This is a genomic window from Kitasatospora sp. NPDC096147 (assembly GCF_044763225.1).
Taxonomy (GTDB): Bacteria; Actinomycetota; Actinomycetes; order Streptomycetales; family Streptomycetaceae; genus Kitasatospora.
This window is the reverse complement of sequence record NZ_JBIWFX010000002.1, coordinates 280584-337127: the sequence shown is the minus strand read 5'-3', so window position 1 is coordinate 337127 and position 56544 is coordinate 280584. Positions and strand designations below refer to the sequence as shown.

Annotated in this window: 48 protein-coding genes, 2 pseudogenes and 1 riboswitch (2 of these 51 running past the window's edge); of the genes and pseudogenes, 17 read left to right on the top strand and 33 right to left on the bottom strand. The window is 72.7% G+C overall.

Annotated features, from left to right (window positions below; all coding sequences use genetic code 11):
- From ACIRBX_RS07015 to ACIRBX_RS07005, 3 genes and pseudogenes are all read left to right on the top strand, one after another.
- A protein-coding gene (locus ACIRBX_RS07015) for a hypothetical protein (protein ID WP_402294197.1) crosses the window boundary here: on the top strand, positions 1–591 show its 3' portion. Its footprint begins 342 nt before the window's first position; the window shows 591 of its 933 coding nt (coding positions 343–933); the start codon falls outside the window, past its left edge; its stop codon occupies positions 589–591.
- On the top strand, positions 591–1247 hold the full coding sequence (locus tag ACIRBX_RS07010; RefSeq protein ID WP_402294195.1) for a Pycsar system effector family protein: 657 nt from the start codon (positions 591–593) through the stop codon (positions 1245–1247). Before ACIRBX_RS07015 ends, ACIRBX_RS07010 begins: the two co-directional genes overlap by 1 nt.
- A gap of 487 nt (positions 1248–1734) precedes the next feature.
- Positions 1735–1976 (top strand): annotated as a pseudogene (locus tag ACIRBX_RS07005) (LLM class flavin-dependent oxidoreductase); the annotation flags it as partial.
- 59 nt (positions 1977–2035) lie between these two features.
- On the opposite strand, the gene ACIRBX_RS07000 reads toward ACIRBX_RS07005, so the two are convergent.
- The 3 genes from ACIRBX_RS07000 to ACIRBX_RS06990 all read right to left on the bottom strand — a co-directional run bounded on the left by ACIRBX_RS07000 (position 2036) and on the right by ACIRBX_RS06990 (position 4867).
- Positions 2036–3457 carry a hypothetical protein gene (locus ACIRBX_RS07000; RefSeq protein ID WP_402294193.1) on the bottom strand — a complete coding sequence of 474 codons (1422 nt, stop codon included), beginning with the start codon at positions 3455–3457 and terminating at the stop codon, positions 2036–2038.
- A gap of 122 nt (positions 3458–3579) precedes the next feature.
- On the bottom strand, positions 3580–4467 hold the full coding sequence (locus tag ACIRBX_RS06995) for an LLM class flavin-dependent oxidoreductase (protein ID WP_402294191.1): 888 nt from the start codon (positions 4465–4467) through the stop codon (positions 3580–3582).
- A 52-nt stretch (positions 4468–4519) separates the two neighbouring features.
- Complete coding sequence (locus ACIRBX_RS06990) at positions 4520–4867, bottom strand: hypothetical protein (RefSeq protein ID WP_402294190.1); 348 nt, start codon at positions 4865–4867, stop codon at positions 4520–4522.
- On the opposite strand from ACIRBX_RS06990, the pseudogene ACIRBX_RS06985 reads away from it, so the two are divergent.
- The 3 genes and pseudogenes from ACIRBX_RS06985 to ACIRBX_RS06975 all read left to right on the top strand — a co-directional run.
- A pseudogene (locus tag ACIRBX_RS06985) lies at positions 4803–5570 on the top strand (LLM class flavin-dependent oxidoreductase); the annotation flags it as partial. The gene ACIRBX_RS06990 and the pseudogene ACIRBX_RS06985 overlap by 65 nt on opposite strands.
- A 125-nt stretch (positions 5571–5695) precedes the next feature.
- Positions 5696–6313 carry a hypothetical protein gene (locus tag ACIRBX_RS06980; protein WP_402294188.1) on the top strand — a complete coding sequence of 206 codons (618 nt, stop codon included), beginning with the start codon at positions 5696–5698 and terminating at the stop codon, positions 6311–6313.
- A 63-nt stretch (positions 6314–6376) separates the two neighbouring features.
- A complete protein-coding gene (locus ACIRBX_RS06975) occupies positions 6377–7210 on the top strand; it encodes an HAD family hydrolase (RefSeq protein WP_402294186.1) in 834 nt (277 codons plus the stop codon).
- Positions 7211–7566: 356 nt separating this feature from the next.
- Here the strand turns inward: ACIRBX_RS06975 and ACIRBX_RS06970 are convergent, their stop codons facing one another.
- From ACIRBX_RS06970 to hisC, 11 genes are all read right to left on the bottom strand, one after another.
- Positions 7567–9354: a GAF domain-containing protein gene (locus ACIRBX_RS06970; RefSeq protein WP_402294184.1), complete on the bottom strand. Its 1788-nt coding sequence runs from the start codon at positions 9352–9354 to the stop codon at positions 7567–7569.
- Between the two features lie 9 nt (positions 9355–9363).
- On the bottom strand, positions 9364–13002 hold the full coding sequence (cydD, locus tag ACIRBX_RS06965; RefSeq protein WP_402294182.1) for a thiol reductant ABC exporter subunit CydD: 3639 nt from the start codon (positions 13000–13002) through the stop codon (positions 9364–9366).
- 62 nt (positions 13003–13064) lie between these two features.
- On the bottom strand, positions 13065–14066 hold the full coding sequence (cydB, locus tag ACIRBX_RS06960) for a cytochrome d ubiquinol oxidase subunit II (protein ID WP_402294181.1): 1002 nt from the start codon (positions 14064–14066) through the stop codon (positions 13065–13067).
- Positions 14067–14088: 22 nt separating this feature from the next.
- Positions 14089–15627 (bottom strand): cytochrome ubiquinol oxidase subunit I, encoded by a 1539-nt coding sequence (locus ACIRBX_RS06955; RefSeq protein ID WP_402294179.1) that lies wholly within the window; start codon positions 15625–15627, stop codon positions 14089–14091.
- Between the two features lie 205 nt (positions 15628–15832).
- Positions 15833–17296 carry a sensor histidine kinase gene (locus ACIRBX_RS06950; protein ID WP_402294177.1) on the bottom strand — a complete coding sequence of 488 codons (1464 nt, stop codon included), beginning with the start codon at positions 17294–17296 and terminating at the stop codon, positions 15833–15835.
- 2 nt (positions 17297–17298) lie between these two features.
- A complete protein-coding gene (locus ACIRBX_RS06945; RefSeq protein WP_402294175.1) occupies positions 17299–18060 on the bottom strand; it encodes a response regulator transcription factor in 762 nt (253 codons plus the stop codon).
- Between the two features lie 134 nt (positions 18061–18194).
- On the bottom strand, positions 18195–18908 hold the full coding sequence (locus tag ACIRBX_RS06940; RefSeq protein ID WP_402294173.1) for a hypothetical protein: 714 nt from the start codon (positions 18906–18908) through the stop codon (positions 18195–18197).
- 7 nt (positions 18909–18915) lie between these two features.
- Entirely contained in the window at positions 18916–20115 is a 1200-nt protein-coding gene (locus ACIRBX_RS06935; protein ID WP_402294171.1) for an ABC transporter permease, read from the bottom strand.
- The gene (locus ACIRBX_RS06930; RefSeq protein WP_402294169.1) at positions 20112–20846 is read right to left on the bottom strand and encodes an ABC transporter ATP-binding protein; all 735 of its coding nucleotides are present in this window, start codon (positions 20844–20846) and stop codon (positions 20112–20114) included. The genes ACIRBX_RS06935 and ACIRBX_RS06930 overlap by 4 nt, the downstream gene beginning before the upstream one ends.
- A gap of 5 nt (positions 20847–20851) precedes the next feature.
- Positions 20852–22168, bottom strand: coding sequence for an efflux RND transporter periplasmic adaptor subunit (locus tag ACIRBX_RS06925; protein WP_402294168.1), 1317 nt, complete (start codon positions 22166–22168; stop codon positions 20852–20854).
- Between the two features lie 378 nt (positions 22169–22546).
- Positions 22547–23626, bottom strand: coding sequence for a histidinol-phosphate transaminase (hisC, locus tag ACIRBX_RS06920; RefSeq protein ID WP_402294166.1), 1080 nt, complete (start codon positions 23624–23626; stop codon positions 22547–22549).
- Between the two features lie 329 nt (positions 23627–23955).
- Here hisC and ACIRBX_RS06915 point away from each other — a divergent pair, with 329 nt between their 5' ends.
- The 3 genes from ACIRBX_RS06915 to ACIRBX_RS06905 all read left to right on the top strand — a co-directional run bounded on the left by ACIRBX_RS06915 (position 23956) and on the right by ACIRBX_RS06905 (position 27485).
- Positions 23956–25128 (top strand): LacI family DNA-binding transcriptional regulator, encoded by a 1173-nt coding sequence (locus tag ACIRBX_RS06915; protein ID WP_402294165.1) that lies wholly within the window; start codon positions 23956–23958, stop codon positions 25126–25128.
- A 112-nt stretch (positions 25129–25240) separates the two neighbouring features.
- Positions 25241–26434: a metallophosphoesterase gene (locus ACIRBX_RS06910; RefSeq protein ID WP_402294164.1), complete on the top strand. Its 1194-nt coding sequence runs from the start codon at positions 25241–25243 to the stop codon at positions 26432–26434.
- A 217-nt stretch (positions 26435–26651) separates the two neighbouring features.
- Positions 26652–27485 (top strand): hypothetical protein, encoded by an 834-nt coding sequence (locus ACIRBX_RS06905; RefSeq protein ID WP_402294162.1) that lies wholly within the window; start codon positions 26652–26654, stop codon positions 27483–27485.
- 7 nt (positions 27486–27492) lie between these two features.
- Here the strand turns inward: ACIRBX_RS06905 and ACIRBX_RS06900 are convergent, their stop codons facing one another.
- Together ACIRBX_RS06900 and thiC are read right to left on the bottom strand one after the other, a co-directional pair.
- The gene (locus ACIRBX_RS06900; protein WP_402294160.1) at positions 27493–28482 is read right to left on the bottom strand and encodes a hypothetical protein; all 990 of its coding nucleotides are present in this window, start codon (positions 28480–28482) and stop codon (positions 27493–27495) included.
- Between the two features lie 163 nt (positions 28483–28645).
- A complete protein-coding gene (thiC, locus tag ACIRBX_RS06895; RefSeq protein WP_402294159.1) occupies positions 28646–30469 on the bottom strand; it encodes a phosphomethylpyrimidine synthase ThiC in 1824 nt (607 codons plus the stop codon).
- A riboswitch (TPP riboswitch) is annotated at positions 30465–30600 on the bottom strand. (Overlaps the previous gene by 5 nt.)
- Positions 30601–30775: 175 nt before the next feature.
- Here thiC and ACIRBX_RS06890 point away from each other — a divergent pair.
- Positions 30776–31732 carry an LPXTG cell wall anchor domain-containing protein gene (locus ACIRBX_RS06890; RefSeq protein WP_402294157.1) on the top strand — a complete coding sequence of 319 codons (957 nt, stop codon included), beginning with the start codon at positions 30776–30778 and terminating at the stop codon, positions 31730–31732.
- A 91-nt stretch (positions 31733–31823) separates the two neighbouring features.
- Here ACIRBX_RS06890 and ACIRBX_RS06885 read toward each other — a convergent pair whose 3' ends face one another.
- The 3 genes from ACIRBX_RS06885 to ACIRBX_RS06875 form a co-directional block, all read right to left on the bottom strand.
- Entirely contained in the window at positions 31824–32024 is a 201-nt protein-coding gene (locus ACIRBX_RS06885; RefSeq protein ID WP_402294156.1) for a DUF5326 family protein, read from the bottom strand.
- A 170-nt stretch (positions 32025–32194) separates the two neighbouring features.
- Positions 32195–32857: a thiaminase II gene (gene tenA / locus ACIRBX_RS06880; protein WP_402294154.1), complete on the bottom strand. Its 663-nt coding sequence runs from the start codon at positions 32855–32857 to the stop codon at positions 32195–32197.
- Positions 32858–32925: 68 nt separating this feature from the next.
- On the bottom strand, positions 32926–33243 hold the full coding sequence (locus tag ACIRBX_RS06875; RefSeq protein WP_402294152.1) for a cupin domain-containing protein: 318 nt from the start codon (positions 33241–33243) through the stop codon (positions 32926–32928).
- A gap of 89 nt (positions 33244–33332) precedes the next feature.
- Here ACIRBX_RS06875 and ACIRBX_RS06870 point away from each other — a divergent pair, with 89 nt between their 5' ends.
- A complete protein-coding gene (locus ACIRBX_RS06870) occupies positions 33333–33710 on the top strand; it encodes a phage holin family protein (protein WP_402294150.1) in 378 nt (125 codons plus the stop codon).
- 83 nt (positions 33711–33793) lie between these two features.
- Here ACIRBX_RS06870 and ACIRBX_RS06865 read toward each other — a convergent pair whose 3' ends face one another.
- Together ACIRBX_RS06865 and ACIRBX_RS06860 are read right to left on the bottom strand one after the other, a co-directional pair.
- On the bottom strand, positions 33794–34222 hold the full coding sequence (locus tag ACIRBX_RS06865) for an SsgA family sporulation/cell division regulator (protein WP_402294149.1): 429 nt from the start codon (positions 34220–34222) through the stop codon (positions 33794–33796).
- 179 nt (positions 34223–34401) lie between these two features.
- Positions 34402–35208, bottom strand: a complete 807-nt coding sequence (locus tag ACIRBX_RS06860; protein WP_402294148.1) for an IclR family transcriptional regulator — start codon at positions 35206–35208, stop codon at positions 34402–34404.
- A 343-nt stretch (positions 35209–35551) separates the two neighbouring features.
- Between ACIRBX_RS06860 and ACIRBX_RS06855 the strand changes: the two genes are divergently transcribed.
- Positions 35552–36088, top strand: a complete 537-nt coding sequence (locus ACIRBX_RS06855; RefSeq protein WP_402294146.1) for an NUDIX domain-containing protein — start codon at positions 35552–35554, stop codon at positions 36086–36088.
- Positions 36089–36104: 16 nt separating this feature from the next.
- On the opposite strand, the gene ACIRBX_RS06850 is transcribed toward ACIRBX_RS06855, so the two are convergent.
- From ACIRBX_RS06850 to pdhA, 4 genes are all read right to left on the bottom strand, one after another.
- Entirely contained in the window at positions 36105–37742 is a 1638-nt protein-coding gene (locus ACIRBX_RS06850) for a globin domain-containing protein (RefSeq protein WP_402294144.1), read from the bottom strand.
- 125 nt (positions 37743–37867) lie between these two features.
- On the bottom strand, positions 37868–39163 hold the full coding sequence (locus ACIRBX_RS06845; protein WP_402295258.1) for a dihydrolipoamide acetyltransferase family protein: 1296 nt from the start codon (positions 39161–39163) through the stop codon (positions 37868–37870).
- 7 nt (positions 39164–39170) lie between these two features.
- Positions 39171–40175, bottom strand: coding sequence for an alpha-ketoacid dehydrogenase subunit beta (locus ACIRBX_RS06840; protein WP_402294142.1), 1005 nt, complete (start codon positions 40173–40175; stop codon positions 39171–39173).
- Positions 40176–40177: 2 nt separating this feature from the next.
- On the bottom strand, positions 40178–41311 hold the full coding sequence (gene pdhA / locus ACIRBX_RS06835; RefSeq protein ID WP_402294141.1) for a pyruvate dehydrogenase (acetyl-transferring) E1 component subunit alpha: 1134 nt from the start codon (positions 41309–41311) through the stop codon (positions 40178–40180).
- A 187-nt stretch (positions 41312–41498) separates the two neighbouring features.
- Between pdhA and ACIRBX_RS06830 the strand changes: the two genes are divergently transcribed.
- Positions 41499–41987 carry an Lrp/AsnC family transcriptional regulator gene (locus tag ACIRBX_RS06830; RefSeq protein WP_402294140.1) on the top strand — a complete coding sequence of 163 codons (489 nt, stop codon included), beginning with the start codon at positions 41499–41501 and terminating at the stop codon, positions 41985–41987.
- A gap of 196 nt (positions 41988–42183) precedes the next feature.
- Here the strand turns inward: ACIRBX_RS06830 and ACIRBX_RS06825 are convergent, their stop codons facing one another.
- Positions 42184–42726: a DinB family protein gene (locus ACIRBX_RS06825; protein WP_402294139.1), complete on the bottom strand. Its 543-nt coding sequence runs from the start codon at positions 42724–42726 to the stop codon at positions 42184–42186.
- A gap of 122 nt (positions 42727–42848) precedes the next feature.
- On the bottom strand, positions 42849–43430 hold the full coding sequence (locus tag ACIRBX_RS06820; protein WP_402294138.1) for a TetR/AcrR family transcriptional regulator: 582 nt from the start codon (positions 43428–43430) through the stop codon (positions 42849–42851).
- 108 nt (positions 43431–43538) lie between these two features.
- On the opposite strand from ACIRBX_RS06820, the gene paaN reads away from it, so the two are divergent.
- Complete coding sequence (paaN, locus tag ACIRBX_RS06815) at positions 43539–45239, top strand: phenylacetic acid degradation protein PaaN (RefSeq protein ID WP_402294137.1); 1701 nt, start codon at positions 43539–43541, stop codon at positions 45237–45239.
- Positions 45240–45329: 90 nt separating this feature from the next.
- Here the strand turns inward: paaN and ACIRBX_RS06810 are convergent, their stop codons facing one another.
- Positions 45330–46559, bottom strand: coding sequence for a glycosyltransferase (locus ACIRBX_RS06810; RefSeq protein WP_402294136.1), 1230 nt, complete (start codon positions 46557–46559; stop codon positions 45330–45332).
- A gap of 120 nt (positions 46560–46679) precedes the next feature.
- Between ACIRBX_RS06810 and ACIRBX_RS06805 the strand changes: the two genes are divergently transcribed.
- On the top strand, positions 46680–48152 hold the full coding sequence (locus ACIRBX_RS06805) for an FAD-dependent monooxygenase (RefSeq protein WP_402294135.1): 1473 nt from the start codon (positions 46680–46682) through the stop codon (positions 48150–48152).
- Between the two features lie 735 nt (positions 48153–48887).
- On the opposite strand, the gene ACIRBX_RS06800 is transcribed toward ACIRBX_RS06805, so the two are convergent.
- A complete protein-coding gene (locus ACIRBX_RS06800; RefSeq protein ID WP_402294134.1) occupies positions 48888–49607 on the bottom strand; it encodes a TetR/AcrR family transcriptional regulator C-terminal domain-containing protein in 720 nt (239 codons plus the stop codon).
- Between the two features lie 128 nt (positions 49608–49735).
- Here ACIRBX_RS06800 and ACIRBX_RS06795 point away from each other — a divergent pair, with 128 nt between their 5' ends.
- Both ACIRBX_RS06795 and ACIRBX_RS06790 read left to right on the top strand, forming a co-directional pair.
- Entirely contained in the window at positions 49736–51232 is a 1497-nt protein-coding gene (locus ACIRBX_RS06795) for an MFS transporter (protein WP_402294133.1), read from the top strand.
- Between the two features lie 147 nt (positions 51233–51379).
- Positions 51380–52681: a peptidoglycan-binding protein gene (locus ACIRBX_RS06790; protein WP_402294132.1), complete on the top strand. Its 1302-nt coding sequence runs from the start codon at positions 51380–51382 to the stop codon at positions 52679–52681.
- A 14-nt stretch (positions 52682–52695) separates the two neighbouring features.
- Here ACIRBX_RS06790 and ACIRBX_RS06785 read toward each other — a convergent pair whose 3' ends face one another.
- The 4 genes in view from ACIRBX_RS06785 to ACIRBX_RS06770 are tightly spaced (at most 53 nt apart) and all read right to left on the bottom strand, a layout consistent with a single transcriptional unit that may run on beyond the window.
- Positions 52696–53793, bottom strand: a complete 1098-nt coding sequence (locus ACIRBX_RS06785; RefSeq protein ID WP_402294131.1) for a CU044_5270 family protein — start codon at positions 53791–53793, stop codon at positions 52696–52698.
- Positions 53790–54428 (bottom strand): RNA polymerase sigma factor, encoded by a 639-nt coding sequence (locus ACIRBX_RS06780; RefSeq protein ID WP_402294130.1) that lies wholly within the window; start codon positions 54426–54428, stop codon positions 53790–53792. Before ACIRBX_RS06780 ends, ACIRBX_RS06785 begins: the two co-directional genes overlap by 4 nt.
- A gap of 53 nt (positions 54429–54481) precedes the next feature.
- On the bottom strand, positions 54482–55141 hold the full coding sequence (locus ACIRBX_RS06775; protein ID WP_402294129.1) for a TrmH family RNA methyltransferase: 660 nt from the start codon (positions 55139–55141) through the stop codon (positions 54482–54484).
- A protein-coding gene (locus ACIRBX_RS06770; RefSeq protein WP_402294128.1) for an FUSC family protein crosses the window boundary here: on the bottom strand, positions 55138–56544 show its 3' portion. Its footprint extends 720 nt past the window's final position; 1407 of the gene's 2127 nt are visible here — the last part of the coding sequence; its start codon lies off the right edge, out of view; it ends in the stop codon at positions 55138–55140. Before ACIRBX_RS06770 ends, ACIRBX_RS06775 begins: the two co-directional genes overlap by 4 nt.

The following is a 56544-nucleotide window of genomic DNA, read 5'->3' as shown; positions in this document are numbered from 1 at the left end:
GAGCGTGCGCTGGCCGCCGGGATCACCGTCAAGACGTTCAGTGTTGACTTGGTGGAACGTCTTGAAGCTCGATGGCCGAATGACTCCCAGCTGCCCAGCACCGGATACAAGGTTGGCGTCGCCTCCAGCCGTCTCCTCGTCAAGCGGGTCGGTACGCCCCGTAACCTAAATCAGCAGGAGCCGGTTTGGGCTGGCAAGGCTGTCAACTACGCCGCCAAGGCAGCACAGTCGGTTGATCGACACCTCATGACTGTGACTGGCAGCGTGTGGGACCGCGTCGAGAAGAATGACTACCTGGCTTACACCTGCCCTTGCGGAGACGGACCGTCTGACACCCTCTGGGGAGACCACACCATCGATCGACTTCCTGACGGAGACCCAGAGGCTCAAGGGCGCGTGCTGTCCTCCACGTGGTGCGCCACCCACGGGGAGGAATATTGCGCGGCCGTTCTGCGCGGCGAGAAGAAGCGCAACGACGTCGATCATCTGAAACGGGCAGCCTCGTCGGCTCAGATGCGTGAGGCGATCTGGGTGAAGGCACAGCAGGAACGTCAAGCGCTGCGGGCGCGACGTGCTGGGTTGTCCTCGTGATGCCGCAGCAGGACCCCTCGACCGACGGGGAGGTCGGGGAGGATGTCCCCAGTCCGAATACCCTGCAGCCGGAGCACGCATGGAAGGCACTGAATCTAGTAAACGACTGGGTGAAGCACGCTGAGACCAAAAGCGCCGCGACTCTGGCCGCTGCTGGTGTTGCTGGTGGGGTCGCCTACAATTTGCTCAAAGACCAGAGCAACCCCGGCATCATCCTTGACGTCGTCGCAGTTGTCGGCGGTCTCATGATCTTTCTCTCCGGACTGTTTGCCATGGCCGCTCTTGCGCCTCAGCTGAAACCTCCATTGCCTGGTGAGCTGCGCGCGAAGTTGCGCGGCATGCGGCCGAGGCGCAATGCGCCTCGTAGCGAAGGCGAGACCGAGCCGGCACAAGCTGAGGCTGAGCACAGTCCAACGAACCTTCTATTCTACGGCGACGTCAAGCGTCAATACGAGTACGACGCGCCGACATATGCGCAGGTGCTGGCTGCGCTTACGGGAAACAGCGAAGAGATCACCAATCATATTGCGCTTCAGGTCCACGCAAACTCTCTCGTCGCGAATAGGAAATATGTGTGGGCGAACCGCGCAATACGAGCCCTACGTATTGGTCTCATCTGCCTTGCCTTGATCGCCTTGATCACCGCCAGTCACTAACCTCGATCTTTCGAGGCTAGCCCCGCTGCGCTGCCCGACTATCGCGGTGAAGCCAAGCTCGCGCTGGCGGCTGGAGCCCGGTGCGCGCCGTGCTCTCGATCTGCCCGCGCAACGCCTCCACCGCCCGCTACGGGGTGCCCGTCTCGTACTGCTTCGGGTCGCCCATCGTCAGCCATCCCTGCTCGTACTACAGGACCAGCTTCAGTCCGCGCAGGCCCGTCGCGGCCACGGCGAACGGCAATCTGGGAGCTTCCGGGCCTCCGCGGCCGTGCGGAAGGTGCCCCACGGTAAGATCGATCCCTCGCTGAGCACGACACGAGCACGTTGGTCCACCTGCTCCTTCGGCACCCACGCCTTGTGGCTGAGCGCCGTGGTGTCGAAGCCGCTACTGCCGGCGCCGATGCCGCTGGTGATCCGCCCCGCCGTCGCTAGGTACCTGAAATTAGGCGACGTAGTCAGGGTGCCCCGGCGCACTAAGGTCGATGCCATGCGACTGAGCACCGTGATCCTCCCCATCCACCGGTGGAGCGAGGGTCAGAAGATCTGGTGGCGGGCCGAGGACCTCGGCTTCCACGCCGCCTACACCTACGACCACCTCTCCTGGCGTTCCTTCCGGGACGAGCCTGGTTCGGGGCCGTCCCGACCCTGGCGGCCGCCGCGACCGCCACCGAGCGGATCCGCCTCGGCACCCTGGTCACCCCGGTCAATACTTTTTCACCTATCACAGTCTGACCTGGAACGTAGACACCTTGTGACCTTAGGTAGCGGCGCAGCTGCGCGGGTGGCGATCAGTCCAGTTCGAACAGGGGCTCCGGCTTCTGCGCCTTGTGGAAGTACCGCTGGGCCTTGGATGCTCGGCTTCGAGTGCGCCGCTGGCGCTCGATGGCGGTTTCCTCGCTGAACTCTGTGGCGACGACGACGCTGTGACCAGTGCTGACTCGGCGTTGGACGAGGGCCCGGAGTTGCTCGGCCGTGGTTCCGACCGTCCCGGCCAAGCCGTGCTTGACCAGCTCGACGAACTGGGTGCTGACCAGGTGGCGTTCCACCTGGTCGTAGCCGAGCAGGCGAGCTTCGCTTCCCTCCCGACCACGGGTGCAGTCGTCCTCCAAGAGCAGACGCACGTAGGAGATCGGGAGGTACATGCCAGGAGTGAGCCCTCCTGTGAAACTCTCTGGGTCCCGAGGCCAGTAAGCGAGTTTCAAGAAGCACGAGTCGCTTCCCAGTCGCCAGTCGCTGGGGCGGGACGGTGGGCTGCTCAGCTTCGCTACTTCGTCGAGCCGGTCGAGCTGGCTCCTCAACCGCTTGTCCACCCGGATCGACCCCTTGCGTGCATCGAGACGCTTGTACTGGACGAACGTGAAGCTCATGGTCGGCTCGTGGTAGTAGATCATGTCGGTGCCGAAGCGGGACTCGACCGGGGTGGCATTGACGTTCGCCACCTCCAGGTATCGGCCGCCAGCGTCTCGCAGCACATGCACGTCGCAGCGTGTTCCCACTCCGTCCTCCCACTCGCTGAACAGGCCGAAGGCCTCCCCTGAAGCGCGGACGTCATGGTCGATCAGGCTGTGCTCCACTGGCTGGGGAATGAGGCCGGCCAAGTACGGGTCGTGTCGTGAGGGCGGGCGCTGCCATGCTGCGAGGGCGGACAGGGGGAAATCGGAGATACGCACAACGCTGCGTGTCGCATCTTGTTGTTCCTGCCATGACCGGTCGGCCGCGTCACTGCTGTCCAGAACAGGCGGGTTCGCCTGGGCCGCGAGCCAGTCGAGCAGACCGATGACCCCCGGATGGGCTTCACGAAGCGCACCATCGATGGCCTCCCACAAGGTGTGACTGCACATGCCGACCACACCAGTCTGAGACGCCTGCTCGAACTCGTCCCGGAAATCGGGAGGGAGGCGGCTGAGAAGGCCGTAGTGCCCGTCGAGCGGAATCGTCTCCATGCACTCGCGGAGAGGGTCGATGGTGATGCTCCTGTCGACGGCACCGACCGTGTTTTGCTGCGCCACGAGGCCGAGCCACATCAGGTGCCTGATTCGCTGACCGGTCGTTGTGGCGGCCTCGCTCAGTAGCAGGACCATGGGCCGATTCAGAGACGGCTCAACCGGTCTGACCGCCCTGGGCAGTGCCTTCGTCAGCCGTTGCTCGATCCTCAACTTCTCCCGGATGGAGTTCAGCTCGCTTGCCGTCAGCGTCACGATGTAGGCCACGGCACGAGCCTATCGACGCCAGAGCTGGCACCTCATCAATTTACTCGGACTGCAATGCGAGCAGACCGTGTCCACGGCCGGGCGCTCCACCAGGTGGGTTTGAAACGCCCCGGTCAAGCACCTCAAGTCAGCTGGGCCAGACCCTCGGTGGCTATCTTTTCGAAGACCGCGAGGTCGTTGGCGAAGATCGAGTCGGGCACCGGCCAGTGGATCACCAGCTCGGTGATGCCGAGCTCCTGGTAGCGGCCGGCCCAGTCGACGAAGGCGTCCAGTGAGGCGAGCGGCCGCTCCGCCGTCGAGCCCTGCAGCAGCACCTTTTCCAGCGTCGCCACGTCCCGGCCCTGTGCCTCGCAGGCGGCCGCCAGCTTCGCCAGCTGCGCCTCGATCACGGCGGGCGCCTGGTTGACCGGCACGTCGGCTGGCCCGCGCGCGTCCCCGTACGTGACCCAGCCCTGCCCGTACTCGGCGGCCAGCCGCAGCCCGCGCGGACCGGTGGCAGCGACGTAGAACGGCGCCCGCGGGCGCTGGACGCACCCGGGGATGTTCCGCGCCTCGACGGCCGAGTAGTACCGGCCTGCCTCGGTCGTTGCGTCCTCGGTCAGCAGTTTGTCCAGCAGCGGCAGGAACTCCCCGAGCCGGTCCGCCCGCTCCTTCGGCGTCCATGCCTCCTGCCCCAGCACCGTCGCGTCGAACCCGTCCCCGCCGGCCCCGATGCCCACCGTGAGCCGCCCGCCGGAGATGTCGTCGACCGACAGCAGGTCCTTGGCCAGCGTCACGGGGTGCCGAAAGTTTGGTGATGTTACGAGGGTGCCCAGCCGGATCCGCTCAGTAGCCGTGGCAGCTGCCGTCAAGGTCGGAACAGCTCCGAACCAGGCCTCCTCACGGAAGCTCCGCCACGACAGGTGGTCGTAGGTGTACGCGGCATGGAATCCGAGGTCTTCGGCTCGCCGCCAGATCTTCTGGCCCTCGTTCCATCGGTGGATGGGGAGGATCACTGTGCTCAGACGCATGCCCTCGACCCTACGGGAGAGTGGGTTCCTTCTGCGGCTTGGTCATCATCGCTCAGCCGGATCTGCGGTTCGCGGAGGGCCAGGGGTAGTCGAAGGTGTTGCGTGAGCCGAGGTACGGCTCCAGGTTCTGCCGACTCGGTGGCGGGTCCGGAGACAGAGCCACACCAGTGCCCACCGGATCGATGGAATCGGCATGCGCTTCTGCCAACTGAAGCCACTCTGCGGTCTCGTCGTTAACGCCCCCGTTCGCGTGTTCGCGCACCGCGGAGCAGAGGCTGCGGATCTCGTCGGCCTTGCGGCGGGCTTCGAGCTGCCGCTCCAATGCTTTGAGCCTGTTGTCGTGGATCAGCTTCTGGTGGGCCTGGTCGATGGCCTCATACCAGCGCTGCTTTCGTCGCATGGACCGATTGTATGAACGAGGAATGACCTCGCCGAACTTCCGGCACCCGGTGGCCCTGGCCAAGGAGCTGATCACGCTGGACGACGTGTCCGGCGGGCGGCTGACGCTGGGGATCGGCGCCGGCGGAGCGGGCTTCGACGCGACGGCGCTGGGGCAGGAGGCGTGGTCGCCGAAGGAACGGGCGGACCGCTTCGGGGAGTTCGTGCCGCTGCTGGACGAGCTGCTGACGAACGATGCCACGACGCGCGAGGGGACGTACTACTCCGCCGTCGAGGCGCGGAACATCCCGGGCTGCGTGCAGACGCCCCGGGTGCCGTTCTACGTGGCGGCCACCGGGCCGCGCGGGCTGCGGCTGGCGGCCGAGCACGGGCAGGGCTGGGTGACCTACGGCGACCCGCGCGGGCCGGCCGAGGTGCCGGTGAGCCAGGCGCCGGAGGTGATCCGGGGTCAGCTGGCGAAGCTGACCGCGGCCTGCGAGCAACGCGGCCGGGACATCGGCGAGTTGGAGAAGGTGCTGCTGCAGGGCTCGACGGCGGAGCAGCCGCTGCAGTCGGTGGACGCCTTCGTGGACTGGGCCGGGACCTACCGGGAGATCGGCATCACCGAGCTGGTCATCCACTGGCCGGTGCCGGACTCGATCTTCGCCAACGACCTCGCGGTCTTCGAGCGGATCGCCACCGAGGGACTGGCCCAGCTGGGCTGACCCGGACCGGACCGCCGCCCGGCCGCCTGCGAAACCAGGGGTCGGGCGGCGGGCGTCCGTGGAGGTGGATAGCCTGTCCGGTCGTTGGTCGTCATGTGGGATGGATACGCGGGGGAGTCGTCGGTATGTCAGCTCGTGGACTGGTGACGGGTGTTGCGGTGGTCTCGGCCTTGGTGCTGGGGCTGACCGGGTGTCAGGACAAGGACGGGGGAAGCGGCAAGGCCGCCGTCGCTCCGGCCGACACGGCGAGCTCCGCACCGGTCGCGACGCCGGGCGCAGGCACGGGCGCGGGCGGCACCGCGAGCGGAACGCCGAAGGCCGGGGCGAGCAAGAGCCCGAGCGCGGCGGCGAGCAGCGCGACCGGCGAGGACCCGGACGCGGAGGCGTGCAGCACCCCGGCGCCGAAGGCCAACTGGAAGTACGTCCAGGCGGTCAAGCCGCCCAAGCAGGACACCCTGTACGTGAAGGACGCCAAGTTCGTCTGTGACCCGAACGACGGGCACTACGAGGGCGCCGGGGCCGAGAAGACCTACATGTTCGCCACCAAGGTGAAGGCCCAGATCTCGGCCGGCCCGGGCAACACCAAGGTGGTGCCGGTGGGCGAGCTGTGGCAGCACATCGGCGACTGCCTGGTGGACCGTGCCCAGGTCAAGGAGCCGTACAGCTGCTCGGGCGGGATCTACGAGATCGCGCTGGACGGCACCGGCAAGATCACCGAGATCCGCGAGGTCTGGCACCCGTAGGCGGCGGACCCGGCCACGGACCTGGCAGGTCCCGTTCCGGGCGGGGTGAGCGAAGATGGAGCGGTGACCGACTCCTCCCTCCCGCTGCCCCGCCCGCCCAAGCTGATCGCCACCGATCTGGACGGCACGCTGCTCTGCTCCGGCGGAGTGGTCTCGGCCCGGACCGCCGCCGCGCTGGCGGCGGCCGAGGAGGCCGGGGTGCAGGTGGTCTTCGTGACGGGCCGGCCGCCCCGGTGGATGGAGCAGGTCAGCCCGCACATCGGCGGCCACGGCATCGCCATCTGCTCCAACGGCGGCGCCGTGGTGGACGTCCGCCGGGGTCGGCTGCTGCGCACCTTCCCGCTGGACCCGGCCGACACCCTGCGGGTGGTCCGCGAGCTGCGGGCCGAACTGCCGGGGTGCGCCTTCGCCTTCGAGTTCCCCGGCGGCTTCGCCCGGGAGCCGGAGTACTCGCTCTTCATGTGGGACTCGCAGAACGAGCACCCGGTGGCGCCGGTCGAGCAGCTGCTCGCCGAGGGGCGGGTGGACGGGCTGTTCAAGGTGCTGGTCAAGCACTCCGAGCTGGACCCGGACGTCTTCCTGGACAAGGCCAGGGCGGTGGCCGGCCAGTACGTCGAGATCACCCGCTCCGCGCCGGTGGCGCTGCTGGAGATCAGCGCGCTCGGGGTCACCAAGGCCACCACGCTGGCCGGCCTCTGCGCCGAGCAGGGCATCGACCGCAGCGAGGTAGTGGCCTTCGGCGACATGCCGAACGACCTGGAGATGCTGGCCTGGGCCGGCTCCTCCTACGCGGTCGCCAACGCGCACCCGGACGTGCTGGCTGCCGTCGCCCGGCACACCGTCAGCAACGAGGAGGACGGCGTGGCCCGGGTGGTGGAGGAGCTGCTCGGCCTCTGACGGCCGCCCGGACACGGGGAGCTCTGCGGAGCGGGAGCCACGGGGCACCTGCGGGGTACGGGACTGCACCGGCAAGTGACCCTCCGCACCCGGCATCTGGGAGGGAGTCTTCCGCCTCGCGCAGTTCCTCGCGCCCCTGACCGCCCTCCGGCCCGAGCAGCAGCGGCGCGGCGGACACCGAACGCGGAGAGCTGTGCGGAGCGGGAACCACGGGCCACCTGCGGGGTACGGGGCTGCACCGGCAAGTGACCCTCCGCACCCGGCATCTGGGAGGGAGTCTTCCGCCTCGCGCAGTTCCTCGCGCCCCTGACCGCCCTCCGGGCAGCACCGCAGCGGCACGGCAGCGGCGCGGCGGCTCAGAGCCGGGCCGACCAGCGGACCCGGGTGCCACGACCCTCCGGGCCGGGCTCGTGCCAGGCGTCGCCGCCCAGGACCTCGGCCCGCCGGGTGAGGTTCTTCAGGCCGCTGCGCCGGCCGCCGTCCGGGATGCCCACCCCGTCGTCGGTCACGGTGAGCAGCACGCCGGGCCAGCCGGGCCGGTCGGCCGACTCCGGGTCGCCGGAGAGCGGGTGGCCCTCGGCGTCCAGGTGGACGGTGGCGTCGATCTCCACCCCGACCCGGGAGGCCCGGGCGTGCCGGGCCGCGTTGGAGAGCATCTCGCGCAGTGCGGCCAGCAGCTGACGGCCCGTCTTCTCGCCGACCAGGCTCTCCACCGGGCCGGTGAAGGTCATCGAGGGCTTGAAGCCGAGGGCGGCGGCGGCCTGGCTGCCCTCCCGCAGCACCCGGGTGCGGAGGTTGTCCGGTTCGTCGCCGTGGTCGTCGTGCTGGAGCGCGTAGATCGTGGTGCGGACCTCCTGGATGGTGGCGTCCAGCTCGTCCACCGCCTTGCCGATGCCGACCTTGACCTCGGGCACCAGGGCCCGCCGGGCGGCGCCCTCCAGCATCATCCCGGTGGCGAACAGCCGCTGGATCACCAGGTCGTGCAGGTCCCGGGCGATCCGGTCGCGGTCCTGGAAGACCGCCAGCCGCTGCTGGTCGCGCTGGCCCTCGGCCAGTCGCAGGGCCAGCGCGGACTGTGAGGCGAAGGCCTCGGCCAGCTGCTTCTCGGTCTCGGTGAACGGCGGGGCGCCGACGTTGCGCCAGACCGAGAGGCCGCCGAGGATCCGGCCGGCCGCCACCATCGGCACCGCCATCGAGGCGCCGAAGGTCCGGGCCAGCCGGATCACCACGGTCGGGTCGGTGGACATGTCGTCCAGGTAGACGCTCTCGCCGCGCAGCAGCTCGGACGCGAAGCTGCTCGGCGGCAGCAGCTCGCCCTGGACGAACTCGGCCTTCTCGCCGGAGGCGTGGGCCACCCGCATCTGGCCGTCGCCGGTCGGCAGCAGGATCATCCCGAGCGCGGCGTCGGCCAGTTCGCGGACCTGCTCGGCCGCCACCGTGAGGGCCACCTGGGCCCGGTCGGTGGAGAGCAGCGCGGTGGTGACGGCCGAGGCGCCGGCGATCCAGCGCTCGCGGCGGCGGCCCTCCTCGTACAGCCGGGAGTTCTCGATCGCCACCCCGGCGGCGGCGGCCAGGGCGTGCACCACCTGGGCGTCCTCGGGGGTGAAGGCACCGGTGGTGGACTTCTTCTCGGTCAGGTAGAGGTTGCCGAAGACCTCGCCCCGGACCCGGATCGGCTCGCCGATGAAGGACTTCATCGGCGGGTGGTGCGGCGGGAAGCCGACCGAACGCGGGTCGGCCGAGAGGTCGGCCAGCCGGAGCGACTCGGGCTGCTCGATCAGCGCGCCCAGGATGCCGCGCCCGGTGGGCAGTTCGCCGATCCGCGCGGCGGCCTCGTCGTCGATGCCGACGTGGATGAAGTCGGAGAGCCCGTCGTTGTGCGGGGAGACCACGCCCAGCGCGGCGTACTTGGCGTCCACCAGCTCGGCGGCGGCGGTGGCGATCCGCTGCAGGGTGGCGTGCAGGTCGAGCCCGGCGCCGACCGAGACCACCGCCTCCAGCAGCCGCTGCATCCGGTCGGTGACGGCGGCGGCCGACTGGAGGCGTTCGGAGACCTCGGTGACCAGGGTGTCCAGACCGAGCGAGGCGATCTCGGGCACCCGGTGCACGGTCGGGTCGGTGGCCTGGTCCGGGGTGTTCTCCATGGGTTGAGCCTAGTTTGTGACGGTTTGCAGTGCGGTCAGCGAAGGGTCGTGGCGGATCCCGGGAATCCGGGTGCCGTCCGGGACGGCCCCGTCCGCGAGCTGCTCGCACCGCCACATCGCGGTCAGCCGCCCGGCCGGATCGGCCGTCAACTCGTCCCACCCGCCGCGCTCCACGATCCGTCCGTGGTCCAGCACCAGGATCTCGTCCACCTGCTCCAGCCCGGCCAGCCGGTGGGTGATCAGCAGGGTGGCCCGGTCCCCGGTGGCGGCCAGCAGGTCGGCGGTGAGCGCATCGGCGGTCGGCAGGTCCAGGTGCTCGGCGGGCTCGTCCAGCACCAGCACCGGGAAGTCCGCGAGCAGCGCCCGGGCCAGCGCCAGGCGCTGCCGCTGGCCACCGGAGAGCCGCGCGCCGTGCTCGCCGACCATGGTGTCCAGGCCGGCGGGGAGGGTCTCGGTCCAGTCCAGCAGCCGGGCGGCGGCCAGGGCCGCGCGCAGCTCACTGTCGGTGGCGGCCGGACGGGCCAGCCGGAGGTTCTCCCGGAGCGAGCTGTCGAAGAGGTGGGCGTCCTGGGCGCACAGACCGATCGACCGGCGGACCAGGTCGGAGTCCATCCGCCGGGTGTCCACAGGCTGTGGACAGTGCAGTTCGATCCGCCCGGCGGCCGGCTCCAGGAAGCGCAGCAGCGCGAGCGCCAGGGTGGTCTTGCCGGAGCCGGACGGGCCGACCACGGCGACCCGGCGGCCCGGCGCGAGGTCGAGGTCGATCCCCTCGACGGCGGCCTCGGGGCGGCCCGGCCAACGGACCGTCAGGTCCCGGACCGTCACCCGGCCGCCCGGACCGGCCGGGACCACCGGCTCGGCGGGCTCGGCCACCGGTGCCTCGGCGGTCAGCAGCTCGTCCAGCCGGGCGGCGGCACCCCGGCTGCGGGCCCGGGCCTGCACGGCGAGCGGCATCCCGGCGACCGCCTCGAAGGCGGCCAGCGGGGTGAGCACCACCAGGGCGAGGCAGACGCCCGCCAGCGCCCCGGTGGAGACCGCGTGCACCCCGACGGCGGCAGCCGCCGCCACGGTGAGGCCGGTCACCGCCGCGACCAGCCCGCTGCCCAGCGCCAGCGACCCGGCCGAACGGGCCGCCAGCGCGGTCAGCCGCTCGTCGGCCCGCCGGGCCCCGGCCAGCCGGGCCGGCAGCGCACCCGCCACGGTCAGCTCGGCGGTGCCGGTCAGGGTGTCCACCACCGCGGTGGCCAACTCGCCCCGGGCCGGCGCCTGCTGACGCTCGGTCCGGGCCGACAGCCGGGCCGACAGGGTGGGCGCCGCCACCCCGGCCAGCAGCAGGCCGACCGCGAGCAGCAGGCCGGCGGCGGGCAGGAAGAGACCGAGGCCGACGGCGGCGAGCACCGAGACGGTGGCGGCCACCGCGGCCGGCAGCCGCCAGCGCAGGTGGTGGTCCTGCACCGCGTCCACGTCGGCCACCAGGCGGGAGAGCAGGTCCCCCCGCCGGAAGGCCGGCAGGCCGGTGGGGGCGAGGCGCTCCAGCCGTCGGTAGACCGTGGTGCGGACGGTGCCGAGGGTGCGGAGCACGGCGTCGTGCGAGACCAGCCGCTCGGCGTAGCGGAAGACGCTGCGGCCGATGCCGAAGGCCCGGACGGAGGTGACGGCCATCATCAGGTAGAGCACCGGCGGCATCTCGGAGGCGTACGAGATCAGCCAGCCGGAGGTCGCCATCAGGGCCACCGCGCAGCCGAGCGCGAGGCTGCCGAGCACCGTGGCGAGGGTGAGGCGGGGCCGGACCGAGGCGGTCCGCAGCGGCTCCGCCGTCGGCCCGGCAGGCTCGGTTTCACGTGAAACAACGGCCCCCGCCACGTCCGGAGCGGCCGGGTCGGCCACCGCCTCGACCGACCCGTCCGAGCCGGTGGAGGGCGCGTCCGAGTCTGCGGGGACCCCGTCCGAGCCCACCGGTACGGCCCGGACCACCCGGTGCGCACCCTGCCCGGCCCCGGCCCCGACCTCGGCGAGCGGCGCCTGAGCGGCCGTCAGGTGCTGGTGGCGGTCGGCGATGGCGAGCAGGGCGGGGCGGTGGGCAACGAAGAGCACGGTGCGGCCGGTGGCCGGGAGGGTGGCGAGGGCGTCGACCACGGCCTGCTCCCCCACGCCGTCCAGGTTGGCGGTGGGCTCGTCCAGCAGGAGCAGCGGACGGTCCGTCAGCAGCGCCCGGGCCAGCGCGAGCCGCTGGCGCTGACCGGCCGAGAGCCCGGCGCCCTGGTCGCCGAGCAGCAGCTCGGGGGAGGCGAAGTCGGTGGCGTGCGCAGCCGCCAGGGCGGCCCGCAGCTCGGCGTCGGTGGCCCCGGGGCGGGCCAGCCGGAGGTTCTCGGCGACCGTCCCGGCGAACAGGTGCGGGTGCTGCGGGACCCAGGCGATCTGGGCGTGCCAGCTCGCCCGGTCCAGCTCGGCCAGCTCCACCCCGCCGACCCGGACGGTGCCGCCGTCCGCCGGGACGAAGCCGAGCAGCGCGGCCAGCAGGGTGGACTTGCCCGACCCGCTCGGTCCGGTCAGGGCGGTCACGGTGCCGGGCTCCAGCCGCAGGCCGACCGGCGCCAGCCGACCGGCCACCGTCAGCCCGTCCAGCTCGATCACCGCCGACCGCAGGTCGGGGGCAGGCCGGCCGCCGTCGGCCGGCAGCGGGGTCTCCAGCACCTCGAAGACCCGGTCGGCCGCGCTCAGGCCCTCCACGCTGGAGTGGTAGAGCGCGCCGACCTGGCGGATCGGGAAGTACACCTCGGGGGCGAGCACCAGCACCAGCAGGCCGGTCTCCAGGCTCATGCTGCCGTTCACCAGCCGGAAGCCGATGCCGACCGCGACCAGCGCGACCGAGAGGGTGGCCAGCAGCTCCAGCGCGAAGGAGGAGACGAAGGCGATCCGCAGGGTCCGCAGGGTGGCCCGGCGGTAGTCGTCGGTGATCCGGCGGACGGTCTCGGCCTGGGCCTTGGCCCTGCCGAAGACCTTGAGGGTGGGCAGCCCGGCCACCACGTCCAGGAAGTGGTGGCTCAGCCGGGCCAGGCTGCTCCACTGACGGTCCATCCGGCTCTGGGTGGCCATCCCGATCAGCACCATGAAGAGCGGGATCAGCGGCAGGGTGCCGGCGATGATCGCGGCCGAGGTGAGGTCGGCACCCAGGATCCGCAGCAGCACCACGGCCGGCACCACCACGGCCAGCGCCAGCTGCGGGAGGTAGCGGGCGAAGTAGTCGTCCAGCGCGTCGATCCCGCGGGTGGCCAGGGTGGCCAGCTCGCCGGTGCGGCGGGTGGAGAGGTGGGCCGGGCCGAGCGCGGTGGCGTGCTCCAGCAGCCGCCGCCGCAGCTCGGACTTGACCCGGGCGACCGAGCGGTGCGCGGTCAGCTCGGTGAGCCAGGCCACCAGCGCCCGGCCCAGCGCGGTGGCCGCCAGCAGCAGCAGCGGAGTGGTGAGCCCGTACTCCTGCCGTTGGAAGGCCCGCACCACGATCTCGGCGATCAGGCTCGCCTGGGCCACCGTCAGGACCGCACCCACCCCGCCGAGCAGCACCGAACCGGCCAGGAAGACCCGGGTGGCCCGGGCCTCCCGCAGCAGTCGGGGGTCGACGGGCCCTCGGCGGGCCTGGTCCTTCGGCATGGCTCGGCTCTCCGGAAGGGCGAGGGGTCAGTGCGCGGTGGGGGCGGTGCGCGGTGCGGGGATCAGTGCGCGGCGGGGATGTGCTGGGTGCCGATCCGCTTGCGGAACACCCAGTAGGTCCAGCCCTGGTAGAGCAGCACCAGCGGGGTGAAGACCGCCGCCACGATGGTCATCAGCTTCAGGGTGTACGGCGAGGAGGCCGCGTTCTCCACGGTGAGCGAGTACGCCGGGTCCAGGGTGGAGGGCATCACGTCCGGGAAGAGCACCAGGAAGAGCATCGCCACGGCCGCGGTGATGGTGACCCCGGAGAGCGCGAACGACCAGCCCTCCCGGCCGAGCTGATTGGCCACCAGCGCGCCGACCAGGGCCAGCACCGCGATCACCATCGCGCCGAGGCTCCAGCCGTTGCCGCCCTCGGCCTGGGTCCAGACCAGGAAGACCAGCGCCAGCACGGCGGTGAGCAGGCCGAGCTGGAGCGCCAGGCCGCGGGCCCGCTCGCGGATGTCGCCGAGGGTCTTCAGCGCGGCGAAGACCGCGCCGTGGAAGGTGAACAGCGCCAGGGTGACCAGGCCGCCGAGGATGGCGTACGGGTTGAGCAGGTCCCAGAAGCCGCCGACGTAGTTCTTCTCGGCGTCGATGTCCACGCCCTGCACGATGTTGGCGAAGGCCACGCCCCAGAGGAAGGCCGGGATCAGCGAGGTCCAGAAGATCGCGTGCTCCCAGTTCCGCTGCCAGCTCTCGCCGTCCCGCTTGACCCGGTACTCGAAGGCCACGCCGCGCACGATCAGGCAGACCAGGATGATCAGCAGCGGCAGGTAGAAGCCGCTGAACAGCGTCGCGTACCAGTCCGGGAAGGCCGCGAAGGTGGCGCCGCCGGCGGTCAGCAGCCAGACCTCGTTCCCGTCCCAGACCGGGCCGATGGTGTTGATCAGGACCCGGCGCTCGGTCCGGTCCCTGGCCAGCAGCTTGGTCAGCACGCCGATCCCGAAGTCGAAGCCCTCCAGGAAGAAGTAGCCGATCCACAGGACGGCGATCAGCACGAACCAGACGTCGTGGAGTTGCATCGGAGTTTCCCCAGTCCGCGAATCAGTAGGCGAAGGCGAGCGGCTTGTCGGCGTCCTCGGGGTCCCCGCCGCGCAGCGTGGGGTCCTTGGCCGGCGGCTCCTCGCTGGTCACCGGGCCGGCCTTGGCGTACTTGGCGAGCAGCTTCACCTCGATCACCGCGAGGATCGCGTAGAGGGTGGTGAAGGTGGTGAGCGCGACCACCTGCATGGTGACGCTGACGTTCGGGGAGACGGCGTCGGCGGTGGTCATCAGACCGAAGACGGCCCAGGGCTGACGGCCCATCTCGGTGAAGATCCAGCCGAAGCTGTTGGCCAGCAGCGGGAAGCCCATGGTGAAGATGCCGATCCGCCAGCTCCACTTGGTGAGGAAGGGGCCCATCTCCCGGTTCTTCCAGAGCATCAGGCGTGGTGGTTCGTCGTCCCCGGTCCGGTACGCCCGGTCCAGGAAGAACCTCTTCCGGGTGGTCCAGAGCCCGATCAGCGCGGCCACGAAGGAGGTCATCCCGAAGCCGATCATGAGGCGGAAGCCCCAGTAGGTGACGAAGATGTTCGGGATGTAGTCCTCCGGCTGCCCGCCGTACTTGGCGGCCTCGCTCGCTGCGGTCTCGTTGATCCCGGGCACGGCCGAGGTGAAGTCGCTGTTGGCGAGGAAGGACAGTATGGCCGGGATCTCCAGCGCGACCTTGTTGTGGCCCTCGTTGACGTCCCCGATCGCGAAGATCGAGAACGGGGCGGGCGCCTCGGTGTCCCAGAGCGCCTCGGCCGAGGCCATCTTCATCGGCTGCTGACGGAACATCACCTTGGCCAGGCTGTCGCCGCTGAGCGCGGTGCCGAGGCCCGCGATCACCGCGACCACCAGGGCCAGCCGGAGCGAGGTGCGCATCACGGCGGTCTTCGCGGGGTCCTTCTCGCCGCTCCGCTTGATCTTCCACAGGTGGTACGAGGCGATGCCGACCATGAAGGCGGCACCGGTCAGGAAGGCGGCGGTGAAGGTGTGCAGGACCACCACCACGGTGGTGTCCTGGAACAGCACCCGGGCGATGTCGGTGAGCTGGGCCTTCCCGGTCACCGGGTCGATCGCGTAGCCGACCGGGTGCTGCATCCAGGAGTTGGCGGCCAGGATGAAGTAGCCGGAGAGCAGGGTGCCGAGCGCCACCATCCACATGCAGGCGCAGTGGATCTTCTTCGGCAGCTTGTCCCAGCCGAAGATCCACAGGCCGATGAAGGTGGACTCGAAGAAGAAGGCGATCAGCGCCTCCATCGCCAGCGGGGCGCCGAAGACGTCACCGACGAAGCGCGAGTAGTCCGACCAGTTCATCCCGAACTGGAACTCCTGGACGATGCCGGTGACCACGCCCATGGCGATGTTGATCAGGAAGAGCTTGCCCCAGAACTTGGTGGCGTGGAAGTACTTGACCTTCCCGGTCCGCACCCAGGCGGTCTCCAGGCCGGCCACCAGGGCCGCCAGACTGATCGTCAGCGGCACGAAGAGGAAGTGGTAGACGGTGGTCACACCGAACTGCCACCGCGCGATGGTCTCGTGAGCGACTGCTAGGTCCACTTCGCCTTCTTCCTGACCGATGCTCACATAACGGACAAAAAGCACTTTTACCAGGTCGTCCCAGGAAGACCCGTGAAGCATGCCCGCTTGTGAACGTGAACACGTTCACAAGGGGAGTATCCCCGATGCTTAGAACGGTTCGAACACCGGGGGTGCGTGGTGGCGGTCACACCGTCGGGAGCCGGCCTGACGGACGGTCAGACGGTCAGACGGCGGGCAGCCGCAGCCTGAAGACCGCGCCCTCGCCGGGGACCGCAGTCACCGTCAGGTCGCCGTGGTGGGCCTGGGTGAGCGCGAAGGCGATGGCCAGGCCGAGCCCGGCTCCCCCGCCCTCCTGCCGGGTCCGGGACGGATCGACCCGGTAGAAGCGGTCGAAGATCCGCTCGGCCTGCCCGGCCGTCATGCCGGGGCCGGCGTCCGCCACTTCGAGCACGCAGCCGTCCTCCGTGCGGCCCACCCCGATCCGCACCGCCGTGCCCGGCGGGGTGTGCTTGGCCGCGTTGCCGACCAGGTTGGTCACCACCTGGCGCAGCCGGGCCTCGTCGCCGAGCACCGGGGCGGGCCGGGGGCCGACCCGGCCGCCGGGCCCGGTCAGGGTGACGGGACGGCCCGGGTCCAGCGCGGTCAGGTCGTGCAGGGCGTCCGCCGCCAGGGTGCGCAGGTCCATCGGCACCAGGTCGAGCGGGCGCTCCTCGTCCAGCCGGGCCAGCGTCAGCAGGTCCTCGACCAGGGTGCCGAGCCGGATCGCCTCCGACTCGATCCGGTCCATCGCCCGGTCCACGTCGTCCAGGGCGCCCATCCGGTGCAGCTCGGCGAAGCCCCGGATGCCGGCCAGCGGGGTGCGCAGCTCGTGCGAGGCGTCCGCCACGAAGCGGCGCATCCGCGCCTCCGACCGGGCCCGGGCCGCGAAGGCCGCCTCCAGCTGGGCCAGCATGCTGTTCAGCGCGGCGGTCAGCCGGGCCGCCTCGGTCCGGCCCGGCGGCTGGGCCATCCGGTGCGAGAGGCCGCCCTCGGCGATCAGCTCGGCGTCCTGCTCGATCCGGCTGAGCGGCTTCAGCCCGGCCCGGACGGCGACCGCACCGAGGCCGGCGATCAGCAGCAGCACCACCCCGCCGATGGCCAGGAAGGCGGCCTCCAGCCGGTCGACGGTGTCCTCCACGTCGGCCAGCGAGGTGGCCACCTGGACGTACCGGGCCGGGGTCTCGGTCCCGGCCGCCTTGGCCAGCGGGATGGTGAGCACCCGCCAGTTCCCCTTGCCGCGCTGGTCCCTGGCGTCGTGGGCGTCGTCCAGCGGGCCGAGCCCGGCCTGCCGGGGCCCCGCGCCCTCCTCGACCATCGGCCCGGGGACCTCGTTCCAGACCTTCCCGTCCGCCTCCAGGTAGCGCACCACGTACTGGCCGGGCATCGCCATGCCGAGGCCCGGCCGCCGCCCGGCCGCCTCGCCCTGCGGCCGGGCGTCCGACGGGGGGCGGGCCTCCAGCACCTTGTCCGGCGGCCGGCGGGAGAGCGGCCCGGCGAAGCGCTTGAGCTGCTCGTCCGCCCGGCCGACCAGGTTGCCCCGGACGCTGCCCAGCACGACCACGTCGCTGACGGCCAGTCCGGTGGCGGCCAGCAGCAGCACGAGCACCAGCAGCCGGGTGCGGAGCGAGACCCTGGAGAAGAACGACACGGCTACTGCGGCGGCCTGCGCAGGGCGTAGCCGATGCCGCGCACGGTGTGGATCAGCTTGGGACCGTGCGCCGACGGGCCCGCGTCGAGCTTGCGGCGCAGGTAGGAGATGTACGACTCGACGATGGAGAGGTCGCCGCCGAAGTCGTAGGCCCAGACGTGGTCCAGGATCTGCGCCTTGGACACCACCCGGCCGACGTTGGCCATCAGGTAGTGCAGCAGCTTGAACTCGGTGGGGGACAGGCCGACCACCTCGCCGCCCCGGGTGACCTCGTGCGCGGTCGGATCCAGCGTCAGGTCACCGACCGTCAGCCGGCCGTCCTCGGTCGGGCCGCCGGCCCGGCGCAGGATCGCCCGGATCCGGGCGATCAGCTCCTCCAGGCTGAAGGGCTTGGTGACGTAGTCGTCCGCACCCGCCGCCAGGCCGTGCACCTTGTCGGTGGTGCCGTCCTTGGCGGTCAGCAGCAGCACCGGCACGTGGTCGGCCGGCTGCGGCCACTGGGACTGCTCGCGCAGCCGCTCCACCACCGTGAAGCCGTCCAGGTCCGGCAGCATCACGTCGAGCACCACCAGATCGGGGCGCTCGGCCGCGATCGAGGCCAGCGCCTCCTCACCGGTGGCCGCCGACTCCACCCGGAAGCCGGAGAACCGGAGCGAGGCGGAGAGCAGCTCGCGGATGTTCGGCTCGTCGTCCACCACCAGCAGGTACGCCTCGCCGCCGGTGGTACCCGGCTGGGCCGTGGCCCTGGTCGCTGTCCCTTGCACCGTAGATCCGCCTCCCGGTCTGCCCTGTCCCCCGGTTGTCCTCCGAAGGACGATAGCCCGGCGAGGCTACGCGCGTTTCATGAAGCGGGGATGAGCTTGCTCCCATCCCCGCTCCGCGGACCGGCCGCAGGCGGTCAGGGAGTGCCCTGCCCGGCCTGGCCACCGGTCTGACCGCCGGTCTGGCCACCCGCCTGACCAGCGGTCTGCCCACCGGCCCGGCCGCCGAAGCCGCCGCCCGGGAAGCCGCCGGCGCCCTCGGTCAGCTGGGTGGCCGCGTAGCCGCCGGAGCCGTCCGGGGTGCCGACCACGGTCACCGACTGACCCGGGGTCAGGTCGGCGGCCTTGCCCTGCTTGGAGAGCTGCACCTTGGTGGCGTCGGTGGTGGTGACCTTGACGGTGTTCCCGTTGGCGTCGGTGAGGTAGACCGTGGTGCCGTCCACCTGCTTCACCGTGCCCCGGGTGAAGCCGCCCTGGCCGCCTTGGCCGCCCTGCCCGTTGGGAAGACCCTGCCCGTTCGGAAGGCCCTGCCCGTTCTGTCCGTTCTGTCCGCCGGCCCGGCGGTTGGCCCCGCCGTACTGGCCCTGGCCCTGACCGCCGCCGGCCCGCGGACCCTGGGCGTTGGTGCCACTGCCGCCCTCGCCCTTCTGGTACTGGACGCCGCCGACGAAGCCCAGGGTGGCCACCACGGCGGCGGCCAGCACCAGGGTCGGCCAGGGCAGCTTCCGCCGGGGCGGGGCGGCCAGCTCGGCCGCGATGTCCCGGGCGTCCGGCGGGGAGGCCAGCGGGTCGGCCTCCGGCGCCGGAGTGGACTGCGGACCGTGCTGCGGGCCCTGCTGCGGAGTGCTCATCGGATTCCTATTCGTGTCGGAGGGCTTCGATCGGGCGCAGCCCGGCGGCCCGGTTGGCGGGGTAACTGCCGAAGAACAGCCCGATCGCGACCGCGATGCCGAAGGCGCCGAGCACCGACTCGGGGATCACCACGGGGGTGATCCCGACGATGGTGAAGCGGGCCCCGATCAGCCCGGCGGCCACCCCGAGACCGGCGCCGAGCACCGAGAGCAGGGTGGACTCGGTGAGGAACTGCCCCAGGATGGCGGCCCGGGGGGCGCCCAGGGCCTTCCGGATGCCGATCTCCCGGGTCCGCTCGGTGACGGTGACCAGCATGATGTTGGTGATCCCGATCCCGCCGACCAGCAGCGAGATCGCGGCCACCGCGCCGAGCAGCACCGTGAAGGTCTTGGTGGTGGACTCCCGGGCGGTCAGCAGCGAGGCCTGGTTGGAGATCCGGAAGTCGGCCTTCGACGGGTCCGCGATGGCGTGCGCGGAGAGCAGCACCCGGCTCACCTCGGCCTGCGCCTCGGTGGTGGTCTCGGCCGAACTCGCCTGCACCAGGATCTGGTTGACCGAGCCGAAGCCGGTGAAGGCGTTCTGCACGGTGGGCAGCGGGGCGATCACCACGTCGTCCGGGTCGTTGAACCCGCTGGCGCCCTTGGTCTTCAGCACGCCGGTCACGGTGAACGGCGTGCCGCCGATCACGATCCGCTTGCCGACCGGGTCCTCCTGCGCGAACAGCTGACTGGCCGTGGTGGAGCCGATCACCGCCACCTTGCGGGAGTTGAGCACGTCGTCGTTGGAGAAGTAGTCGCCCTTCTCCACCTTCTGGTTGGCGGTCTCGAAGTACGCCGGGTAGGTGCCGACCACCGAGCCGGGGGTGTGCGAGACGTCCCCGTAGGTCGCGGCGGCCGAGGTGGTCACCACCGGGGCGACCGACTTCACCGAGGCCGCCTGCACCTCGGCGATCGCCTTGGCGTCGTTCACCGTGAGCGGCTTGGCCGCCGTGGCGGAGCCGCGCAGGTTGGAGGCGCTGACGGTCAGCGAGTTGGTGCCCAGCGCGGTGATCGAGTTCTTCACCGCGACGGAGGAGCCGTTGCCCACCGCCAGCAGCAGGATCACCGCCGCGACGCCGATCAGCACGCCGAGCATGGTCAGCGCGGAGCGCACCTTGTTGGCCGCCAGCCCGCCGAACGCGAACCGGACCATCTGCCAGACGATCACACCGTCACCTCCGCTCGCTGCCGGACGTCCGAGGTGATCGCCCCGTCCACCAGCCGGATCACCCGGCTGGCCCGCGCCGCCACCTCGTCCTCGTGGGTGATCAGCACCACCGTGCGGCCCGACCTGTTCAGTCGCTCGATGATCCCGAGCACCTCCTCGGTGGACCGGCTGTCCAGGTTCCCGGTCGGCTCGTCCGCCAGCAGCATGGCCGGGGCCGTCACCAACGCCCGTGCCACCGCCACGCGTTGCTGCTGGCCACCGGAGAGCTCGTTCGGCTTGTGCCCGGCCCGGTCGGCCAGCCCGACCCGCTCCAGCGCGGCCAGCGCGCGGCTGCGGCGCTCGGCCTTGCGGACACCGGCGTAGGCCAGCGGCAGCTCCACCTGGGCCAGCGCGGTGGTGCGCGGCACCAGGTTGAAGGACTGGAAGACGAAGCCGATCCGCCGGTTGCGCACCAGCGAGAGCTGGCCCTCGTCCAGGTGGCCGACATCGGTGCCGTCCAGCAGGTAGCGGCCGGCCGTCGGCACGTCCAGGCAGCCCAGGATGTTCATCAAGGTCGACTTGCCGGAGCCCGAACTGCCCATCACCGCCACGAAGTCGCCCTGGGTGATGTCCAGGCTGACCCCGAGCGGCTGCCCGTCCGGGCCGTCCGGGCCGCGCAGCGCGTACACGGTGGCGTCGCCGCTGCCGTACCGCTTGAGCACGTTCCGCAGCTGGATGACCGGACGGCTCACCGGGCTCAACGCCCGCCGCCCGCGCCGCCGTTGCGGGCTCCGCCGCCACCGGTGCCGCCGCCGAAGCCGCCACCGCCCCCGGCCGTACCGCCGAGGCCCGGGAACTGGCCGCTCGGGAAGCCGTTGCCGCCGCTCACCGTGGTGCTCACCAACTGCACCTTCTCGCCCTCGACCAGACCCTCCGTCACCTGCACGGTGGAGTCGCCCTCCACGCCGACGGTGACCTGGACCCGCTCGGTCGAGCCGTCGTCCTTCACCACCGTCGCGGTCCGGGCGGAGCCGGTGCCGGAGAGCGCGGCGGTCGGCACCGACAGGGCGTTCTGCGCCTCGCCGGTGACCACCGAGATGGTGGCGCTCAGGCCGGTGCGCAGCCGGCTGGTGTCCCCGGTGATCTCCAGCACCGCCGCGTACTGCACCGCGCTGCCGCCCTGGCCGGTCCCGGTGCTGCTGTTCGGCAGCGAACTCACGCTCAGCACCTTGGCGTTGAGCTTGGTGTCGGACTGCGCGTTGAGCGTGACGGTGGCCGCCGCGTCCTTCTTCACCTTGAGCGAGTCCAGCTCGGAGAAGTTCGCCGTCACCCGCATCCCGGTCGGGTTGGTCAGCACCACGAAGCCGCTGAGCGAGCTGCTGCCGGTGGTCGTCCCGGTGGTCTTGGTCCCGGTGCCACTGCTGGATCCGCTGCCGGTGCCCGCGACAGTGTCGCCGACCTTGCCGGACACCGAGGCCACCGTGCCGTCGGCCGAGGCGGTCAGCGTGGTGCCCGCCAACGCGGCCTTGGCGTTCGCCAGTTGGGTCTGCGCGGTGGACACCTGCTGCTCGGCCTGGGCGACCTGGGCGTCGTCCACCGTGACGGTGGTCGTGGTGGTCGGCTGGGACTGCTGGCCGGTCTTCTCGTCGGTCTTCCCGGGCGTGGTGGTGGTGACCTTCTGGCCGGCCTCCGCCTTGGTGAGGTTGGCGTTGGCGGTGGTGAGCGCGCGCTGGGCCGCATCCACCTGCTGCTGGGCGTCGGTGGTGGCGACGGTGGCCAGCACGTCGCCCTTCTTCACCGCGTCGCCGACCGCGACCTTCACCGCCGTCACCCTGCCCCCGGTGACGAAGTCCTGGCCCGCGTCACTGGGTGAGGACAGGGTGCCCGATCCGGACACGGTGGCCAGCACCGTCCCCTTGGTCACCGTCGCGGTCCGGGTCTGCGGCCGGCTCGCCGCCACCCCGCTCTCGCCGCCACCCACGGTGGAGTACGCCACCGCGCCCCCGGCCGCCAGGGCGACCACGAGCGCGGAGTTCACAAGGACGGCGGCCCGCCGCCGAGGAAGCACCTTCATGGCGGACAGCCTGCCGCCCCGCGATTTTCAACCCCTGTGCCACACCTGGGAACTGGCTGGGAGATTCACCAAGGGGAGCCCGGCTTCCGCCCGCCTTTCGCCCCCTCCGCTGGTAGCCCGCCGGAGCCGACCCCCAGCCCGCTCCCAGGAACCCCCGTGGAGTCCTCATCCGGCGGTCGTCGGGGCCGGGACCCGGCATCGCGGGCTCCGGGCCCCTGACACGGCCTCACGCACTCGGCGCCCGGCTCCCGGAAGGCCGCGGGCGGTGCCGCCCTCCGGGGCGGCTCGGCACGGGCGGCGGCTGACCACCCGTCAGCGCTCAGGGCCCGCCGCCGGTGATCCGGTGGCGGGCCCTGCGCGGTGTCGGCAGCGCAGCCGTCAGAGCGACTTGCGGAAGGCCTCGGCGGTGGCCAGGAAGATGTCGTTGCCCTCGGGCTCGCCGATGGTGACGCGGACGCCCTCGCCCGGGAAGGGGCGGACCACGATGCCGGCGGCGGCGCAGGCGGCGGCGAAGTCGAGGGTGCGCTCGCCGAGCCGGATCCAGACGAAGTTGGCCTGGGTCTCGGCCAGCTGCCAGCCCTGGGCGGCCAGCGCGGCCACCACCCGGCCGCGCTCGGCGACCAGCGCGTCGACCCGGACCAGCAGCGCGTCCTCGGCCCGGAGCGAGGCGACGGCCGCGTCCTGGGCGAGCTGGGAGACGCCGAACGGGACGGCGGTCTTGCGCAGCGCGGTGGCCACCGGCTCGTGCGCGATGGCGAAGCCGACCCGCAGGCCGGCCAGGCCGTAGGCCTTGGAGAAGGTGCGCAGCACGCAGACGTTCGGGCGGTCGCGGTAGAGGTCGATGCCGTTCGGCACCCGCTCGTCCCGGATGAACTCGATGTACGCCTCGTCGACGACCACCAGCACGTCGGACGGCACCGCGTCCAGGAAGCGCTCCAGCTCGGCCCGGTGGATCACGGTGCCGGTGGGGTTGTTGGGGTTGCAGACGAAGACCAGCCGGGTCCGCTCGTTGATCGCGGCCAGCATCGCGTCCAGGTCGTGCTCCTCGCCCTCGGTCAGCGGGACGGGCACGGGGGTGGCCCCGGCGACCTGGGTGATGATCGGGTACGCCTCGAAGGAGCGCCAGGCGAAGACCACCTCGTCGCCCGGGCCGGCCGTGGAGAGCACCAGGGACTGCGCGACCGAGACCGAGCCGGTGCCGACCGCGACGTGCTCGGCCGGCACGCCGAAGCGGGCGGCGAGCTCCTCGACCAGGCCGGTGGCGGCCATGTCGGGGTAGCGGTTGAAGGACCCGGCGGCGGTGATCGCGGCGTCCAGCACGCCGGGGAGCGGCTCGTACGGGTTCTCGTTCGAGGACAGCTTGTACGAGTCGGCGCCGGCCGGCTTGCCGGGCTTGTAGGTCGGGATGCCGTCCAGCGTCGGCCTCAGGCGGGGACCCTGTGCTGCCGTACCGGTCACGGTGCGCTCCTTGTCGAAATCGTGGTGCCGTACGCGGCCGGGATCGCCGTACGCGCGCTCGGCCCCGTGGTGCGTACCCGTCCCACCCCGGTCGGGTGCCCCGAACGATAGCGGGCGCGCTCACCCGTGCGGGTGAGTTGCTCGTTCGGGGTACGGGTACCGATCAGCCATTCTGCCGGGTTCCCATGGCACATGTCAGAGGTAAGACGGCTGGATTGCAACCGGTATCGAAGGGTTGCACGGCCGAAGGTTCATGGAGAAACGGTTCTTCTGACTCTCTGTCGGTACCGGTCACACAGCGCGGTCACGAGCCATACGATCGGTCCGCCATGACAGCAGCAGCCAATCAGAGCGGTCGGCGACCCACCACCTCACGGCGACTGGAACGGGCCGGCATCCGGGATGTGGCAGCAGCCGCCGGAGTGTCGATCACCACGGTCTCGGACGCCCTGAACGGGAAGGGCCGCCTGCCCGACGAGACCAGAAGCCGAGTGCGCGAGGTCGCCGAGCGCCTCGGCTACCGCCCATCGGCCGCCGCCCGGACCCTGCGCACGGGGCGCTCCGGGCTGATCGGACTGACCGTCACCACGTACGGCGAAGAGCCGTTCACCTTCACCGAGTTCGCCTACTTCGCCGAGATGGCCAGGGCCGCCACCAGTGCCGCGCTCAGTCGCGGCTACGCGCTGGTGGTGCTCCCCGCGTCCTCCCGGCACGACGTCTGGGGGAACATCGCGCTGGACGGCACGGTGGTGATCGACCCGCCCGACCAGGACCCGCTGGTGAGCGAGCTCTACCGCTCCGGGGTGCCGGTGGTGAGCGACGGCAAGCCGGGCAACTGCCCGGTCACCGCCTGGGTCGACAACGACCATGAGGCCGCCGTGCTCGGCATCCTCGACCACCTGAGCGAGGCCGGCGCCCGCCGGATCGGCCTGCTCACCGGGACCTCCACCGACACCTACACCCGGCTCTCCACCGACGCCTACCTCGGCTGGTGCGAGCGGGTCGGCCAGGAGCCGGTCTACGAGGCGTACCCCGCCCACGACCCGGCCGCCGGCGCCCTGGCGGCCGACCGGCTGCTGGCCCGGCCGGACCGGCCGGACGCGGTCTACGGGCTCTTCGACCCGAACGGCACCGACCTGCTGGCCGCCGCCCGGCGGTACGGGCTGCGGGTGCCGGACGACCTGCTGCTGGTCTGCTGCAGCGAGAGCGACGTCTACGCCGGCACCGAACCGCCGATCACCACGCTCTCGCTGAAGCCCCGTCGGATCGGCACCACCGTGGTCAACCTGCTGATCGACGCCATCGAGGGAGTCGACTCGGCCGCAGGCCCGTCCTCCGATCCGGTCAAGGGCGGCCGGCTCTTCCCGCCCCGCTACCGCACCGCCTCGGCCGGGCCGCCGCCCGGCACCCTGATGCCGACCGAGCTGATCGTCCGGGCCTCCTCCCAGCGCCGGAGCCCCCGCACCACGGTGAGCCCGCCCCGGCCGCCGGGCGAGACGTAGGCCGTCCCGTGGGCCGGGGCACGGGCCGTCGCGCGGGCCGGATCGCCGGTGCCGCACGATTGGTGGGCACCGGGTGGGGACCAGGGGAGAGCGGTCTTCCTATGATGGGCGAATGACACCCGAGGACCGCCTCCCCGGGCCTGAGCTTCCCGAGCCGGGCCCCAGCCAGCCGCAGGACCTCGACGTGCTTCCGTACGGCTCCTACTACGAGCCTCCCGAGCCGCCCGGCGGCTACGGCTACGACGCCACGTACAGCGGCTACGGCGGGGCCCGGTTCCTGGAGCAGCACTGGCCGACGGCCAGTCAGGCCCCCGTCGGGTACCCGGCGGAGGGCGTCCGGGAGTACCCGGCGGAGGCGGCGGCGGAGTACCCGACGGAGGGGACCGCGGAGTACCCGGCGGCGGCCGACTCCGACGACCCGCCGACCATGGAGCTGGCCCAGCCGGTGACGCCGGAGGAGGTGCACTACCCGTACCCGCAGCCGGAGCCGGGCGAGGCACCCGGCCCGCTCTACGTGGTCGGCGACGTGCACGGCTACCTGGACGAGCTGCTGGCCGCGCTGCACCAGAAGGGCCTGATCGACGACCAGGGCCACTGGTCGGCCGGTCGCTCCCGGCTGTGGTTCCTCGGCGACTTCACCGACCGGGGCCCGGACGGCATTGGGGTGATCGACCTGGTGATGCAGCTGGCCGCCGAGGCGGCTGCGGCCGGCGGCTACTGCCGGGCCCTGATGGGCAATCACGAACTGCTCTTCCTGGGCGCCGCCCGGTACGGCGACGAGCCGGTGCAGTCCACGGCGGGCACCGCCTCCTTCCTGGCTGCCTGGCGGCTGAACGGCGGTCAGCAGAGCGACCTGGAGCGGCTGCAGTCGCACCACGTCAGCTGGCTCTCCCGGCTGCCCGCCATCGCCCTGGAGGACGGCCACCTGCTGCTGCACTCCGACACCACCGCCTACCTGGAGTACGGCGCGAGCCTGGACGACGTCAACGAGGCGGTGCACCGGCTGCTCGCCGACGAGGGCGCCGACGAGTGGTGGGACGCCTTCCGCCGCTTCACCAAGCGGTTCGCCTTCCGGGGCCCGGCCGGCGCGCAGGCGGTGCACGAGCTGCTCGGCGCCTACGGCGGGCACCGGGTGGTGCACGGGCACAGCCCGATCCCCTACCTGACCGGCTCCACCCACGCCGAGGACGGCGTACCGCCGCACGTGCCGGGGCCGTACATCTACGCGGACGAGCTGGCCGTGGCGATGGACGGCGGGGTCACCATGGAGGGCCGGCTGCTGGTGGCCCGGCTGCCGCTGGACTGAGTCGTCGTCAGTTCCGGTACCGGATCGTCACGTTCACGTACCGACCCGGTCCCCGAACGCGTGGAATACCGGAAAGCGACTGTGTCCCGGTCGCTTCCGACCCCTACCATCGAGGCGATCTCACCGACGCACCGCCGCTTCGCACCTCACCGCTTCGCAACCGCACCGCTTCGCACCGCACCGCTTCGCACCGCGACGACGGAACGGGGGTTCCCCGATGGACCAAGCCCCGCAGCACGCCCCGCAGCCACCCGCGCCCGAACCCGCCCCGCACCTGCTGCCCGAGGACCGGCCGGACTTCGACCGGACCCTGGACGAGGCGCTGCGCGATCCCGCCCTCACCGCCGCCTTCGCGGCCCCCGGGCCGCACCTGAACCCGGCCCAACTCCGCACCAAGGCAGCCCGGTCGGCCGATGCGGCAGCCGCCGCGGCCGGGCCGGAGTACCTGCGCTACACCGCGCTCCGGGCGGCCGGTCCGCCCGCGCCGCTCGGCCTCACCGACCGGCTGCGCAGCGAGGAGGGCGCCGGACTGTTCCCGGTGCTCACCGTGCTCACCCCGATCCTGGCCGGCATCGCCGGACTGCTGCTGCTGGTGATCGGCTACGCGGTGCGCGGCGCCTCGCCCGACCTCGCCCTGGCCCACGCGCTGGTGACGGCCGGCTGGGTCTCGCTGGCGGTGGCCGTCACCGCGCTGCTGATCGGCATCGTCGGCCTGCTGCTCACCGCCCTGCGGGACGGCGCCGCCCCCGCCCAGGACGCCGAACTCGCCGAGGCCCGGCTGGCCTGGCTGGCCGCCCTGCACCAACGCGCCCTGCTCCCCTGGCTGGTGGCCAACCTCTACACCGACCCGGCCCCGGCCCCGACCGCCGTGCCCCGCCCGGGCCAGCGCCCCGGCTCCCCCGGCTACTCCAGCCCCGGCTTCAGCAGCCCCGGCGTCGAGGGGGTCACCACTCCCGACGGCCGCACCCAGCGCCCGGCCGACTTCACCGGCCCCGGCTACTCCTCCCCCGACTACGCCTCGCCGGACTTCACCGGCCCCGACGAGGTCTGACCGTCCGTCAGGCCTCCGCCGGCAGGTCGACCAGCGCGATCCCGCCCCCGACGGCCACCGCGAGCCGCCCGCCGTCCGGGCTCAGTGCGGCGGTCGGGGTCGGCCGGGAGTCCTCGAACGGCCGGTCCTTGGCCGGCACCACCACCTCCGGCCACTCGGCGATCAGCGCGCCGGTCGCCGCGTCCAGCAGGCGCGGGTGGCCGTGCAGCGAGACCAGCTGTCCGCCCCGGGGGAGCAGCAGCCCGGGCGGAGCCACCAGTGGGCTGCGGTGCAGCCAGCGGCCCTGCGCCATCGACCAGACGCCCAGTTGCTCGGTGCCCAGCTCGCCCTCCCCGTCGTCCCCGGTGCTGTCCGGACCGGTGGCCAGCACCAGCCGGTCGTCGTCCAGCCAGCAGGCCGCGACCACCTCGGCCACGTCCCCCATCCCGAACGGCAGCACCCCGGGGCCGCCCAGCAGCACCGGCTCCGCCGGCGCCGCCGCCGTGTCGTACACCTGCACCAGCCCGTACGGGCCCCAGACGCAGGCGTGCGAGAGCAGGTACCGCCCGTCCGGGGTGAACGACGGCCGGGAGTGGAAGAGCCCGTTCCCGTCCCGCTCCCCCGGGGTCAGCTGCTCACCGGTCGCCAGATCCACCAGCCGCAGGTCCCCCCGGTGCTCCGGACAGTGCGCCAGCACCTCCCGCCCGTCCGGCAGTCGCCCCACCGCGACCGGGTGGTCGAACTCCGTCGCCTGGTAGGAGCTCCGGTCGAACTCCCGCACCGGCAGGCCGTCCTGGAGCACCAGCCCCTCGGTGCCGCGCTCCGCGTACAGCACCCGGTAGCGCCCGGACGGCGAGACCACCGCCCGGTCGAACAGCGGCCCGTGCGGGACGCCGGCGGGCCGCTCCGTCCCGTCCACCGACCAGCGGCGGCCCCCGGCCACCGGGTCGAGCAGCCCCTCACCGTCCCAGTGCAGCGACCGCACCCCGCGCGCGACCGTGAAGAACTCCGTGCCCACCGTCAATCCCCCGTCCCAGGACCACCGTTCGAGCCTGCAACGGACCCGGCACCGGAGAAGTGCCGGGTCGGACGGCCGGACGCCCGGGCATCCGGCGTGCACGGGACGGACCCGCGGCTCCCCCCATCAGGTCGCGGGGCCGCCCCGTGGGCATGACGCCGGATCAGTCGGCGAGCGGGAGGTAGACCCGGTTGCCGGCGGCGGCGAACTCCTCGGACTTGGCCTGCATGCCGGCCAGGGCGTCGGCGTCGAAGTCGGTGGCCACCGCGCTGGACCCGTCTCCGTGCTCGTCGCGGATCTTCTGGGAGATCTTCATCGAGCAGAACTTCGGACCGCACATGGAGCAGAAGTGCGCGGTCTTGGCCGGCTCGGCGGGCAGCGTCTCGTCGTGGAAGGCGCGGGCCGTCTCCGGGTCGAGGGCCAGGTTGAACTGGTCCTCCCAGCGGAACTCGAAGCGGGCGTCGGAGAGCGCGTCGTCCCAGGCCGAGGCGCCGGGGTGGCCCTTGGCCAGGTCGGCGGCGTGGGCGGCGATCTTGTAGGTGATCACGCCGGTCTTGACGTCGTCCCGGTTGGGCAGGCCCAGGTGCTCCTTGGGCGTGACGTAGCAGAGCATCGCGGTGCCCCACCAGGCGATCATCGCCGCGCCGATGCCGGAGGTGATGTGGTCGTAGCCCGGGGCCACGTCGGTGGTCAGCGGGCCGAGGGTGTAGAACGGCGCCTCGTCGCAGATCTCCTTCTGGAGATCCATGTTCTCCTTGATCTTGTTCATCGCGACGTGGCCGGGGCCCTCGATCATCACCTGGACGTCCCGCTCGCGGGCGATCCGGCCCAGCTCGCCGAGGGTCTGCAGCTCGGCGAACTGCGCCTCGTCGTTGGCGTCGGCGGTGGAGCCCGGCCGCAGGCCGTCACCCAGCGAGAAGGTGACGTCGTAGCGGGCCAGGATGTCGCAGAGCTCCTCGAAGTTCGTGTAGAGGAAGTTCTCCTGGTGGTGCGCCAGGCACCAGGCCGCCATGATCGAACCGCCGCGCGAGACGATGCCGGTCTTCCGACGGGCCGTCAGGGGGACGTAGCGGAGCAGCACGCCGGCGTGCACCGTCATGTAGTCCACGCCCTGCTCGCACTGCTCGATGATGGTGTCCCGGTAGACCTCCCAGCTCAGCTCCTCGGCCTTGCCGTCCACCTTCTCCAGCGCCTGGTACAGCGGCACGGTGCCGATCGGCACCGGCGAGTTGCGCAGGATCCACTCCCGGGTGGTGTGGATGTTCCGCCCGGTGGAGAGGTCCATGACGGTGTCCGCGCCCCAGCGGGTGGCCCAGGTCATCTTCTCCACCTCCTCCTCGATCGAGGAGGTGACGGCCGAGTTGCCGATGTTGGCGTTGATCTTCACCAGGAAGTTGGTGCCGATGATCGACGGCTCCACCTCGGGGTGGTTCACGTTGAGCGGGATGACCGCCCGGCCACGGGCCACCTCGGAGCGCACGTACTCCGGGTCCATGCCCTCCCGCAGGGCCACGAACTCCATCTCCGGCGTGACGATCCCCCGCTTCGCGTAGGCGAGTTGGGTCACCGCGCCGTCGCGGCCACGGAGCGGCCGGCGGGGGCGGCCGGGGAAGACCGCGTCCAGGTTGCGCAGGTTCCCGCCGCGCGGGGACGTGTGCTTGATGCCGTCGTCCTCGGGACGGGACTCACGGCCCTCGTACTCCTCGACGTCACCGCGCTGGCGGATCCACGCGTCCCGCAGGGCCGGCAGCCCGCGGCGGACGTCGGGCTGGTAGGAGGGGTCGGTGTACGGACCCGAAGTGTCGTACAGCGGAACGGACTTGCCGTTGGTGAGGTGGACCTCCTTGAACGGCACCCGCAGATCGGGGCGGGAGCCGTCGCGGTACGCCTTGCGCCAAGCCGGAGTCGGGTAGCCCGTGGTGGCGCTGGTGACGGCGCCCTCCACCGCGGCCGGGGCAGACTTCTCCTGTGCGTCGAACGTGGTCATGAGACCTCTATCTCCCTACGCCGGCATTACCCGGTCAGGTTCCTGCGGTCGACGCAGCGGTCGGTACGCGGTGTGCACGTACCTTTCAGCGCCCTCTCAGCCCGGTGCTCCGAGCTCCCGTGTCCACAGGCCGTTTGCCTGCGACAAGACGTCCATCACCGTAGCGGTCCGACTCCGGATGGTCCAGAGCAGACCTGACGGTCTGTTGACCGACCGGGCACGCTACGATCCGCATCCTGCGAGGCCAGCGGCACCCGTGCGTGCCCGAATTGCCGCCTCCGTACTGACTTTGGGGGATCTTCCACCATGCGTTCCCACCGCATACCGGCGGCTGCCGCCGCCACCCTGCTGAGCCTCGGCCTCGGCGCCGGCACCGCCTCGGCGACCGCGGCCACCAGCCCCTCCCCGTCGGCGTCCCCTTCGGCCTCCGCCTCCGCGAGCCCCTCTGCGTCCACCTCCGCGTCCACCTCCGCGACGCCCCAGCAGCCGATCGACTACGCCTGCTACAAGGGGATCCAGAGCCACACCGAGCTGGACACCAAGGTGACGGGCTTCCCGGCCACCCTCGCCCGGGGCGGCGCCCCGGTGGAGTCCACCGTGACCTTCCGCAACTCCACCGGCCGGGACGTGCAGGGCTTCGACACCGCGTTCTACGTCGGCTACGCGGACGGCCTCTGGCCGGCCGGCTCGTTCACCGTCCAGGTCAAGCTGCCGGGCGGGGACTGGAAGGCCGGCTCGTTCGGCGCCGGCGACCTGGACCACATCATCGACACCGGCCGGTACCAGCTGGCCAAGGACGAGACCCTGACGGTCAAGTTCCGGCTGGCCGCCACCGACAAGGCACCGCTCGGCGAGTACGGCGGCTCGCAGAGCGGCGGCTCCGACGTGGTCGACGACGACACCGGCAAGTACCTGCCGAAGGACGCTCCGGCCCCCGCCGTCCCGGGGGGCAAGGGCACCTGCACCCAGTACGTGGGCTACGGCGACTTCTACTTCACGGTGGTGGACCCCAAGGCCGCCACCCCGACCGCCGCCCCGAGCAAGAAGCCCGTGGTCAACACCCGGCCGTCGGCCAAGCCGACCAAGAAGGCCACCCCGAGCGCCTCCGCCGGCACCCCGACCGCCACCAAGTCGGCCGGCCCCGAGCTGGCCGCGACCGGCGGCGGCTCGTCCAGCCTCCCGCTGGCGGTCGGCGGCGGCGCCGCCGTGCTGCTCGGCGCCGGCGTGCTGGTCGCGCTGCGCCGCCGGGGCAAGCGGGCCTGATCCCGCGTCACCCGCCGCCCGCCGAGAGGCGGACGCCGAACGGCCCGGCTCCCCGTGGCAGGGGGCCGGGCCGTTCGCGTTCGGGGTGCCGTCAGCTCCTGGCGGCCTTCTTGACCAGGATCACCACACCGGCCGCGACGCCGACCACGATCAGGGCCTTGAACAGGAAGGCGAGCAGCGAGGTCACCGCGCCGACGACGAACCAGATCAGGTTCCAGGCCAGGATGACCGCGATCACCGGGACGACGATGTTGCGCACCCACGAGGGCAGCGACTTCCAGAGCTCAGCCATGTCCGTTCCTTCTCTCCCCTCGGGCCGGTGACGGCTTCTCCGTCGCGTCCCGTTGCTTCGATACTTAGAACGTACCGGTCCGAAGCGCGCGTTCCGAGGGGGTACGGCCCGGAGAGAACCCGGAGATGCCCCCTAGGTCCGGGGCGGGCGACCCCCTACCCGGGGAGGGTTCAGACCGGCCAGGCCTCCCGGCGCCAGGCGGCGTCCCAGAACATCCACTCGTACCGCGAGGTGGTGACGAAGTGCTCCGTCACCCGGGCCCGCTCGGCCGGCGAGAGCTGCTCGCCCAGGCGGTCCGTCAGCTCCAGCACCCGGCGGACCACCGACTGGAAGGCCTCGTCGCCGTAGGTGGCGATCCACTTGGCGTAGAGCGGGTCGGGGGAGGAGGAGGCGAGCAGCTGCTCGCCGACCCGGGCGTAGATCCAGTAGCAGGGCAGCACCGCGCCGACCGCCTCGGCGAAGGAGCCGCCGTAGACGGTGGCCAGCAGGTAGCTGGTGTAGGCCCGGGTGGTCGGCAGCACCGGCTCGGCGGCGGCCTCGTCGGCCCGCTCGCCGAAGGCGGTCAGGAAGTCGGCGTGCATCTCCTGCTCGGCGGCGATGGCGCCGACCGCGTCGGCGGCGAAGGCCCGCACGCCCTCCTCGTCGGGGGCCTTGGCGGCGCAGACCGCCAGCGCCCGGGCGTAGTCCCGCAGGTAGTGCGAGTCCTGCACCACGAAGTGCCGGAAGGACTCGCGCGGCAGGGTGCCGTCGGTCAGGCCGGAGATGAACGGGTGGGCCAGGATCTCCGCGTGGATCGGCTCGATCGCCGACCAGAGGTCCTCGGTGAAGGTCATCGTCGCTGCTCCTGGGTGCTGGGTGGTCGGCCTGGGCCGACCCTACCCGGCGGCCCCGGAGGGCCGGTTCAGTCCTCCGGCGGGGAGAACACCACCAGCACCCGGAGCTCCTCGGTGACGTGGTGGAAGCGGTGCGGGGTGCCGGCCGGCACGTAGACCACGGTGCCCCGGCCGACGGTGGTGGTCTCGCCGCCTACGGTGAGCTCGGCCCGGCCGCTGATCACCTGGTAGAGCTCGTCCTGGTCGTGCACGCCCTGGGTGTCGGTCTCGCCCGGGGAGAGCGCGTAGAGGCCGGCCGACATGTGACGCTCCTTCAGGAAGCGCAGGTAGGCGCCGCCGCCCTCGGAGCGCTCGGCGTCGAGCCGGTCCAACCGGAAGACCTTCACGGGGTCACCCTCCTGTCGTGGTGGCCACATTGAACAACATGCGGGTGTGGAGCTTCCGCCCGGCCCGACGGCCTGCGACCCTCGTGGCCATGAAGAACTTCGTCATCAAGACGCTGATCAACGCGGTGGCCATCTGGGTGGCCGCCTGGATCGTGTCCGGCATCACCCTGTCCGGGGACGACTGGCAGAGCAAGACCATCACGGTGATCGCGGTCGCCCTGATCTTCGGGGTGGTGAACTTCCTGATCAAGCCGGTGGTGAAGCTGTTCTCGCTGCCGCTCTTCATCCTCACCCTCGGGCTGATCACCTTCGTGATCAACGCGCTGATGCTCTGGCTGACCTCCTGGGCCTCCGACAAGCTGGACCTGGACTTCCACGTGGAGGGCTTCTGGGCCGCCCTGCTCGGCTCGCTGATCATCAGCCTGGTCTCCTGGGGCCTCAACCTGGCCTTCGGCGACGACGACTGACCCGGGATCAGCCCGGATGGAACGACGAGAAGGTCCCACCGCCTGCCGCGCGGTGGGACCTTCGTCCGTGGTCGGCCGGGAGATCAGCCGAGGTTCTCGCAGCCCTTGGCCAGGATCGCGGCCAGTTGCTCGTCCAGCTCGCTGCCGGTCGGCTCCTCGCCCATCGGCACCAGCCGGTCGGTGCGGGCCAGGAAGGCGATCAGCGGCGGGGCCGAGGCGACCAGCCGGGCGTCGCCGTCCGGGGAGTGCAGCACCACGCACACCTCGGAGAGCTCCTCGCCGACGGGGTGGATGTGCACGTCCCCCTCGCCGGTCGGGCGGCTGATGCCGTCCAGCAACAGCTCGCGGGCGAAGAACCAGGTCACCGGGGCGTCGCCGGGCAGGTGGAAGGTGAAGCGGACCGCGAACGGGTCCGCCGGGTCGTAGTCGAGGTCGACCACGATGCGGAAGGAGAGCTCGTGCGAGACCACGAGGTTCATCACCACGTGGCCCTGGACCGTGCTGCTGTGCATGCGCCAGTACCTCTCGTTCCCGCCCGGGGCCGGCAGTTGAGGGGACCGCCGGGTCCGGGCCTGCGATTCGATGGAATGGTCCGCCGGGTCCTCCTCCGCACCATGGTGGTGCTTCGGGGACGAAGCGGACAAGACGCGCTTTTTCAAATGGTGAAACGGCTGACCCGACGGGCTCAGCGTCAGTGGACGAACGACGGGGACATCGCCCCCACCAGACAGCGGAGCCGCTCGGCCTTGCCGGCCAACTCCCCGGCCCGGGCGGCCGGGAGCGAGATGGCCATGGTCGCCACGGCCGAGCCCACGGTGATCGGGACGGCGGCGCAGACCGTGCCGAGAGCGTACTGCTGACGCTCCAGCACCGGCCTGCTCGGGACGGCGGCCGCCAGCCGACGCAGCAGCAGGGTGCGGTCGGTGACGGTGGACGGGGTGAGCTCGACCGGCGGGTGCCGGCTGAAGTGGTCCTGCCGGTCCTGCTCGCCGAGCTGGGAGAGCAGGCACTGCCCGACCGCGTGCGCGTTGGCGGTGACCCTGAAGTCGGCCCACTCGGCGACCGCCGGCCGGGCCGGAGCCTCGGCCACGTCCACCACCCGGACCTCGCCGTCCTCGTAGACGGCGTAGTAGACGGCGGTGTCCAGCTCCAGGCCGATCTGCTCCATCCGGCTGCGCAGGTCGGCCCGCTCGGCCTGCCGGCCGCCGCCCTGGCCGATGCCGTCCACCGAGGCCCCGTAGAAGAACCGGCCGTCGATCCGGCAGAGGTAGCCCTCGTGGGTGAGGGTGCGGAGCAGGTGGTACGCGGTGCCCAGCGGCAGGCCGCCGGCCCGGGCCAGTTGCTTGGCGGTGGCACCGTCCGTGTACCGGCCGACCGCCTCCAGCAGCCGCAGGGCCCGCTGGACGGAGGCGATCAGGGTCGGCTCCCGGGCGGTCCGGGCCGGCGAGTCCGCGCCCCGTATGCTCCGTGCGGCGTCCGCGATCTGATCGACTGTCATGCCCTGCCCCCTGCCCGGTTTCGGTGCAGTTGTGCCCGATTGGCGCTCATTGCAGCACAGGGCGCCCGGGCCTGCAATCATTCCGGCGAGCAATGTCGGCTTTTGACCTTCGAATCGAAGGCCCTTCCGGCGGAATGTGACTCTCCGGTAGAAGTATTTCCGGCACTCGCCTTGCGATCGAAGATCCAAATGGCCTGACTGCCCGGTGCGGCTCCGATGCACCCGGGCATGCCAAATCAACCGTTCGGCGGAACCGGTCCGTCCTGTTCGCCCATCCGTACGAGTTTCACCAACGGCCGGGGGCGGGAGACTCAGCCACAACGCTCCCGTCCCGGAGGTGGTCATGACCGGCCCCGTCCGTCCCGTGGTGAAGCGCACCGCGCGGGCGATCCTGCTGGAGCTGGACCCGGACGACCCGCACCGCCCGGCCTCGCTGGTGCTGATCAAGCGGACCAGGCCGGGCGCCCGCCCGTACTGGATCACCCCCGGCGGCGGGGTCGAGCCGACCGACCGCAGCGTGGTGGCGGCCCTGCACCGGGAGGTGGACGAGGAGCTCGGCGGCAAGGTGGAGTCGGTGGTGCCGGCGTTCGTGGACACCGTCGCGCACTCCCACCACGAGGACGGCTCACTCGCCCACCCGCACGGGGTGAAGGTGCAGCACTTCTTCGTCTGCCGGCTCACCGCCATGGACCCCTCCCGCCGTCACGGTCCCGAGGTGGACGAGCCCCGGGGCGAGTACGAGATCGTCCGGCTGCCCTTCACCCGGGAGGGCGTCACCTCGGTGAACGTCGTGCCGCCCAGCCTGCGCGCCTACCTGGCCGCCAACGTGGAGGGCGTCCGGGCCCTGCTGGCGCCCGACCTCGGCGCCCGGGAGGGCTGAGCCGGCGCCGGCCACCTCACTCGCCCTCGGTCAGGTCGTGGAACACCCGGCCCGGTGCCACCCCGGCCCGGGCCAGCGCCCGGGTGCCCCGGCGGACCATCGCCGCCGGGCCGCTCAGGTAGCCGTCCCGGCCGGCCCAGCTGCCGTACCGGGAGACCGCGTCCGGCAGCTCCCCGGCCAGCAGGCCGACGGCCGGCTCGTCCGAGACCACCGGATGCACCGTCAGCCACGGGTGCCGGGCGGCCAGCCCGCGCAGCCGGTCCAGCTCGTACAGCGCGTCCTGCCGGCGGGCGCCGTAGAACACGTCCACCGAGCGCCCGCCCGCCCCGTGCTCGGCCAGCTCCTCCACCAGCGCGGTGACCGGGGCGATCCCGGTGCCGCCGCCCAGGCAGACCAGATCGGCCGCCCGCTCGTGGTCCAGCACCATCGACCCGGCCGCCGGGCCGAGCCGCAGCACGTCCCCCGGGCCGGCCCGGTGCACCAGCGCGTTGCTCACCCAGCCCGCCTGCACCGCCTTCACGTGCAGGGTCAGCAGCCCGTCCGGCCGGGGCGCGGTGGCGAACGAGAACGGCCGCCAGACCCGGGGCCACCAGGGCGTCTCCAGCGTGGTGTACTGCCCGGCCCGGTACGGGTACGCCTGGTCCGGACGGAGCGTCAGCACCGCCACGTCCGGGGTGCGCAGCTCGTGGCCGACCACCTCCGCCTGCCACCACGGCGGTGAGGTCCGGGCCGCCTCCTCGGCCGCCTCGGACATCACGGCGGCGATCAGCCCGTAGACCCGGCGCCAGGCCAGCTCGGTCTCCGCGTCCCACTTCGGGCCGGCGTACCGGGCCAGTGCCGCCACCAGGCACTCGCCGACCGGGGCGTAGTGCCCGGTCAGCGTGCCGTACTTGCGGTGGCCCCGGCCGAGCGCGGTGAGGTAGGCGGTCAGCCCCGGCAGGTCGTCCGCGCTCCGGGCTGCCATCAGCAGGGAGCGGAACAGCCGGTCCCGCTGGACGTCCATGGCGGCCGGGAAGAGCGCCCGGACCTCGGGGTGGTGCAGGAAGATCAGCGCGTAGAAGTGTGCGGTGGCCCGGTCGGCCAGCGGCTCCACCACGGTCAGGCTGGCCCGGATCAGCTCGATGTCCCGGGCGGTCGGCGGCTCCGCCGCCCCGGCCGGCGGCTCGGCGGCGGGTGCCGGCGGCACCGCGCCCAGGGTGTCCATCGCCCAGGCCCGGCTCCAGTGGTCGCCCGGCCCGGCCCAGTTGAGGCCCGGCGCCTGCGGGAACAGCGGCTGCAGCTGGGCGGTCTGGACGGCGGGCTGGACGGTGGCCGGCACCGCCGGCGGGTGCGCGGGCTTCGGCGGGATCACCAGGGCGGCCGGGGCTGCGGGGGCGGTCGGGGCGACGGGGGCAGCCGGGGCTGCGGGCGGCTCCGGCCGGACCTCGACCACCGGCCGTACCGGCTCCACCCGCACCGCGGGCTCCGGCCCGGTCGGGACGGCGGCCACCGACTCTGGTGCCACCCGGGCCGGCTCCACCGGCGGCTCCGCCACCCCTGCGGGTGGCTCGGGGTCCGTCTCCGACATGCCCGGTACGGCGGCCACCGCGACCGAGCCGCGCCCCGCCCGGACCCTCAACGGGGCTGTCTTCACCGCGATTTGACGAGTGCCCAAGAGAATCGTTTCGCTTCCGGTCGTGCCAGTTGCTGAGGCTCAGCAGCGTGGCACGACCGTGAAGCTCATCCGACAAATCCTCGGAAGCCCGGACAGCGGCCCCCGGAGGCGCTAACCTGCCGCGCTCACAGCTGCCGCAGCAGCGTCCCCGGCTGCTCCACGCAGTCCGCGACGAACCGCAGGAAGCCGCCCGCCGTACCGCCGTCGCAGACCCGGTGGTCGAAGGTGAAGGACAGCTGGGTGACCTGACGGACCGCCAACTCCCCTTGGTGGACCCAGGGTTTGGGCGTGATCCGGCCGACGCCGAGCATCGCCGCCTCCGGGTGGTTGAGGATCGGCGTCGATCCGTCCACCCCGAAGACCCCGTAGTTGTTGAGCGTGAAGGTGCCCCCGGTCAGCTCCGCCGGGGTCAGCCGGCCCTCCCGGGCGGCCTCGGTCAGCCGTGCGAGCTCCGAACCGAGGTGCTCAGTACCGAGCGCGTGCGCGTCCTTCACCACCGGCACCACCAGGCCGCGCCCGCTCTGCGCGGCGAAGCCCAGGTGCACCACCGAGTGCCGGACGATGCCCGTCCCGTCCGGCGTCACGCTGGAGTTGAGCTCCGGGAAGCGGGCCAGCGCGGCGGTGCAGATCCGGGCCAGCAGGGCCAGCACGCTGATCTTCGGCCCGGCCGCCCGGTTCAGGTCGGCCCGCAGCTCCATCAGGGCGGTCGCGTCGGCGTCCACCCAGCAGGTCGCGGCCGGGATCTCGCGGTGACTGCGGGTCAGCTTCTCGGCCACCGCCTTGCGCAGCCCGCGCAGCGGGACCACGCCCTCGGCCACCGGCGCCGCCACCGGGGCGGGCACGCTCAACACCCGCTCCACGTCCCGGCGCAGGATCAGCCCGTCCGGACCGGAGCCGGCCACCGTCCGCAGGTCCAGGTCGTGCTCCCGGGCCATCCGCCGCACCAGCGGCGAGATCACCGCCACCACGGCCGACACCGCCGGAGCCACCTCGACGGCAACCGGAACCGGGGCCGGAACGGGAGCCGCAGCCGGAGCCGGAGCCGGGGTCGGGGCCGTGCGGCCGGCCCCGACCCGGGCCCGCCGGGCACCCGCCGGGCGCTCGGCCACCCCGTAGCCGACCAACGGCCGCTCCACCGGCGGGTCCTGGTCCGCCAGCGGCTGCGGTCCCTCACCCGGGGCCACCGCGACCGTCACCAGCGGGGAGCCGACCGGGATCTCCTCCCCCTCGGCCCCGAACCTCGCCGTCACCACCCCGCCGTACGGGCAGGGCACCTCGACCACCGCCTTGGCGGTCTCCACCTCCACCACCGGCTGGTCCACGGCGATCACCTCGCCGACCTCCACCAGCCAGCGGACCACCTCGGCCCCGGTCAGCCCCTCGCCCAGGTCGGGCAGGGTGAACTCGCGCACCACCGGCATCATCTGGTCAGTCCTCCCACTGGAGGCGGGCCACCGCGTCCAGGATCCGGTCCACCCCGGGCAGGTGGTGGTGCTCCAGCATCGGCGGCGGGTACGGGATGTCGAAGCCGGTGACCCGGAGCACCGGAGCGGCCAGGTGGTGGAAGCACTTCTCGGTCAGCCGGGCGGCGATCTCCGCGCCCGCCCCGCCGAAGCCGCTCGCCTCGTGCACCACCACGGCCCGGCCCAGCGAGCGGACCACCTGACAGGCCGTCGCCTCGTCGAACGGCACCAGCGAGCGCAGGTCCAGCACCGCCAGGTCCCAGCCCTCGGCCTTCGCCGCCTCGGCCGCCTCCAGGCAGACCGGCAGCGAGGGCCCGTAGGTGACCAGCACCGCCGAGCTGCCCGGGCGGCGCAGCACGGCCCGGCCGATCGGCTCGACCGGCGCCTCGACGTCCAGCCGGTCCTTGCCCCAGTACAGCCGCTTGGGCTCCAGGAAGACCACCGGATCGTCCGAGGCGATGGCCTCGCGGAGCAGCCCGTAGGAGTCCTGGACGGTGGCCGGGGTGACCACGTGCAGGCCGGCGGTGTGGGCGTAGTACGCCTCGGAGGAGTCGCTGTGGTGCTCGACCCCGCCGATGCCGCCGCCGTACGGGATCCGGATGGTGATCGGCAGCGGGAGCTTCCCGGCGGTGCGGTTGCGCATCTTGGCGACGTGCGAGAACAACTGCTCCATCGCCGGGTAGGCGAAGGCGTCGAACTGCATCTCGACCACCGGGCGCAGCCCGTACATCGCCATGCCGACGGCGGTGCCCAGGATGCCGGCCTCGGCCAGCGGGGTGTCCAGGCAGCGGTCCGGGCCGAACTCGGCGGTCAGGCCGTCGGTGATCCGGAAGACCCCGCCGAGCTGCCCGACGTCCTCGCCCAGCACGTGCACCGTCGGGTCCTCGCGCAGGGCGTCCCGGAGCGCGGTGTTCAGCGCCTGGGCCATGGTGCGGGTCTGCGGGGCGGTGGCGGTGGCGGTGGTGCTCATCCTCAGTGCTCCTCGGCGGCCAGCTCGGCGGCCAACTGCTCGGCCTGCTCCCGCAGTTGCTGGGTGGGCTCGGCGTAGACGTGGGCGAACAGCGACATCGGGTCGAGCACCGCGTCGGCGTGGAACTCGCTGCGCATCCGGGCCGCCAGTGCCTCGGCGGCCTCGGTGGCCCCCTGGCTCAGCCCGTCCTCCAGCAGTCCGAGGGCGCGGAGCTGACGCTCCATCAGCAGGATCGGGTCGTGGTCCCGCCAGGCGGCGATCTCCTCCTCCTGCCGGTACCGGGTGGCGTCGTCGGCGTTGGTGTGCGCCTCGATCCGGTAGGTGACCGCCTCGACCAGGGTCGGGCCGCCGCCGGAGCGGGCCCGCTCGACCGCCTCGGTGAGCACGGTGTGCATGGCCAGCGCGTCGTTGCCGTCCACCAGCCGGCCGGGCAGGCCGTAGCCGACGGCCTTGTGGGCCAGGGTCGGCGCGGCGGACTGCCGGGTGAGCGGGACGGAGATGGCGTAGCCGTTGTTCTGCACCAGGAAGACCACCGGGGCGTTCAGCACGGCGGCGAAGTTCAGCGCCTCGTGGAAGTCGCCCTCGCTGGTGCCGCCGTCGCCGAGCATGGCCAGCGCCACGGTGTCGTCGCCGCGCAGCCGGGCCGCGTGGGCCAGGCCGACCGCGTGCGGGGCCTGGGTGGCGAGCGGGGTGGAGAGCGGTGCGGTGCGGGTGGCCCGGGGGTCGTAGCCGGTGTGCGCGTTGCCGCGCAGCAGGGTGAGCGCCTCCAGCGGGTCCACCCCCCGGCTGACCACGGCCAGGGTGTCCCGGTAACTGGGGAAGAGCCAGTCGTCCTGACGGAGCGCCAGCGCGGCGGCCACCTGGCAGGCCTCCTGCCCGGTCGAGGCCGGGTAGACCGCGAGCCGGCCCTGCTTGGTCAGCGTGGTGGCCTGCTGGTTGTAGCGGCGGCCCGCGACCAGCCGGCGGTAGAGCTCGGTGAGCAGCAGCGGCTCGGCCTTCTCGGCGGCCGGGGTGCCGAGCATCCGGTAGGGCTCGTGGTCCGGCAGCAGCGGGGCCGGGTCGGTCCGCGGGCCGGAGGCGTCGGGGCGCCAGCCGGGCACGTCGCCGGCGAGGTGTCGGTGGTCGAGAACGGTCATCTCGGGCACCTCCAGAGGGTGGGGGCGGGGGTGCGGGGCAGGGTGATGCCGGTGGTGCACGAGGGATGGCAGGGCTGGTCGCCGGGGCGCCTCCTCCCTACCGATTGTTCGGTTGTCTGTTCAATCTGGCCACAGCTGTGCCGTAGTGGTGGACAATCGGCCCGAACAGCGGTCTTCTGATGACAGCATGTCCACAGCGGGAGGGTCGGGGGCCGTGTCCACTGAACAGACGTCCAGGCTCGATCAGATCGACCGGTCCATCGTCCGGCTGCTCCAGCAGGACGGCCGGGCCTCGATACGCTCGGTCGCCGAGCGGGTGCACGTCTCCCGGGCGAACGCCTACGCACGGATCGCCCGGATGGTCGAGGACGGCATCATCCGGGGCTTCACCGCCCGGATCGACCACGAGCGGGCCGGGCAGGGCGCCTCCGCCTACATCACGCTGAAGATCGTGCAGAACTCCTGGCGGACCGTCCGGGAGCAGCTGCTGGCCCTGCCCGGGGTGGCCCACATCGCGCTGGTCGGCGGCGAGTTCGACGTGCTGCTGCTGGTGCACACCGCCGACAACCAGGCCCTGCGGGAGCTGGTCCTCGGCCGGATCCAGAACATCCCGCAGGTCCTGGCCACCCAGACCCTGCTGGTCTTCGAGGAGACCGACCAGGTGCCGCCGGTCTAGGGACGTGGGGGTCACCCCCGGGCGGTGGTCACACCCGGAGCGGCGGTCACACCTGGAGCGCGGGGAACTGCACGCGCGGGAACGGCAGCACGTGCAACCGGCTCACGCGCCCCGATCCCACGCTGCTCCGCCCTCCGGACTCGCGCAGTTCCCCGCGCCCCCGGGCCGCCGCCCTGGCGCGCGTGAGCACCGTTCGTCAGTAGCCGGTGGTGCCGTCCAGCCGCTCGCGGAGCAGGTCGGCGTGCCCGTTGTGGCGGGCGTACTCGGCCAGCATGTGGATCAGGATCCGGCGCAGTGCGATCGGCCGTCCGGAGGCCCGGTGGGTGCCGGTGTCGTCCAGCGAGCCGGCCTCGGCGACGATCCGGCGGGACTCGGCGACCTCGGTGCGCCAGGCCTCGACGGCCTCGGCCACGCTGCCGTCCAGGTGCTCGAAGTCCTGGTCCGGGTCTTCGTCGGAGTAGTACAGGAGCGGGAGCTCCTCGCCCGCGAACTGGATCCGGAACCACCAGCGCTCCACCCCGGTGAGGTGGCGCAGCAGGCCGTGCAGGCTGAGCCCGGAGGGCTCGACGGCGAGGGTGGAGAGCTCGGCGTCGGCCAGGCCGGCGCACTTCAGCAGGAAGGTCTCCCGGTGCCAGTCCAGGAAGGCGGTGAGCAGCTCGCGCTCGGAGCCGGTGAGCGGCAGCGGCTCGCGCGGGTCGTCGGCGAGCGGCGGGGAGAGGTGTGCGGGCATCTCGGTCATCCCGGCAGCCTCCCACCGCCCACCGTCAGCCGCCCGGGCAGGCGCGCGGACGGGCGTGCGGACGGGCGTGCGGGCGGGCACGATTCGGGCGCGGACGGGCGTGCGGGCGGACGCGCGGACGGTCAGGCGCGCAGCCCGTCGAAGGCCAGGTGCACGACGGCCTCGGCCACCCCGTCGGTGTGCTTGCCGCCGGGGCGGTACCACTCCACGATCGAGTTGATCATCCCGAACAGCAGCCGGGTGGCCAGCCGGGGCTCCAGGTCCGAGCGCAGCTCCCCGGCGGCCACCGCCTCGCGGACCAGCTCGGCCACCTGGTGGTCGAAGTCGCGCCGCCGCTCCAGCGCCCACTGCTCGGTCGCGGTGTTCCCCCGCACCCTCAACAGCAGCGTGACGTACGGGAGTTCGGCGACCAGCACCTCGGCGGTGCGGCGCACCACGTGCTCCAGCCGGTCCACCGGGCGGCCGGTCAGCGCCTCCGGCTCGGCCAGGATGCCGAACAGCGCGTCCAGCGCGCGGCCGACGGCGAGCTTCAGCAGCTCCTCCTTGCCGCGCACGTGGTGGTAGATCGAGGACTTGGAGATCCCGGCGGCCCGGGACAGGTCCTCCATCGAGGTCCCGTCGTACCCGCGCTCGTTGAAGACCCCGACCGTGACGGCGAGCAGCGTGTCGACGGTGTAGGCGGTGCGGGTGGAGTTCTCGGCCATGTGAACGAGTATCACCCGTGCGCCCCCGGGTCACTCCACCGCCCCATTGACCCGACCGATCGTTCGGTTAACCTGAGGGGTGACCAGACAGCCCAGAAGGAGCGCGTCATGACCGCAGCGGCCAGCCACCCCGTCGTCGCCGAGCTGATCGAACGTCACCAGGCCACCCTGACCAGCGCGCTGGAGGCCACCCGGTCGCGCGACTACTGGTCGCCGTACCCGGAGTTCGCCAAGGCCTACGGCGAGACCGGGCAGGCCGACGGGCAGGCCGCCTTCGAGGCCCTGCTCGGCTCCCCGCTGACCCTGGAGGGCCAGCCCGGCGACGGCTCCACGGTGGGCGGCGAGACCTCGCCGTACGGCATCGAGCTGCGCGTCGAGTACCCGAGGGCGGACGCCGACGCGCTGATCACCGCGATGCAGGCGGCCCGGCCGGCCTGGGCGGCGGCCGGGCCGGCGGCCCGGGCGGCGGTCAGCCTGGAGATCCTGGCCCGGATCAACGCGCGCTCGCACGAGTTCGCCCACGCGGTGATGCACACGACCGGCCAGGCCTACGGGATGGCCTTCCAGGCCGGCGGCCCGCACGCGCAGGACCGGGGCCTGGAGGCGGTGGCCTACGCCTACGCCGAGCAGACCCGGCTGCCCGAGCAGGCCCAGTGGACCAAGCCGCAGGGCAAGCGGGACCCGCTCTCGATGGTCAAGGACTTCGTGCCGGTGCCGCGCGGCCTGGCGCTGCTGATCGGCTGCAACACCTTCCCGACCTGGAACGGCTACCCCGGCCTGTTCGCCTCGCTGGCCACCGGGAACCCGGTGCTGGTCAAGCCGCACCCCCGGGCCACCCTGCCGCTGGCGCTCACCGTGCAGGTCGCCCGCGAGGTACTGGCCGAGGCCGGCTTCGACCCCAACCTGGTCACCCTGGCCGCCGAGCACGAGGGCGGCACGCTGGCCGCCACCCTGGCGGTCCGGCCGGAGATCCGGATCATCGACTACACCGGCTCCACCGGCTTCGGCGACTGGCTGGAGGAGAACGCCAGGCAGGCCCTGGTGTACACCGAGAAGGCCGGTCTCAACTCGGTGGTCGTCGAGTCCACCGACAACTACCGGGGCATGCTGGCCAACCTCGCCTTCGCGCTCTCGCTCTACAGCGGCCAGATGTGCACCACCCCGCAGAACGTGCTGATCCCGCGCACCGGCGTGCGCACCGACGAGGGCGGCAAGTCCTACGACGAGGTGGCCGCCGACCTGGCCCACGCGATCGAGAAGCTGCTCGGCGACGACGCCCGGGCCGCCGCGATCCTCGGCGCCGTGGTCAACCCCGCCGTGCTCGGCCGCAGCGTCAAGGCGGCAGGCGGCGAGTACGGCGAACTCGCTCTGGCGCCCCGGGTGGTGACCTCCGAGGAGTTCCCCGGCGCGACCATCCGCACCCCCGCGCTGGTCAAGGTGGACGCCGACAAGCCGGACGACCAGGCCGCCTTCACCGGCGAGTGCTTCGGCCCGGTCTCCTTCCTGGTCGCGGTGGAGTCCGCCGGGGCGGCGGTGGAGCTGCTCGCCCGCACCGTGCGCGAGCAGGGCGCGATGACCGCCTCCGCGTACACCGTGGACAGCGAGGTGGAGGCCGCCCTGGTCGCCGCCGCGCTGGACTCCGGCGTCTCGCTCTCGCTCAACCTCACCGGCGGCGTCTTCCCGAACCAGACCGCCGCCTTCTCCGACCTGCACGGCACCGGGGCCAACCCGGCCGCCAACGCCGCGTACTGCGACGGCGCCTTCGTCGCCTCGCGCTTCCGCACGGTCGAGGTCCGGCGGCACTCCTGATCCGTCCGCCGGTCCGGGGCCCTGCACGGCACCGGACCGGCGGCCCGGCGGGCCGTCGGTTCCGGTAGCCGTGGCGGGCCGTCAGTTCCGTCAGCTGCGGCGGGGGTTGAACACCCAGAACCGCAGCAGCACGAAGCGCGCCACGGTGGCCAGCGCGTTGCCTCCGACCAGGGCGGCCAGCTCGGCCCGGGGCGAGGCACCGGCCGGCAGCAGCGCGACCGCACCGCTGCTCAGCGCCAGCCCGGCCAGGAAGGCGATGCCGCCCTCCAGCTGATGGCGCAGCGCGTCCTGACGGCCCGTCACGCCGAAGGTGAAGCGCCGGTTCAACGCGGTGTTGCCGATCGCGGTGACGGCCAGGGCCAGGGCGTTCGCCCAGAGTGCCGGGGCGAGCTGCCGGGCCGTCAGGTAGAGCAGCAGGTAGGCCAGGGTGCACAGGGTGCCGACCAGCGCGAAGCCCACCGCCTGCCGGAGTGCTCCAGGGCGCACCGACGGGCCGGGCCTCGGCCGGACCGGCAGCCCGGCCGGCCGGGCGGCACCGCCCAGCGAACCCCGGGCCACCCGGGCCATCCCGCGCAGGTCGTCCAGCGCGGTGCGGACGACGTCCACCCGGCTGTCCGGATCGTCCACCCAGTCCACCGGGACCTCGTGGATCCGCAGCCCGGACCGCTCGGCCAGCAGCAGGAGCTCGGTGTCGAAGAACCACTCCTCGTCCGCCACCGACCCGAGCAGCTCCCGCACCACCTCGGTGCGGGCCGCCTTGAAGCCGCACTGGGCGTCGGAGAAGCCGGCCGCCATGGTGCTCCGGAGCAGCGCGTTGTAGGTCCGCGAGACGAACTCCCGCTTGGCGCCGCGCACCACGGCCGAGCCCCGGTGCAGCCGACTGCCGATCGCCAGCTCGCTGTGGCCGGAGAGCAGCGGTGCGACCAGCGGGAGGAACGCCTCCAGACCGGTCGAGAGGTCGACGTCCATGTAGGCCACCACCTCGGCCTCGCTGCTCCCCCACACCTGCCGCAGGGCCCGGCCCCGGCCCTTCAGGTCCAGGTGCACCGCACGCACCCCCGGCAGCTCGGCGGCCAGCGCGGTGGCCACCCGCCAGGTGGAGTCGGTGCTGGCGTTGTCGGCCACGGTGATCAGGAACGGGTAGGGGAAGGTCTCCGCCAGGTAGGCGTGCAGCGTGCGGACGCACTTCTCCACCGTGTGCTGCTCGTTGTAGACCGGGACGACCACCTCTACCAGCTCGGTCCGGATCGGGGCGGTGGGTGCGGGTTCACGTTCGGGCTCGGCCACGGCGGTCGTACCGCGAACTGCGGACTCAGTCATGTCAGTGACGTTCACAGGGACTGATGGGGCCGCGATGATGGAAGGCTGAGAGGAAGCTTAGAAGGCCCGGACGTGCTGCCGGGTCTGCTCGAACGCTGGTCCGATCAACGGGAGATGGGCATGTCCGAGAAGCAGCAGGCATCCGATGTGGTGGTCGTCGGCGCGGGCCCGACCGGGCTCCTGCTGGCCGGTGACCTGGCCGCCGCCGGGCTGCGGGTGACGGTGCTGGAGAAGCGGACCACCGAGTCCAACCTGACCAGGGCCTTCGCCGTGCACGCCCGCACCCTGGAGCAGTTGGACGCCCGGGGCCTGGCCGACGAGCTGATCGCCACCGGCACCGCGCTGGACCACCTGCGGCTGTTCGGCGGTCTGGAGGCCCGGCTGGACCAGCTGCCGACCCGCTTCCCGTTCGTCCTGATCACCCCGCAGTACAACGTCGAACGCCTGCTCCAGGAACGGGCCGTGAAGGCCGGCGCGGTGATCGTCCGGGGCGCCGAGCTCGCCACCCTGCGGCAGGACGGCCGCCAGGTGGAGCTGGAGACCAGGGACGGCGCCACGTACACCGCCGCCTACGCGGTCGGTACCGACGGCGTCCGCTCCACCGTCCGCGACCTGCTCGGCATCCCGTTCCCCGGCCAGTCGGTGGTCAGCTCGGTGCTGCTGGCCGACGTCCGAGTGGAGCGCCCGCCGGCCGGCACCCTGGCGGTCGCCGCCGGGGAGCACGGCTTCGCCTTCCTGGTGCCGTTCGGCGACGGCTGGCACCGGGTGATCGCCTGGGACCGCAACCACCAGCTCCCGGACGACGCGCCGGTGGAGCTCGACGAGATCGCCGCCATCGCCCGGGACGCCTTCGGCGAGGACCACGGCCTGCACGACGCCCGCTGGCTCTCCCGCTTCCACAGCGACGAGCGGCAGGTCCCCAACTACCGCTCCGGCCGCGTCTTCCTGGCCGGCGACGCCGCCCACTGCCACTCGCCGGCCGGCGGGATGGGCATGAACACCGGCCTCCAGGACGCGGCCAACCTCGGCTGGAAGCTGGTCGGGGCGGTGAAGGGCTGGGCACCCGACGCCCTGCTCGACAGCTACCAGACCGAACGCTGGCCGGTCGGCCGGGCCGCCGTGCTCAGCTCCGGCGCCCTGGTCCGGGTCGCCCTCGGCGGGTCCGCCCCGGCACGGCTGCTGCGCGGCGCGGTCGGCGCCCTCGGCGACCGGCTCGGGGCGGTCGGCTCGGCCGGGGTCAAGCGGATCTCCGGCATCGGCATCGACTACCCCGCCCCCGGCGGCAGCCACCACCTGACGGGCCGCCGGCTCCCCGACCTCCGCCTCGCCGTCGACACCCCCGGCACACCGGCCCGGCTGTACGAGGCGCTGCGCGGCGGGCGGGCCGTGCTGATCTCCAACGACGACCTCAGCACGGTGCTCGAACCCTGGGCCGACCGGGCGGTGGCCGCCGCCCCCGCCTCCACCCACGGCAAGCTCCGGGACACCGTCCTGCTGGTCCGCCCAGACGGCCACGCCGCGTGGGCGGCGGTCGACCCCAGCCGCGCCGAGATCCGCCGCGCCCTCACCGAGTTGCTGGGCCCGGAGGACTGACGGCCCGTCGCAGAGCGCGGCGGCACAGGGGCGCGAGGAAGCGCGCTGCGCGGCGGGGACCATGCAGTGTGCCAGGGGCGCATAGGAAGCTCGCTACGCGGCGGGGACCACGCAGTGACCCAAGGGGCGCGGGGAACTGCGCGCAGCGGAAGAAGCAGACCGCCTGCCGGGAACGGACACTCACCTGCAAGTGACCCTCCGCACCCGACACTTGAGCCACCACCTTCCGCCCCGCGCAGTTCCCCGCGCCCCTGACCGCCCTCCGGGCGGCGCAAGGGCGAGCCGAGGGCGGGCCGGGCGCAGAGGAAGCGCGCTACGCGATGGGGACCATGCAGCGACCCAGGGGCGCGGGGAACTGCGCGCAGCGGAAGAAGCAGGCCGCCTGCCGGGGACGGACACCCACTTGCAAGTGACCCTCCGCACCCGGCACTTGAGCCACCGCCTCCCGCCCCGCGCAGTTCCTCGCGCCCCTGACCGCCCTCCGGGCGGCCCAAGGGGGGCCGGACGCAGAGGAAGCGCACTACGCGGCGAGGACCATGCAGCGACCCAAGGGGCGCGAGGAACTGCGCGCAGCGGAAGAAGCAGGCCGCCTGCCGGGAACGGACACCCAGCTGCAAGTGACCCTCCGTTCCCGGCACCTGAGTTACCGTCTCCCGCCTCGCGCAGTTCCTCGCGCCCCTGACCGCCCTCCGGGCGGGCCGAGGGCGGGCCGAGGGCGGGCCGAGGGCGGCTTGGTTACGGGTGGGTGAGGCGGCGTTCGAGGCCGTCGAGGACGACGTCGAGGCCGTAGGTGAACTTCTCCTCGCGGACGGCGACCGGGTCGGGGGCGACGGTGCCGTAGGCGGCGGTCAGGTAGGCGTGGTCGGCGGCGGCAGCCGCTGCTGCGGGCATCCGGTTGGCGACGAACTCGGCCTCGGTCTCGCCCGAGCGGGCGATGGTCGCCAGCCAGGCGGCCTCGGTGGTGGACATGCCGATGACGTAGGCGAAGACCACGTCGATGGCCCGTGAGGGCTCCTCGAAGCCGACCCCGGTGACCAGGGCGGCGAGCCGCTCCGAATAGTCCATCAGGTTCGGCCCCAGGTAGGCCAGACCGGCCTGGCCGAGCTGCGAGGCCAGCCACGGGTGGCGGAGCGCGGCGGCCCGGAACGACCGCGCGGCGGCCGTCACGTCGGCCCGCCAGTCGGCGCCGCCGGGCGGCGGCACCGACATCTCGGCCGCCACCTCGTCCACCGCGAGCTCCATCAGCTCGTCCTTGGTGGCCACGTGCCGGTAGAGCGAGGCGGCGCCGGCGTTCAGTGCGGCGGCCAGCTTGCGCATGCTGAGCGCCTCCGCGCCCTCCGCGTCCAGCATGGCGATCGCCTCCCGGACGATCCCGGCCCGGTTCAGCCCTGGCTGGTCGGGCTCGCGCTTCTCCCGGGCCCAGACCGATGCGACGGGTGCGCTCTTGGCCGGCATGCGTCCTCCTGATCGGTGCGTACGACGTTCGCCCCAGCGTACACAGCTCGCATCTTGCGAACGACGTACGCACATGCGTACAGTGTTCCCATCGAAGGAACGGTGTACGCACCCGAGGGGGACAACCGATGGAAGCCCGCAATCCGCACCGCTGGTGGATTCTGGTGGTGCTCTGCCTGAGCACGCTGGTGCTGGTGATCGACAGCATGGCGCTGACCGTGGCGGTACCGGCCATGACCGCCGACATCGGGGCGAGCGCCCAGGACATCCAGTGGATCCTGGACTCCTACGTGCTGGTCTTCGCCGGCCTGCTGCTCACCTCGGGGAGCCTGGGCGACCGCTTCGGCCGCCGGAAGGTGATGATCATCGGGCTGCTGCTGTTCGGCCTGGCCTCGCTGGCCGCCACGGTCTGCACCAACCCCGGCGAGGTGATCGCGGCCCGGGTCGCGATGGGCGTCGGCGGCGCGCTGATCATGCCGTCCACCCTCTCCATCCTGATCACCGTCTTCGCCGAGGACGAGCGCGGCAGGGCGATGGCGGCCTGGGGTTCGGTCTCGATGCTCGGCCTGGTCGGCAGCCCGGTGCTGGGCGGCTTCCTGATCGACCACTTCTCCTGGCACACCATCTTCTTCGTGAACGTGCCGGTGGTGGCCGTGGCGATCACCGCCGCGCTGCTGCTGATGCCGGAGTCCCGGGGGCCGTGGCGCAGGCCCGACCCGATCGGCGCGGTGCTCTCGGCGGTCGGCATGACGGCACTGATCTGGTGGATCATCGAGATCCCGCAGCACGGCGCGTTCGACGGCCGGGGCCTGGTGACCCTGCTGGTCGCGGCCGGTGCGCTGATCGGCTTCGTGGCCTGGGAGAACGTCCACCCGGAGCCGATGGTCCCGCTGGCCCTGTTCAAGCAGCGCAACTTCAGCGGCGGCTCACTCTCCCTGACGCTGGTTCAGATCGGCAACGGCGGCCTGCTGCTGGTGCTCACCCAGTACCTGCAGTTCGTGCTGGGCTACTCGGCGGTCGAGGCCGGGCTGGCCTTCCTGCCGCTGGCGGTCACCGCCCTGATCGGCAACGGTGCGGGCGCCGGGCTGGCCGCGAAGACCGGCAACCGTCCGCTGGTGGTGACCGGCCTGCTGGTGATGGCGGGCTCGTTCCTGCTCTTCACCACCGTGGACGCGGACAGCGGCTTCACCGTCCCGGCGGTGGCGCTCGGCCTGCTCGGCCTCGGCGCCGGGCTGGCGATGCCGGCCGCGATCGCCGCCCTGATGGGCACCATCCCCGAGGAGCAGGCCGGGGTCGGCTCCGCGCTGAACGACACCATCCAGCAGGCCGGCACCGCGCTCGGCATCGCCATCCTCGGCTCGCTGCTGACCAGCCGCTTCACCGCCGAGATGCCGGCCGGGTCCTCGGACCTGGCGAAGAGCTCGATCTCCGGTGCGCTGGCGGTGGCCGGCGGGGACGGCGGCCTGGCCCGGACCGCCCGGGAGGCGTTCACCACCGCGATGTCCACCACCCTCACCATCAGCGCGGTCGGCGTGCTGGCCGCCGCCCTGCTGGCCGCCGTGGTGATGCGGGACGGGAAGCGGGGCGCCGGGGCGCCGGTCGCCGAGGCGGAGCTCGCCGCCTGATCAGGACCCCCTCGCCGGAGGCCGGCCCCACTCCGGGGCCGGCCTCCGGCGTTTCTGAGGATATTCACAGGTTTTCAGGTGATATGTCCGCATCTGACGGTGGAACACATCCCCTCCGTGACACCCCAGGAGAGGAAGGCTCCGACCGTGCTGATCGAGTTCACCGAGATAGAACCGGACCGGGACTGCGGCTGCGGAGGCTGCTCGGCCCGCCGGCTGGCCCGGCTGCACGCCGCCCCGGTCGCCGAGGGCGGCCACCGCTCGGCGCACGGCGCCCGGCGGGCCGCGCTGCTGGTCGCGGCGGTCGGCTCCGTGCTCGGCGGCGGCGTCGCCACCGCCGCACCCGCTCCGGCCCCCGCACCGGCCGGCACCGAGGCCGGCTCCACCCCGCAGGGCGAGGTCGCCCCGCTGCGCGGTGCGGCGGCGGAGACCCGGAGCATGCGCGCGGTCCGCACCACCACCCGGGCCGAGATCATGGCCCGGGCGCAGCGCTGGATCGACCAGCAGGTGCCGTACAGCATGAGCAGCTACTGGTCGGACGGGTACCGGCAGGACTGCTCCGGCTTCGTCTCGATGGCCTGGGGACTGGGGAGCAGCCAGACCACCTGGACCCTGCCCGACCACGCCACCCGAATAGCCCGTACCGAGCTCCAGCCGGGCGACATCCTGGTGTACAACAACGCGGCCGACCCGGCGGGCGGCTCGCACACCGTCATCTTCGGCGGCTGGGCCGACGCGGCCCGCTCCAAGTACCTGGCCTACGAGCAGACCAGGCCGGCCACCCGCAAGCGCACCACCCCGTACGCGTACTGGAACAACGCCGCCTCCTACGTGGCCTACCGGTACGAGGGGCTGGACGGCCCGGCCCCGGCACCCGAGCCGGACGCCTTCCCGGGCACGGCGAAGTTCGGCCCCGGCCAGCGGAACGAGTACGTGAAGCGGCTCGGCGAGCTGCTGGTGCAGCGCGGCGGTGCCCGGTTCTACGCCGAGGGCCCCGACCCGAGCTGGGGCGAGGCCGACCGGCGGGCCACCGAGGCGTTCCAACTCGCCCAGGGCTGGCGCGGTTCGGAGGCCGACGGCTACCCCGGCAAGGCCACCTGGGACCTGCTGGTGCAGCACCGGGGCAAGGACATCCCGCCGGCCGTCAACCAGCCCGCCCCGCCGCAGCCGCCGACCCCCGCCCCGGCACCGGATCCCGGACCGGCCGCCGCCCCGCCCTACCCGGGCGCCAGCAGCTTCGGGCCCGGGCAGTCCAACGAGTCCGTGAAGCTGCTCGGCGAGCAGCTCGTCCGGAAGGGCTTCGGCCGGCACTACACCGAGGGCCCGGGCCCCGAGTGGGGCGAGGCGGACCGGCTGAACGTCGCCGACTTCCAGCGGGCCCAGGGCTGGAGCGGCAGCGAGGCGGACGGCTACCCGGGGCCGCACACCTGGCGGCTGCTGTTCGGCTGACGGGCCGTCACCGCTCAGCCGGCCCGGCCGGGAGCGGGCCGTTGCTTCTTGGCGTCGACCACGGCCCGCTCCATCACCGCGGTGCGTTCGACCACCGTGCCCGCCCCGACCTCGGCGGTCGGCACCACCTGGACGCCCCGGCTGCCCAGGTAGCTGAAGTCGGTGCGGTCGAAGACCAGCTCCAGGCGCACACCGGTCTTCGCGTCCTGCCGGGCCAGCGCGAGGCCGCTGCGACCGGCCGCGTCCCGGGAGTCCTGCAGGACCACCACGCCGGGGATCTTCGCGGCGGCCTGGTAGAGCGCGGCGGCGACCGGGGCCGGCACCAGCTGTGCGTTGACGATCCCGCGGAGCGCCTCGAACGCCTGCTGGTCGCGGTCCCGGGGGCTGCTGACGGCCGGGTAGAGCTGCGGCAGCAGCGCGTCCGGGTCGGCCGGCTGGGCCTTGAGCCAGTCGTAGGAGCGGTCCACCGGCCGGTCCGGGCCCGAGTCGTCCGCAGGCTTGTGGTGCGGATTGGAGCGGCCGAGACCGATGCCCCCGGGGTTCAGGTAGCCGGGCTCGTCGAGCCAGCCGTCGAGTCCGTCGACGGACTGCCAGACCTCGCGCCGGTGCAGCGGCTGCACCCAGGTCCGGCTCTCGTTCCTGGCGAAGTCGACCGACGAGGACAGGAAGGAGACCTCGCTCTTGACGTAGACGTACTGGCCCGGCCCGGGCACCGGCACCTGCCGGGCACCCGCGGCGGCCGAGAGCTGACGGACCGTCGAGGCCAGCTGGAGGGCGCTGCCCGGCTCGACCGGCACCACCTGGGCCGCCACGGCGGCCGGGGCCGACGGGGCCGGAGCACCGGGGCCGACGGCTCCACCGGGCACTCCACCGACCGCGAGGACGGCGGCGAGCGCGGCGGCGGCCACCGGGGCGCCGATCAGCAGGGCCCGGCGGGCCGGGCGCCGCACCGGGGCGGGGGCCGGGGCGGAAGCTTGGATCTCGTTCAACAGGTGCTCCTCGAACAGCAGTTGACGGTCGATCGGCATCCCGGAGGCGGACGGGGCCGGCAGCAGCCGGGCGAGCTCCGCGTGGTCCAGGGGTTCGGTCCGCTTGCGGGACTCGCGGTTCATCCGTACGTCTCCTCGTGCGACTCGTACGACCGGGCCGCAGGAGTGCGGCCGCCCTGTTGTTGTCCGGACCGCCGGAGCGGTTCCCGGTTCTTCCGCAGTTCCTTCTCGGCGAGCGCGCGCAGCCGGGTGCGGGCCCGGGAGAGCCGCGAGCGGACGGTGCCGACCGGCACCCCGAGCGCGGTAGCGGCCTCGGCGTAGCCGAGCCCGGACCACACGCAGAGCGTGAAGACCTCCCGCTCGGTGCGCCGCAGCTGCTTCAACGCCCGCTGGGCGGCGGCGAGTTGGTCGGCGTCGGCGAGCCGGCCGACCAGCTCGTCGGAGAAGTCCGGCACCGTGTCGCGGACCGGCAGCCGGCCGAGCGCGGCCTGGTGCCGGCGGGCCGCCCGGCGGGTGTTGCGCAGCACGTTGACGGCGATGCCCATCAGCCAGGGGCGCGGGCCGGCCGAATGGTCGAGTAGCCGCTCGCGCAGCCGCCACGCCTCCAGGAAGGTCAGCGAGACGACCTCCTCGGCGAGGTCCCGGTCACCGCTCACCCGGACGGCGTGCCGGTGCACCAGCGAGGCGTGCTCGCGGAAGAGCTCCCGGAACGCCTCGGGGTCCCCCGCGCGGATGCGTTCGTGCGATCTGTTGTCCACGAGGTGCCTTGTCCGGCGCGCGGCCGGAGTTCCGGTGACCCCGGTCACACCGGTCAGGCGTGCTGCCGGATCCAGGTGTGCATGGCGATCGCGGCGGCGGCGCCCGCGTTGATCGAGCGGGTGGAGCCGTACTGGGCGATCGAGCAGACCGCCGTGGCGTGCTCCCACGCCTCCGGGGTCAGGCCTGGACCCTCCTGGCCGAACAGCAGCACGCAGCGCTCGGGCAGTTCGAAGGTCTCGATCGGCACGGCGCCCGGCAGGTTGTCGATCCCGATCACCGCCAGGCCCTGCTCGGCCGCGTAGGCGGCCAGGGTGGCCACCGAGTCGTGGTGGCGGACGTGCTGGTACCGGTCGGTGACCATGGCGCCGCGCCGGTTCCACCGGCGGCGGCCGACGATGTGCACCTCGCCGGCCAGGAAGGCGTTGGCGGTGCGTACCACCGAGCCGATGTTGAAGTCGTGCTGCCAGTTCTCCACCGCGACGTGGAAGCCGTGCCGCCGGGTGTCCAGGTCGGCGACGATCGCCTCCCGGGTCCAGTACCGGTACCGGTCGGTGACGTTGCGCCGGTCGCCGTGGGCGAGCAGCTCCGGGTCGTACTGCGGCCCGGCCGGCCAGGGCTCCGGGTGCGGGCCGACCCCGATCTCCCGGTCGTCGGCGGCGGTGAAGGCGTCGTCGTACTGCTCGCCCGTGTGCGGGCTACCCGTGCTGCTCACGCCCCCGAGGGTACGCGGCGGGCCTTGGTCGCCTTCTCCAGGTCGGTGAGGGCGGCCAGCACCATCCGGCTGCCGGCCCGGGCCACCTCGATCCGGTGGGACGGCGGCAGCGCCGCCAGCTCGGCGTCCCAGCGGCGGTGCAGGGCCCGCAGGGCGGCGAACTCCACCTGGTCACCCACCAGCAGTGCCCCGGCCGCGATCGCGGTGGCGTCCCGCAGCTCCTCGGCGAACTCGACCGCCCCCGGCAGCGGATCGGCCTCGGCGGGCGGCAGGTGAGCCTCCATCAGGACCGTGCTGCGGCCCAGCATGCCGACCGCCGCCCGGGCCTTGTCGATCTGCTTCCGGGTCAGCTCGGGCAGCTGGCCCTCGTGCCGGACCGGCTCGGCGTCGGCCCGGTCGATCGCCTGGAGCAGCTCGGACCGGGCCTCCCGGGAGTCCAGCAGGGCGGAGCGGACGTCCTCGCCGCCCCGGCCGGGCTCGCCGAAGACGGTCAGCACCGAGGCCCCGTACCGGCCGGCCGCCGCCAGCCACTCGGCCAGCCGCTCGGCCAGCCGGGCGGTCTGCCAGGTCGGGAAGAGCGCGTAGGCGAGCAGGGCGATGCCCCCGCCGATCAGGGTGAGCAGGATCCGGTCGGTGGCGGTGCGCACCGGGTCCCCCGGCTGGAGGCCGAGCAGGAAGACCACGTAGGAGGAGACGCAGGCGGTCATCACCGCGTAGCCCGTACGGAGCGTCAGGTAGGCGCCGCCCATGAAGGCCACCGCCAGGGCGGCGGAGAGCCACTGCCCGGGGTGGAACAGCTGCACCACGGCGGTGGAGACGGCCACCCCCACCACGGTGCCGGCCAGCCGGGCCACGCCCCGGCTGTAGGTCTGGGCGAAGTCCGGCCGCATCACCATCGCGGCGGTCAGCGGGGCCCAGTACCCGTGGTGCAGGTCGAGCACCTTGGCGGCCAGGTAGGAGAGGGTGACCACCCCGGAGAGCCGCACCGCGTGCTGGAACACGGCGGAGTGCGGGCGGAGTTGGCGCCGGACCGCGAGCAGGACGGACGGGGCCAGCCGGAAGAGCGGGGGGCGGCGCAGGCCGGGGCCGGCCACCGGGCTGGAGACGGTCTCCTTGTCCTCCCGGTCCAGGGTGTCCACCGCCCTGCGCAGCAGCGAGGTGAGCCGCCGCGCGGAGCGGCGGGCCGCCCCGGTGAGCACCGCGTGCTCCGGATCGGCGGTGTCCGGGTCACGGGCCGTCAGGGTGAGCGCCGGGGAGGACTTGGGGGAGCGGTACGGCTCCCCGGTCCGGACCGCCCGGGCCAGCGCGTCCATGGTCTCGGCGGCGGCGGCCAGCAGCTCCAGCGCCCGGTCCCGCTCCGGGCCCTCGGCGGCGGCGCCCACCTTCGGGTCGGCCAGCGCGGC

Bases quoted from the DNA above. Each gene is read 5' to 3' on its own strand.
- ACIRBX_RS06855 (WP_402294146.1), top strand. From the start codon at position 35,552: ATGACCGGCCCCGTCCGTCCCGTGGTGAAGCGCACCGCGCGGGCGATC.
- cydD (WP_402294182.1), bottom strand. From the start codon at position 13,002: ATGCCGAAGGACCAGGCCCGCCGAGGGCCCGTCGACCCCCGACTGCTG.
- ACIRBX_RS06970 (WP_402294184.1), bottom strand. From the start codon at position 9,354: ATGGAGAACACCCCGGACCAGGCCACCGACCCGACCGTGCACCGGGTG.
- ACIRBX_RS06995 (WP_402294191.1), bottom strand. From the start codon at position 4,467: ATGCGTCTGAGCACAGTGATCCTCCCCATCCACCGATGGAACGAGGGC.
- ACIRBX_RS06820 (WP_402294138.1), bottom strand. From the start codon at position 43,430: ATGGCCGAGAACTCCACCCGCACCGCCTACACCGTCGACACGCTGCTC.
- ACIRBX_RS06925 (WP_402294168.1), bottom strand. From the start codon at position 22,168: ATGAAGGTGCTTCCTCGGCGGCGGGCCGCCGTCCTTGTGAACTCCGCG.
- ACIRBX_RS06905 (WP_402294162.1), top strand. From the start codon at position 26,652: ATGGACCAAGCCCCGCAGCACGCCCCGCAGCCACCCGCGCCCGAACCC.
- ACIRBX_RS06805 (WP_402294135.1), top strand. From the start codon at position 46,680: ATGTCCGAGAAGCAGCAGGCATCCGATGTGGTGGTCGTCGGCGCGGGC.
- ACIRBX_RS06915 (WP_402294165.1), top strand. From the start codon at position 23,956: ATGACAGCAGCAGCCAATCAGAGCGGTCGGCGACCCACCACCTCACGG.
- ACIRBX_RS06810 (WP_402294136.1), bottom strand. From the start codon at position 46,559: ATGACTGAGTCCGCAGTTCGCGGTACGACCGCCGTGGCCGAGCCCGAA.
- ACIRBX_RS06990 (WP_402294190.1), bottom strand. From the start codon at position 4,867: ATGCGACGAAAGCAGCGCTGGTATGAGGCCATCGACCAGGCCCACCAG.
- ACIRBX_RS06825 (WP_402294139.1), bottom strand. From the start codon at position 42,726: ATGACCGAGATGCCCGCACACCTCTCCCCGCCGCTCGCCGACGACCCG.
- paaN (WP_402294137.1), top strand. From the start codon at position 43,539: ATGACCGCAGCGGCCAGCCACCCCGTCGTCGCCGAGCTGATCGAACGT.
- ACIRBX_RS06860 (WP_402294148.1), bottom strand. From the start codon at position 35,208: ATGACAGTCGATCAGATCGCGGACGCCGCACGGAGCATACGGGGCGCG.
- ACIRBX_RS06845 (WP_402295258.1), bottom strand. From the start codon at position 39,163: ATGCCGGTGGTGCGCGAGTTCACCCTGCCCGACCTGGGCGAGGGGCTG.
- ACIRBX_RS06865 (WP_402294149.1), bottom strand. From the start codon at position 34,222: ATGCACAGCAGCACGGTCCAGGGCCACGTGGTGATGAACCTCGTGGTC.
- ACIRBX_RS06890 (WP_402294157.1), top strand. From the start codon at position 30,776: ATGCGTTCCCACCGCATACCGGCGGCTGCCGCCGCCACCCTGCTGAGC.
- ACIRBX_RS07010 (WP_402294195.1), top strand. From the start codon at position 591: ATGCCGCAGCAGGACCCCTCGACCGACGGGGAGGTCGGGGAGGATGTC.
- ACIRBX_RS06885 (WP_402294156.1), bottom strand. From the start codon at position 32,024: ATGGCTGAGCTCTGGAAGTCGCTGCCCTCGTGGGTGCGCAACATCGTC.
- ACIRBX_RS06940 (WP_402294173.1), bottom strand. From the start codon at position 18,908: ATGAGCACTCCGCAGCAGGGCCCGCAGCACGGTCCGCAGTCCACTCCG.
- ACIRBX_RS06870 (WP_402294150.1), top strand. From the start codon at position 33,333: ATGAAGAACTTCGTCATCAAGACGCTGATCAACGCGGTGGCCATCTGG.
- ACIRBX_RS06910 (WP_402294164.1), top strand. From the start codon at position 25,241: ATGACACCCGAGGACCGCCTCCCCGGGCCTGAGCTTCCCGAGCCGGGC.
- cydB (WP_402294181.1), bottom strand. From the start codon at position 14,066: ATGCAACTCCACGACGTCTGGTTCGTGCTGATCGCCGTCCTGTGGATC.
- pdhA (WP_402294141.1), bottom strand. From the start codon at position 41,311: ATGACCGTTCTCGACCACCGACACCTCGCCGGCGACGTGCCCGGCTGG.
- ACIRBX_RS06795 (WP_402294133.1), top strand. From the start codon at position 49,736: ATGGAAGCCCGCAATCCGCACCGCTGGTGGATTCTGGTGGTGCTCTGC.
- ACIRBX_RS06800 (WP_402294134.1), bottom strand. From the start codon at position 49,607: ATGCCGGCCAAGAGCGCACCCGTCGCATCGGTCTGGGCCCGGGAGAAG.
- tenA (WP_402294154.1), bottom strand. From the start codon at position 32,857: ATGACCTTCACCGAGGACCTCTGGTCGGCGATCGAGCCGATCCACGCG.
- thiC (WP_402294159.1), bottom strand. From the start codon at position 30,469: ATGACCACGTTCGACGCACAGGAGAAGTCTGCCCCGGCCGCGGTGGAG.
- ACIRBX_RS06980 (WP_402294188.1), top strand. From the start codon at position 5,696: ATGTCAGCTCGTGGACTGGTGACGGGTGTTGCGGTGGTCTCGGCCTTG.
- ACIRBX_RS06785 (WP_402294131.1), bottom strand. From the start codon at position 53,793: ATGAACCGCGAGTCCCGCAAGCGGACCGAACCCCTGGACCACGCGGAG.
- ACIRBX_RS06840 (WP_402294142.1), bottom strand. From the start codon at position 40,175: ATGAGCACCACCGCCACCGCCACCGCCCCGCAGACCCGCACCATGGCC.
- ACIRBX_RS06830 (WP_402294140.1), top strand. From the start codon at position 41,499: ATGTCCACAGCGGGAGGGTCGGGGGCCGTGTCCACTGAACAGACGTCC.